The organism is Rhodococcus sp. A14 (assembly GCF_011603105.1).
Classification (GTDB): Bacteria; Actinomycetota; Actinomycetes; order Mycobacteriales; family Mycobacteriaceae; genus Rhodococcus_F; species Rhodococcus_F opacus.
Map to the genome: position 1 here is coordinate 1 of NZ_JAAOQS010000040.1, position 56,728 is coordinate 56,728.

General features: G+C 67.5%; 56 protein-coding genes (1 of these 56 cut by a window edge). 28 read left to right on the forward strand and 28 right to left on the reverse strand.

The features are described from left to right. Positions 1–33: 33 nt before the first annotated feature. The gene (locus G9373_RS21255; protein WP_133986080.1) at positions 34–1,071 is read right to left on the reverse strand and encodes an LLM class F420-dependent oxidoreductase; all 1,038 of its coding nucleotides are present in this window, start codon (positions 1,069–1,071) and stop codon (positions 34–36) included. Positions 1,072–1,150: 79 nt separating this feature from the next. Here G9373_RS21255 and G9373_RS21260 point away from each other — a divergent pair, with 79 nt between their 5' ends. From G9373_RS21260 to G9373_RS21280, 5 genes are read left to right on the forward strand one after another with little or no spacing between them, the layout of a single operon-like run. Next, positions 1,151–2,131: an OB-fold nucleic acid binding domain-containing protein gene (locus G9373_RS21260; RefSeq protein WP_043788334.1), complete on the forward strand. Its 981-nt coding sequence runs from the start codon at positions 1,151–1,153 to the stop codon at positions 2,129–2,131. 12 nt (positions 2,132–2,143) lie between these two features. After that, positions 2,144–3,208 carry a thiolase domain-containing protein gene (locus G9373_RS21265; protein ID WP_133986079.1) on the forward strand — a complete coding sequence of 355 codons (1,065 nt, stop codon included), beginning with the start codon at positions 2,144–2,146 and terminating at the stop codon, positions 3,206–3,208. Beyond that, a complete protein-coding gene (locus G9373_RS21270; protein WP_120659722.1) occupies positions 3,208–4,383 on the forward strand; it encodes a thiolase domain-containing protein in 1,176 nt (391 codons plus the stop codon). The genes G9373_RS21265 and G9373_RS21270 overlap by 1 nt, the downstream gene beginning before the upstream one ends. A 15-nt stretch (positions 4,384–4,398) precedes the next feature. After that, positions 4,399–5,262, forward strand: a complete 864-nt coding sequence (locus G9373_RS21275; protein ID WP_120659723.1) for a TIGR03619 family F420-dependent LLM class oxidoreductase — start codon at positions 4,399–4,401, stop codon at positions 5,260–5,262. A 10-nt stretch (positions 5,263–5,272) separates the two neighbouring features. Continuing rightward, a complete protein-coding gene (locus tag G9373_RS21280) occupies positions 5,273–5,686 on the forward strand; it encodes a nuclear transport factor 2 family protein (protein WP_005262911.1) in 414 nt (137 codons plus the stop codon). A gap of 9 nt (positions 5,687–5,695) precedes the next feature. On the opposite strand, the gene G9373_RS21285 is transcribed toward G9373_RS21280, so the two are convergent. Together G9373_RS21285 and G9373_RS21290 are read right to left on the reverse strand one after the other, a co-directional pair. Further along, positions 5,696–6,952: an erythromycin esterase family protein gene (locus tag G9373_RS21285; protein WP_133986078.1), complete on the reverse strand. Its 1,257-nt coding sequence runs from the start codon at positions 6,950–6,952 to the stop codon at positions 5,696–5,698. 96 nt (positions 6,953–7,048) lie between these two features. Then, entirely contained in the window at positions 7,049–8,305 is a 1,257-nt protein-coding gene (locus G9373_RS21290) for a cytochrome P450 (RefSeq protein WP_005262914.1), read from the reverse strand. Positions 8,306–8,465: 160 nt separating this feature from the next. On the opposite strand from G9373_RS21290, the gene G9373_RS21295 reads away from it, so the two are divergent. The 3 genes from G9373_RS21295 (at position 8,466) to G9373_RS21305 (ending at position 10,892) form a co-directional block, all read left to right on the forward strand. After that, a complete protein-coding gene (locus G9373_RS21295) occupies positions 8,466–9,629 on the forward strand; it encodes a steroid 3-ketoacyl-CoA thiolase (RefSeq protein WP_005563772.1) in 1,164 nt (387 codons plus the stop codon). Between the two features lie 9 nt (positions 9,630–9,638). Beyond that, entirely contained in the window at positions 9,639–10,124 is a 486-nt protein-coding gene (locus G9373_RS21300; RefSeq protein ID WP_005563771.1) for a nitroreductase family deazaflavin-dependent oxidoreductase, read from the forward strand. Positions 10,125–10,226: 102 nt separating this feature from the next. Then, entirely contained in the window at positions 10,227–10,892 is a 666-nt protein-coding gene (locus G9373_RS21305) for a GNAT family N-acetyltransferase (RefSeq protein WP_054245854.1), read from the forward strand. 43 nt (positions 10,893–10,935) lie between these two features. Here G9373_RS21305 and G9373_RS21310 read toward each other — a convergent pair whose 3' ends face one another. The 9 genes from G9373_RS21310 to G9373_RS21350 form a co-directional block, all read right to left on the reverse strand. Next, on the reverse strand, positions 10,936–12,546 hold the full coding sequence (locus G9373_RS21310) for an acyl-CoA synthetase (protein WP_120659724.1): 1,611 nt from the start codon (positions 12,544–12,546) through the stop codon (positions 10,936–10,938). 15 nt (positions 12,547–12,561) lie between these two features. Then, positions 12,562–13,818 (reverse strand): hypothetical protein, encoded by a 1,257-nt coding sequence (locus G9373_RS21315; protein WP_133986077.1) that lies wholly within the window; start codon positions 13,816–13,818, stop codon positions 12,562–12,564. Beyond that, positions 13,812–14,390, reverse strand: coding sequence for a hypothetical protein (locus G9373_RS21320; protein WP_005563767.1), 579 nt, complete (start codon positions 14,388–14,390; stop codon positions 13,812–13,814). Before G9373_RS21320 ends, G9373_RS21315 begins: the two co-directional genes overlap by 7 nt. After that, positions 14,387–14,605, reverse strand: a complete 219-nt coding sequence (locus G9373_RS21325) for a ferredoxin (RefSeq protein ID WP_005262923.1) — start codon at positions 14,603–14,605, stop codon at positions 14,387–14,389. The genes G9373_RS21320 and G9373_RS21325 overlap by 4 nt, the downstream gene beginning before the upstream one ends. Next, complete coding sequence (locus G9373_RS21330) at positions 14,605–15,957, reverse strand: cytochrome P450 (protein WP_005262924.1); 1,353 nt, start codon at positions 15,955–15,957, stop codon at positions 14,605–14,607. The genes G9373_RS21325 and G9373_RS21330 overlap by 1 nt, the downstream gene beginning before the upstream one ends. After that, on the reverse strand, positions 15,954–16,739 hold the full coding sequence (locus G9373_RS21335) for an SDR family oxidoreductase (protein ID WP_133986076.1): 786 nt from the start codon (positions 16,737–16,739) through the stop codon (positions 15,954–15,956). Before G9373_RS21335 ends, G9373_RS21330 begins: the two co-directional genes overlap by 4 nt. Beyond that, positions 16,732–17,958 carry a cytochrome P450 gene (locus G9373_RS21340; protein WP_005563765.1) on the reverse strand — a complete coding sequence of 409 codons (1,227 nt, stop codon included), beginning with the start codon at positions 17,956–17,958 and terminating at the stop codon, positions 16,732–16,734. Before G9373_RS21340 ends, G9373_RS21335 begins: the two co-directional genes overlap by 8 nt. Before the next feature lie 5 nt (positions 17,959–17,963). Beyond that, positions 17,964–18,524 carry a TetR/AcrR family transcriptional regulator gene (locus tag G9373_RS21345; protein WP_007300914.1) on the reverse strand — a complete coding sequence of 187 codons (561 nt, stop codon included), beginning with the start codon at positions 18,522–18,524 and terminating at the stop codon, positions 17,964–17,966. A 63-nt stretch (positions 18,525–18,587) separates the two neighbouring features. Continuing rightward, complete coding sequence (locus G9373_RS21350) at positions 18,588–19,805, reverse strand: cytochrome P450 (protein ID WP_005262930.1); 1,218 nt, start codon at positions 19,803–19,805, stop codon at positions 18,588–18,590. Positions 19,806–19,889: 84 nt separating this feature from the next. Between G9373_RS21350 and G9373_RS21355 the strand changes: the two genes are divergently transcribed. Next, positions 19,890–20,492 (forward strand): TetR/AcrR family transcriptional regulator, encoded by a 603-nt coding sequence (locus tag G9373_RS21355; protein ID WP_005563761.1) that lies wholly within the window; start codon positions 19,890–19,892, stop codon positions 20,490–20,492. Positions 20,493–20,521: 29 nt separating this feature from the next. On the opposite strand, the gene G9373_RS21360 is transcribed toward G9373_RS21355, so the two are convergent. The 3 genes from G9373_RS21360 to G9373_RS21370 all read right to left on the reverse strand — a co-directional run bounded on the left by G9373_RS21360 (position 20,522) and on the right by G9373_RS21370 (position 23,182). Continuing rightward, entirely contained in the window at positions 20,522–20,932 is a 411-nt protein-coding gene (locus G9373_RS21360) for a hypothetical protein (RefSeq protein ID WP_005262932.1), read from the reverse strand. Positions 20,933–21,282: 350 nt separating this feature from the next. Beyond that, a complete protein-coding gene (locus G9373_RS21365) occupies positions 21,283–21,747 on the reverse strand; it encodes a PAS domain-containing protein (RefSeq protein WP_169692891.1) in 465 nt (154 codons plus the stop codon). 538 nt (positions 21,748–22,285) lie between these two features. After that, positions 22,286–23,182 carry an SDR family NAD(P)-dependent oxidoreductase gene (locus tag G9373_RS21370; protein WP_005563758.1) on the reverse strand — a complete coding sequence of 299 codons (897 nt, stop codon included), beginning with the start codon at positions 23,180–23,182 and terminating at the stop codon, positions 22,286–22,288. 114 nt (positions 23,183–23,296) lie between these two features. On the opposite strand from G9373_RS21370, the gene G9373_RS21375 reads away from it, so the two are divergent. Genes G9373_RS21375 through G9373_RS21395 form a run of 5 tightly spaced genes read left to right on the forward strand, consistent with a single transcriptional unit; the run spans position 23,297 to position 27,480 of the window. Then, positions 23,297–24,766: an aldehyde dehydrogenase gene (locus G9373_RS21375; RefSeq protein ID WP_005563756.1), complete on the forward strand. Its 1,470-nt coding sequence runs from the start codon at positions 23,297–23,299 to the stop codon at positions 24,764–24,766. 41 nt (positions 24,767–24,807) lie between these two features. Continuing rightward, positions 24,808–25,560 carry an SDR family oxidoreductase gene (locus tag G9373_RS21380; protein WP_167116742.1) on the forward strand — a complete coding sequence of 251 codons (753 nt, stop codon included), beginning with the start codon at positions 24,808–24,810 and terminating at the stop codon, positions 25,558–25,560. Next, positions 25,557–26,432, forward strand: a complete 876-nt coding sequence (locus tag G9373_RS21385; RefSeq protein WP_005563754.1) for an NAD(P)-dependent oxidoreductase — start codon at positions 25,557–25,559, stop codon at positions 26,430–26,432. The genes G9373_RS21380 and G9373_RS21385 overlap by 4 nt, the downstream gene beginning before the upstream one ends. Beyond that, a complete protein-coding gene (locus tag G9373_RS21390; protein ID WP_005244588.1) occupies positions 26,429–26,821 on the forward strand; it encodes a carboxymuconolactone decarboxylase family protein in 393 nt (130 codons plus the stop codon). Before G9373_RS21385 ends, G9373_RS21390 begins: the two co-directional genes overlap by 4 nt. Further along, positions 26,818–27,480 carry a class I SAM-dependent methyltransferase gene (locus tag G9373_RS21395; RefSeq protein ID WP_133986074.1) on the forward strand — a complete coding sequence of 221 codons (663 nt, stop codon included), beginning with the start codon at positions 26,818–26,820 and terminating at the stop codon, positions 27,478–27,480. Before G9373_RS21390 ends, G9373_RS21395 begins: the two co-directional genes overlap by 4 nt. Here G9373_RS21395 and G9373_RS21400 read toward each other — a convergent pair. The 6 genes from G9373_RS21400 to G9373_RS21425 form a co-directional block, all read right to left on the reverse strand. Then, positions 27,456–28,544 (reverse strand): hypothetical protein, encoded by a 1,089-nt coding sequence (locus G9373_RS21400; protein WP_005563753.1) that lies wholly within the window; start codon positions 28,542–28,544, stop codon positions 27,456–27,458. The genes G9373_RS21395 and G9373_RS21400 overlap by 25 nt on opposite strands. Further along, on the reverse strand, positions 28,541–29,281 hold the full coding sequence (locus G9373_RS21405) for a class I SAM-dependent methyltransferase (protein WP_005262942.1): 741 nt from the start codon (positions 29,279–29,281) through the stop codon (positions 28,541–28,543). Before G9373_RS21405 ends, G9373_RS21400 begins: the two co-directional genes overlap by 4 nt. Further along, the gene (locus G9373_RS21410) at positions 29,275–30,522 is read right to left on the reverse strand and encodes a glycosyltransferase family 4 protein (RefSeq protein WP_005262944.1); all 1,248 of its coding nucleotides are present in this window, start codon (positions 30,520–30,522) and stop codon (positions 29,275–29,277) included. The genes G9373_RS21405 and G9373_RS21410 overlap by 7 nt, the downstream gene beginning before the upstream one ends. Positions 30,523–30,611: 89 nt before the next feature. Further along, positions 30,612–31,475 (reverse strand): LLM class F420-dependent oxidoreductase, encoded by an 864-nt coding sequence (locus tag G9373_RS21415; protein ID WP_133986073.1) that lies wholly within the window; start codon positions 31,473–31,475, stop codon positions 30,612–30,614. A gap of 201 nt (positions 31,476–31,676) precedes the next feature. Then, a complete protein-coding gene (locus G9373_RS21420; RefSeq protein ID WP_005563748.1) occupies positions 31,677–32,591 on the reverse strand; it encodes an SDR family oxidoreductase in 915 nt (304 codons plus the stop codon). Next, entirely contained in the window at positions 32,588–33,376 is a 789-nt protein-coding gene (locus G9373_RS21425; RefSeq protein WP_043788329.1) for an SDR family oxidoreductase, read from the reverse strand. Before G9373_RS21425 ends, G9373_RS21420 begins: the two co-directional genes overlap by 4 nt. A gap of 61 nt (positions 33,377–33,437) precedes the next feature. On the opposite strand from G9373_RS21425, the gene echA20 reads away from it, so the two are divergent. From echA20 to ipdC, 4 genes are read left to right on the forward strand one after another with little or no spacing between them, the layout of a single operon-like run. Further along, a complete protein-coding gene (gene echA20 / locus G9373_RS21430) occupies positions 33,438–34,214 on the forward strand; it encodes a (7aS)-7a-methyl-1,5-dioxo-2,3,5,6,7,7a-hexahydro-1H-indene-carboxyl-CoA hydrolase (RefSeq protein WP_120659731.1) in 777 nt (258 codons plus the stop codon). 5 nt (positions 34,215–34,219) lie between these two features. After that, positions 34,220–35,110 carry a cholesterol ring-cleaving hydrolase subunit IpdA gene (gene ipdA, locus G9373_RS21435; RefSeq protein WP_167116746.1) on the forward strand — a complete coding sequence of 297 codons (891 nt, stop codon included), beginning with the start codon at positions 34,220–34,222 and terminating at the stop codon, positions 35,108–35,110. Further along, positions 35,107–35,868, forward strand: a complete 762-nt coding sequence (gene ipdB / locus G9373_RS21440; RefSeq protein WP_167116749.1) for a cholesterol ring-cleaving hydrolase subunit IpdB — start codon at positions 35,107–35,109, stop codon at positions 35,866–35,868. Before ipdA ends, ipdB begins: the two co-directional genes overlap by 4 nt. Further along, complete coding sequence (ipdC, locus tag G9373_RS21445; protein ID WP_005563740.1) at positions 35,865–36,926, forward strand: (3aS,4S,5R,7aS)-5-hydroxy-7a-methyl-1-oxo-octahydro-1H-indene-4-carboxyl-CoA dehydrogenase; 1,062 nt, start codon at positions 35,865–35,867, stop codon at positions 36,924–36,926. Before ipdB ends, ipdC begins: the two co-directional genes overlap by 4 nt. Positions 36,927–37,032: 106 nt before the next feature. Here the strand turns inward: ipdC and G9373_RS21450 are convergent, their stop codons facing one another. Together G9373_RS21450 and G9373_RS21455 are read right to left on the reverse strand one after the other, a co-directional pair. Next, on the reverse strand, positions 37,033–37,314 hold the full coding sequence (locus G9373_RS21450; protein WP_005258716.1) for a DUF2277 domain-containing protein: 282 nt from the start codon (positions 37,312–37,314) through the stop codon (positions 37,033–37,035). Positions 37,315–37,429: 115 nt separating this feature from the next. Then, entirely contained in the window at positions 37,430–38,656 is a 1,227-nt protein-coding gene (locus G9373_RS21455) for a glycosyltransferase family 87 protein (protein ID WP_120659735.1), read from the reverse strand. 137 nt (positions 38,657–38,793) lie between these two features. Here G9373_RS21455 and G9373_RS21460 point away from each other — a divergent pair, with 137 nt between their 5' ends. Beyond that, on the forward strand, positions 38,794–39,387 hold the full coding sequence (locus tag G9373_RS21460; RefSeq protein ID WP_043790879.1) for a PadR family transcriptional regulator: 594 nt from the start codon (positions 38,794–38,796) through the stop codon (positions 39,385–39,387). Positions 39,388–39,412: 25 nt separating this feature from the next. Here G9373_RS21460 and hutC read toward each other — a convergent pair whose 3' ends face one another. Together hutC and G9373_RS21470 are read right to left on the reverse strand one after the other, a co-directional pair. Further along, the gene (hutC, locus tag G9373_RS21465; RefSeq protein ID WP_005258713.1) at positions 39,413–40,177 is read right to left on the reverse strand and encodes a histidine utilization repressor; all 765 of its coding nucleotides are present in this window, start codon (positions 40,175–40,177) and stop codon (positions 39,413–39,415) included. Positions 40,178–40,280: 103 nt separating this feature from the next. Then, positions 40,281–44,975, reverse strand: a complete 4,695-nt coding sequence (locus G9373_RS21470; RefSeq protein ID WP_133986066.1) for an NAD-glutamate dehydrogenase — start codon at positions 44,973–44,975, stop codon at positions 40,281–40,283. Positions 44,976–45,205: 230 nt separating this feature from the next. On the opposite strand from G9373_RS21470, the gene G9373_RS21475 reads away from it, so the two are divergent. Genes G9373_RS21475 through hutG form a run of 4 tightly spaced genes read left to right on the forward strand, consistent with a single transcriptional unit; the run spans position 45,206 to position 50,608 of the window. Further along, a complete protein-coding gene (locus G9373_RS21475) occupies positions 45,206–46,642 on the forward strand; it encodes a cytosine permease (protein WP_005568936.1) in 1,437 nt (478 codons plus the stop codon). Positions 46,643–46,701: 59 nt separating this feature from the next. Continuing rightward, positions 46,702–48,378, forward strand: a complete 1,677-nt coding sequence (gene hutU, locus G9373_RS21480; RefSeq protein WP_061042292.1) for a urocanate hydratase — start codon at positions 46,702–46,704, stop codon at positions 48,376–48,378. A 47-nt stretch (positions 48,379–48,425) separates the two neighbouring features. Beyond that, a complete protein-coding gene (gene hutI, locus G9373_RS21485) occupies positions 48,426–49,649 on the forward strand; it encodes an imidazolonepropionase (protein ID WP_133986065.1) in 1,224 nt (407 codons plus the stop codon). After that, positions 49,646–50,608 (forward strand): formimidoylglutamase, encoded by a 963-nt coding sequence (gene hutG, locus G9373_RS21490; protein WP_133986064.1) that lies wholly within the window; start codon positions 49,646–49,648, stop codon positions 50,606–50,608. Before hutI ends, hutG begins: the two co-directional genes overlap by 4 nt. Positions 50,609–50,628: 20 nt before the next feature. On the opposite strand, the gene G9373_RS21495 is transcribed toward hutG, so the two are convergent. Further along, complete coding sequence (locus tag G9373_RS21495) at positions 50,629–51,462, reverse strand: alpha/beta hydrolase (protein ID WP_120659740.1); 834 nt, start codon at positions 51,460–51,462, stop codon at positions 50,629–50,631. A 232-nt stretch (positions 51,463–51,694) separates the two neighbouring features. Here G9373_RS21495 and G9373_RS21500 point away from each other — a divergent pair, with 232 nt between their 5' ends. Beyond that, positions 51,695–51,898: a cold-shock protein gene (locus G9373_RS21500; RefSeq protein WP_005244612.1), complete on the forward strand. Its 204-nt coding sequence runs from the start codon at positions 51,695–51,697 to the stop codon at positions 51,896–51,898. Between the two features lie 125 nt (positions 51,899–52,023). Here the strand turns inward: G9373_RS21500 and G9373_RS21505 are convergent, their stop codons facing one another. Further along, complete coding sequence (locus G9373_RS21505) at positions 52,024–52,401, reverse strand: hypothetical protein (protein WP_120659741.1); 378 nt, start codon at positions 52,399–52,401, stop codon at positions 52,024–52,026. A gap of 183 nt (positions 52,402–52,584) precedes the next feature. Here G9373_RS21505 and G9373_RS21510 point away from each other — a divergent pair, with 183 nt between their 5' ends. From G9373_RS21510 to G9373_RS21520, 3 genes are read left to right on the forward strand one after another with little or no spacing between them, the layout of a single operon-like run. After that, positions 52,585–53,736, forward strand: a complete 1,152-nt coding sequence (locus G9373_RS21510) for an acyl-CoA dehydrogenase family protein (RefSeq protein WP_120659742.1) — start codon at positions 52,585–52,587, stop codon at positions 53,734–53,736. A 12-nt stretch (positions 53,737–53,748) separates the two neighbouring features. After that, the gene (locus G9373_RS21515; protein WP_120659743.1) at positions 53,749–54,897 is read left to right on the forward strand and encodes a CoA transferase; all 1,149 of its coding nucleotides are present in this window, start codon (positions 53,749–53,751) and stop codon (positions 54,895–54,897) included. A gap of 37 nt (positions 54,898–54,934) precedes the next feature. After that, positions 54,935–55,597, forward strand: a complete 663-nt coding sequence (locus tag G9373_RS21520; protein ID WP_054246009.1) for a helix-turn-helix domain-containing protein — start codon at positions 54,935–54,937, stop codon at positions 55,595–55,597. Between the two features lie 7 nt (positions 55,598–55,604). Here the strand turns inward: G9373_RS21520 and G9373_RS21525 are convergent, their stop codons facing one another. After that, entirely contained in the window at positions 55,605–56,495 is an 891-nt protein-coding gene (locus G9373_RS21525) for a LysR family transcriptional regulator (protein ID WP_005571950.1), read from the reverse strand. Positions 56,496–56,700: 205 nt separating this feature from the next. Between G9373_RS21525 and G9373_RS21530 the strand changes: the two genes are divergently transcribed. After that, positions 56,701–56,728: the 5' portion of a sodium:solute symporter gene (locus tag G9373_RS21530; RefSeq protein ID WP_005258664.1), read on the forward strand. The gene runs 1,448 nt beyond the window's last position; 28 of the gene's 1,476 nt are visible here — the first part of the coding sequence; its start codon is at positions 56,701–56,703; its stop codon lies off the right edge, out of view.

Below are 56,728 nucleotides of genomic sequence, written 5' to 3' on the forward strand. Positions count from 1 at the left end.
GACGGGAGCGGGGGGAGCCGGCGGCGGGGGAGGTCAGCCGAGGACCGCCGCGGACAGTTCGCGGACGTGGTCGGCGTCGCGGCAGGAGACGAGGAGCATCGTGACGCCGGCGTCGGCCCAGCGTTTGACGTCGGCGTGGACTTCGTCGACGTTGCCGATGATCATGGTCTCGGTGACCATCTCGTCGGGGACGACGGCGGCGGCTTCGTCCTTGCGGCCTGCGCGGAACAGGCGCCCGATTTCCTCGACCTGTTCGCCGTAGCCCATGCGGGTGTAGACCTGGGCGTGGAAGTTGAGTTCGGGGGCACCCATGCCGCCGACGTACAGGGCGGTGATCGGTTTGAGGCCGGCGATGGCGGTGGTGCGGTCGTCGGTGACGATCACCTGACAGGTGGCCGCGACTTCGAAGTCTTCGCGGCTGCGCCGGGCGCCGGGGCGGGCGAAACCCTCGTCGAGCCATTCGTTGTACATGGGTGCGAGGCGGGGCGAGTAGTAGATGGCGAGCCAGCCGTCGGCGATCTCGGCGGTGAGCGCGACGTTCTTCGGACCTTCGGCGCCGAGCCAGATGGGGATGTCGGCGCGCAGGGGGTGGGTGATCGGCTTGAGCGGTTTCCCGAGGCCGGTGCTGCCGGGCCCGGTGTACGGCAGCGGGAAGTGCGGGCCGTCGCTGGTGACGGGTTCCTCCCGCGACAGGACTTTCCGGATGATGGAGACGTATTCGCGGGTGCGGGCGAGCGGTTTCGTGAACGGCTGCCCGTACCACCCTTCGACGACCTGCGGCCCGGACACGCCGAGCCCGAGAATCGCCCGGCCGCCGCTGAGGTGGTCGAGGGTGAGTGCGTGCATGGCGGTGCTGGTGGGTGTGCGCGCGGAGATCTGGACGACGGACGTGCCCAGCCGGACGCGTTCGGTGCTCGAACCCCACCAGGCGAGGGGGGTGAAGGCGTCGGAACCCCAGGATTCGGCGGCGAAGACGGCGTCGAATCCCTCGGCTTCGGCCGCGGCGATCAACGCCGGGACCTTCGCCGGCGGCTGTGCGCCCCAGTATCCCAGTTGCAACCCGAGCTTCATCGTGTGCCTCCGCATCGACCGTCGTCAGAAGTGACCCTTGCCACAAACACTAGAACCTGTTCTACTCGAAGTTGTGAGCATGGGAAAGAGCGCGGTGGCCGAAAAATTCTCGAACGAACCGTTGAGCGCCCCGCTGAAACTTCAATTCGACTACACCCGATCGGTGGGTCCGACCATCGGAGCCTTCGTGACCGCGCTGCGCGACCGCAAGGTCATCGGCGCCCGCGGCTCGGACGGACGCGTCTACGTCCCGCCGCCCGAATTCGATCCGAACACCGCCGAACCTCTCACCGACTTCGTCGGGGTTTCCGACGCCGGGACCGTGGTGAGCTGGACGTGGATGCCGGAACCGATTGCCGGACAGCCACTCACCACCCCCTTCGCGTGGGCGCTGATCACGCTGGACGGCGCCGACACGTCCCTGGTGCACGCCGTGGACGTCGGCTCCCCCGCCGGGATGAGCACCGGTATGCGGGTCCGGGCACGGTGGGCGCAGGAGCGGGTCGGGCGCATCCAGGACATCGTGTGCTTCGAACCCGGGGAGTCGACCGGCGAACCCGGCCCGTCCGCGGAGTCCGAACCGGTCACGATGGTCACGACGCCGATCGATCTCGACTACATGCACTCCGCCTCCGCCGAGGAGAGCTACTACCTCCGAGGGTTGAAGGCGGGCAAGCTGATCGGTGGCCGCACCGGACCGGACGGCAAGGTGTACATCCCGCCGCGCAGCGCCAACCCCACCGACGGCATCCCGACGAAGGAGCAGGTGGAACTGCCGGACAGGGGCATCGTCACCACGTTCTGCATCGTGAATGTCCCCTTCCTCGGACAGCGGATCAAGCCGCCGTACGTCGCCGCCTACGTGCTGCTCGACGGCGCGGACATCGCGTTCCTGCACCTGATCCTCGACTGCGACGCCGCCGACGTGCGGATGGGCATGCGCGTGGAGGCCAAATGGAAGCCGCGCGAGGAGTGGGGCTACACCCTCGAGAACATCGAGTACTTCAGGCCGACGGGCGAGCCCGACGCCGAGTACGACACCTACAAACACCACCTGTAAGGGCGCGGCACAATGACAGATATCGCAGTCGTCGGGTTCGCGCACGCACCACACGTGCGCGAGACCACCGGCACCACCAACGGCGTCGAGATGCTGGTTCCCTGCTTCCAGCAGCTGTACGAGGAGCTCGGAATCACCAAGTCCGACATCGGCTTCTGGTGTTCCGGGTCTTCGGACTACCTGGCCGGCCGTTCGTTCTCCTTCATCTCCGCCGTCGACTCGATCGGTGCGGTTCCGCCGATCAACGAGTCGCACGTCGAGATGGATGCGGCGTGGGCGTTCTACGAGGCCTGGATCAAGATCATGACCGGCGAGGTCGACACCGCCCTCGTATACGGCTTCGGGAAGTCGTCGGCGGGCAACCTCCGCAAGATCCTGTCGATGCAACTCGACCCCTACCTGGTCACCCCGCTCGCCCTCGACTCCGTGTCGCTCGCCGGACTGCAGGCCCGCCTCGGACTCGACGCCGGAAAGTGGACGGCCGAGGAGATGGCGGCCGTGGCCGCGCGCAGCCGGGCCGCGGCGGAGAGCAATCCGAACACCCAGCTGTCGGGGCACGTCGACATCAACGCGCTGCTCGCCAGTCCGTTCGTCGCGGACCCGTTGCGCGCCCACGACTGCGCACCGATCACGGACGGCGCCGCCGCTGTCGTGCTCGCCGCCGGCGATCGTGCCCGTGAGCTGTGCGAGCGGCCTGCGTGGATCACCGGGATCGAGCATCGGATCGATTCCCCGAACTTCGGCGCCCGCGACCTGACGGTCTCACCGTCGACGACGGCGTCCGCCCGCGCCGCCACCGGAGGGGACGTCGGCGGAATCGACGTAGCCGAACTGCACGGACCGTTCACCCATCAGGAACTGATCCTCCGCGAGGCCATCGGACTGTCCGATGCGACGGCGATCAACCCGTCGGGCGGCCCGCTGAGCGGGAACCCGATGTTCTCGGCGGGTCTGGAACGCATAGGTTACGCAGCGAAGGCCATCATAGACGGCAACGCCGGGCGCACACTGGCGCACGCTACGAGTGGTGCTGTGCTGCAACAGAATCTGGTCGCAGTCTTGGAGGGACGCAACTGATGGCGAATCAATTGGCCGCGGTGCTCGGCACCGGTCAGACGCATTACGTCGCGAAGCGGCACGACGTGTCCATGGCGGGGCTGGTTCGCGAGGCGATCGACCGCGCGATGGAAGACGCCCGGGTGGGCTGGGACGACATCGATGCGGTCGTGATCGGGAAGGCCCCCGACCTCTTCGAGGGGTCGATGATGCCGGAGCTTGCGATGTCGGACGCGCTGGGCGCCAACGGCAAACCACTCCTGCGTGTGCACACCGCAGGCTCGGTCGGCGGTTCGACCGCGGTGGTGGCGTCGAGCCTCGTGAAGTCGGGGGTGCACAAGCGGGTACTGACGGTGGCGTGGGAGAAGCAGTCCGAGTCGAACGCCATGTGGGCGCTGTCCACCCCCATTCCGTTCCACATGCCGGTCGGTGCGGGCGCGGGCGGCTACTTCGCCCCGCACGTCCGCTCGTACATCCGGCGGTCGGGCGCACCCGATCACATCGGCGCGATGGTGGCGGTGAAGGACCGGCTGAACGGCAGCCTCAACCCGTACGCCCACCTCAAGCAACCCGACATCACGCTCGAATCCGTACAGGCCTCTCAGATGCTGTGGGATCCCATTCGCTACGACGAGACGTGTCCGTCATCGGACGGCGCCTGCGCGATGGTGATCGGCAACGAGGAGGCGGCCGAGCAGGTCATTGCGGACGGTCGTGAGGTGGCCTGGATCCACGCCACCGCGATGCGCACCGAGCCCACCACGTTCGCGGGACGAGACCAGGTGAATCCGCAGGCCGGCCGGGACGCCGCGGCCGCGCTGTGGAAGGCCGCGGGCATCAAGGACCCGCTCGACGAGATCGACGTGGCCGAAATCTACGTCCCCTTCTCCTGGTTCGAACCGATGTGGCTCGAGAATCTGGGCTTCGTCTCCGAGGGTGAGGGCTGGAAACTCACCGAGGCGGGCGAGACCGCGATCGGCGGCCGGCTTCCGCTCAACGCGTCCGGCGGCGTCCTGTCGTCCAATCCCATCGGCGCCTCGGGCATGATCCGGTTCGCCGAGTCGGCGATGCAGGTCATGCACCGCGCCGGCGACCATCAGGTGAAGGACGCGCGCAAGGCACTCGGCCACGCCTACGGCGGCGGTTCGCAGTACTTCTCGATGTGGGTGGTCGGTTCCGACCGGCCGAACAATTAGGAGCGGGACATCACCATGAAGTTCACCGTCGGCATCGCCATGAATCCCCTCGACCAACTGCCTGCTCTGGCGAAAACAGCCGAGGAGTGCGGGTTCTGGTCCATCGCCCTCCCTGACTCACTGTTCTTCATGGAGAAGCAGAGCGCCGACTACCCGTACACACCGGACGGCTCGCGGATGTGGAACGAGGAAACCCCGTGGGTGGATCCGCTGATCGCGGCGGCCGCCATGGGCGCGGTGACGTCGAAGATCGAGTTCTACACCCAGGTCCTCAAACTGGGATCCCGCAACCCGGTCCTTCTCGCCCGCCAGGTGGGTTCCGTCGCCAACCTCATCGGCAACCGTTTCGGGTTCGGCGTCGGGATCGGCTGGGCACCGGAGGAGTTCGAATGGTGCGGCGTGCCGTACAAGAAGCGCGGTGCGCGCGTCGACGAGATGATCGACGTCATCAAGCTGATCCTCGGCGGCGGCATGGTCGAGTACCACGGCGAATTCTTCGACTTCGACCGGCTACAGATGAGCCCGGCGCCGACGAAGCCGGTGCCGTTCTACGTCGGCGGACACACCGACGTCGCGCTGCGACGCGCCGCCCGGGTGGGCGACGGCTGGACGTCCGCGATGATCAAGTTCGACGATCTCGTTCAGGTCATCGCGCGATTGCGGGAACTCCGGGAGGAGTACGGCCGAGCCGATCTGCCCTACGAGATCCAGACCGTGTGCATCGACCGTTTCGGCAAGGACGGCTACGCCGAATTGGAAGATGCCGGAGTGACCGACACGATCGTCGTCCCGTGGGTTTTCGACGGCATCGGCTTCGACGGACCGCTCGACGCCAAGCAGGAATCGTTGCGCAAGTTCGCCGACCAGTACATCGGATAGGGGTGTGGACATGACGACGACGGATCATCCTGCCCGCCTCGCCGGGCAGGCTTCCCGCGAGGCGGCCAGCGGCAGGCGCAAGGACGAGTGGCTGGCCCTGTTCGCCGAGGACGCGTGCGTCGAAGACCCGGTCGGCCCTTCGGGTTTCGACCCCGAAGGCAAGGGTCACCACGGCCTCGACGCGATCTCGCGGTTCTACGACATGACGATCGCGACCACCGAATCGCTCGAGTTCCTCATCACCGATTCACTGGTGTGCGGGAACGAGAACGTGAACATCGGGACCATCCGGTCCACGGTGGCGGGATCTCGGATCGACGCCGAGGGCGTGTTCGTCTACCGCGTGAACGAGGACGGCAAGATCACGTCCCTGCGGGCCTTCTGGGAGGTCGAGCGGGCGATGAAGACACTGCGCAAGGTCTGAGCGCCCGGCTCACGTGCCGGCGGCGTCGATGTGCCGGAGGAACAGGATCGCGTCGAGTTCGCCGAGGCCGGCGGGCTCCAGTGGGAAATACGTGGAGTTGTCCGACGGGTCGGCACGCTTCTCCACGTCTCCTGTCCTGCGCGCCACCGGCGCGGCCGGCACGAGACAGCTCTCCCCGACGGCGAAGAGCCGGCCCTCGACGGTGTCGGGTGGCGGTTGTCCGATGCCGTGGCCGGGCGCCTGCCCGACGGCCCCACCGATGACCGCGTAGGCGTCGCCGAGCCGCACACCCAGGTGGGCGCCGGCGCACCACCAGTGCAGATGCAGTCCGGCGAGATCCCAGTGGGTTTCACCTTTCAGCAGGTGGCCGTTGTGGGCGAAGACGAACGTCGGGCCTCGATCGGCCTCCCTCTGCACGAGCGCGGACAGGTTGTCCGCCATCAGAGTGTCGCGGATTCCCAGGAGCCGGGCGATGCGGCGTGGAGAGTTCTCCCCCATTCCTGCGTGATAGCTGAGCAGGCGGGTGGCGATGCGACCGTGCAGCTCGGCCTCCCACAATTCGTCCCGCGTGCCTTCGGCGAGGAGGTGAGGCGCCTGCGACGCGAGAAGCGTCATCAGGTCGTCGGCGATGAGACGCAACTCGACGGCCTCGGGGGTGGCACCGACGGCCTGGGTCGGGTCCATCGCGACGGCCGGGTTGCTCCAGCGGTCGTCGTCGCCGATCAGTGCGGAGATCCTGTCCGGAGTGCAGGGCAGGTCCTCCTCGCCGAGGTGGGTCCGCAGGTAGGTGTCGAGGAAGGTCAGGGCCTGCCTCGGGCTGTCCGCGGACGTCATCTCGATGGGGCCGTCGAATCCGAAGAATCGGAGTTGCTCGTCCGGTTCGCGTCGACGGTTGTATTCGGCCATCCACAGGATCAGATCGCGGTTCGCCGGGGACTCACCGAAGCCGTGGCTGAAACCGTGCTCCATGACGTCGTCGAGCGGCAGGCGGTCCCCACCCCTCACGAACGAGTCGACGAGTATCCCCTTCAGGCAACTGCTTTCGAGCGCGATGGAGCGATAGCCCTCGTGTTCGACGAGGAACCGGAACATCTGATTGCGGAGCTGCAGAAAACTCTCCTCCCCGTGCATGGGCTCGCCGAACCCGAGAAGGCGGGGCGCGGAGTCCAGGCGACGGAGGAATGCGCCGAGGGCGGCGGTGACGGTCGGGTCTCCCGGTGCCGAGAAGACGGCACCCGCGTCATCCACGATGGACTGCACAGTCATGGTGGCTCCCACATTCCCTCGGACACCACGTCGGCGGAAGAGAACAGCGGCGTCGGAGAGGATGAGGGTGCCCTCCGACGCCGCTGAATCAGGGGGTCAGTGTCTGACCGGGCAACCGCCTGACGCAGTCTTGTAATCGACCTGAAACTCCTTGATACCGTTGAGCCAGCCCGAGCGCAACCGCCGCGGATCTCCCAGCTTGGTGATATCGGGCAGGTGATCCGCAATCGCGTTGAAGATCAGGTCGATCTCGAGTCGCGCCAGGTTGGCGCCGAGGCAGAAGTGGGCGCCCGTTCCACCGAATCCGACGTGCGGGTTGTTCTCCCGCATGATGTCGAACTTCTCCGGGTTCTCGAACGCGTCCTCGTCGAAATTCGCCGAGCCGTAGAGCATTACGACTCGCTGCCCCTTCTTGACCTGCACTCCGCCGAGTTCGGTGTCTTCCAGTGCGGTGCGCTGGAACGAGTTGACCGGGGTCGCCCACCGGACGATCTCGTCCGCCGCCGTCTTGGGGCGCTCCTTCTTGTAGAGCTCCCACTGATCGGGATGGTCCAGGAACGCCATCATGCCGTGTGTGATGGCATTGCGCGTGGTCTCGTTGCCGGCAACCGCCAGCAGGATCACGAAGAATCCGAATTCCTCGGGAGACAGCTCATTTCCATCGATGTCCGCTTCGATCAGCGTCGTGACGATGTCGTCGGCGGGGCACTTCTTGCGCTCGTCCGCCATCTGGTACGCGTAGCCGAGGATCTCCATCGACGCAGCCTGCGGGTCGATGTCCAGTTCCGGGTCGTCGTAGCCCGTCATCTGATTCGACCAGTCGAAGACCTTCAGGCGATCCTCCTGCGGCACACCGAGCAGTTCGGCGATCGCCTGCAGCGGAAGCTCACACGCCACCTGGGTGACGAAGTCGCCGGCACCCGATTCGGCGGCCTCCTTCACGATCTTCTCGGCGCGCTCGGTGAGTTCTTCGCGCAGGCTGTTGATCGCGCGGGGTGTGAATCCGCGGGAGACGAGTTTGCGGAGCTTGGTGTGCTCGGGTGCGTCCTTGTTGATGAGGATGAAGCGCTGCATCTCGATGTTCTCGCGCGGAATGTCGTCGGCGAAGCGCACGATCGCGGTGTTCTCGTGTGTGGAGAAGACGTCGCTGCGCCGCGACACCTCCTTGACGTCCTCGAGCTTGCTGACGACCCAGTAGCCGTCGTCGTGGAAGCCACCGATCTCCGGCGGCTGCGGGTTCCACCAGATCGGGGCAGTCTTCCGCAGTTCGGCGAATTCCTGGTACGGGATGCGCTCTGCGTAGATGTCCGGGTCGGTGAAGTCGAAACCCTCTGGAAGATTGGGCTGCGCCACTGCTGTCTCCTGCCCTAAGCCATACACCACTCCGTGATGTGGAACACGTTCTACTAGCATTGAAGCACAAGCCGGGCGACTAGCAAAGGAAAGCTCATACAGACCTTGCCTGGATAGCAGAACCTGTTCTATTTTCTGAGGACAAGGAAAGGAGCCCACCGTGGGCACACCAGTAATCGTCGAGGCAGTACGCACCCCGATCGGAAAGCGCGGTGGCTGGCTGTCCGGATTGCACGCCGCCGAGATCCTCGGCGCCGCTCAGCGGGGCATCCTCGACCGCTCCGGCATCGACCCCGAACTGGTGGAGCAGGTGATCGGTGGTTGCGTCACCCAGGCCGGTGCGCAGTCGAACAACATCACCCGGACCGCGTGGCTGCACGCCGGACTGCCCTGGCAGGTCGGCGCCACCACGATCGACTGCCAGTGCGGCTCCGCCCAGCAGGCCAACCACCTGATCGCGGGCCTGATCGCCACGGACGCGATCGATGTCGGAATCGCCTGCGGCATCGAAGCGATGAGCCAGGTGCCGCTCGGCGCGAACGTCGGCGAGAACGCCGGCCCGCGCAGACCCGCAGACTGGGACATCGACATGCCCAACCAGTTCGAGGCCGCCGAACGCATCGCCCGTCGCCGCGGAATCACCCGCGCCGACGTCGAGGCGCTCGGAGTCCGTTCGCAGGCACGCGCCAAGCAGGCGTGGGACGAAGGGCGTTTCGACCGAGAAGTGCTGCAGGTGACCGCACCCGTGGTGGACAAGGAAGGCCACCTCACCGGGGAGACCCGGGTGGTGACCCGGGATCAGGGTCTGCGCGATACCACCGCCGAGTCGCTCGCCAAGCTGAAGCCCGTTCTCGAGGGCGGCATCCACACGGCGGGCACGTCCTCGCAGATCTCCGACGGCGCCGCCGCCGTCATGCTGATGGACGAATCCAGGGCGCGCACCCTCGGTCTGAAGCCCCGGGCCCGCATCATCTCCCAGGCACTCGTCGGCTCCGAACCCGAATTCCACCTCGACGGACCCGTCCAGGCCACGGCGCGCGTCCTCGAACGCAGCGGCATGAAGATCGGCGACCTCGACCTGTTCGAGGTGAACGAGGCGTTCGCGTCGGTCCTGCTGTCGTGGGCGTCGGTGCACGAGCCCGACATGGACAGGGTCAACGTCAACGGCGGTGCGCTCGCACTCGGACATCCCGTGGGCAGCACCGGGTCTCGACTCATCACCACCGCGCTGCACGAACTCGAGCGCACCGACGGGTCGACGGCACTGATCACGATGTGTGCCGGCGGCGCGCTCGCCACCGGCACCATCATCGAGCGGATCTAGGATCTGCCGATGAACGCACCCGCCGCCGCCCGACCGCCCGGCCTCGACTCGAAGTGGACGGTCTCCTTCATCAAGTGGATGTCGAAGATCAACGTCCTGCTGTACCGGCGGACGGGCGGGCGACTGGGCAGCAAGTGGCGGGTGGGTAGTGCCTTTCCCCGCGGGTTGCCCGTCTGCCTGCTCACCACCACCGGACGGAAGAGCGGCGAGCCGAGGATCAGCCCGCTGCTCTTCCTCGAGGACGGCGACCGCATCATCCTCGTCGCCTCGCAGGGCGGCCTCCCGAAGCACCCGATGTGGTACCTCAACCTGCGCGCGAATTCGGAGGTGACCGTCCAGGTGAAGTCGCGGGTGCGGCCGATGACCGCCCACGTGGCGGATCCCGAGGAACGTGCGCGCCTGTGGCCGCGGCTCGTCGACATGTATCCGGATTTCGACAATTACCAGGCCTGGACCGACCGCACGATCCCCGTCGTGGTCTGCGACCCCCGATAGCGCGTGTATGTACCGCCGGGTAACGGGTGCCATGTCGGAGGACTTCTTGCAGTATTGACGCGTACGGACTTGTACGACGGCCGAGGGCGAGGAATTGCAGACATGAGTACACAGGTTCAAGATCGGATCCACGACCGTCGAGAGCTCACCGCGGTCCTGCTGCGTGCACTCGAGCAGCGCCACGAGGTTCTCGACGCCATTGTCGACAGTGAGGACCACGCCGAGGCCCTCACCACCGTCGCCGGACTCCTCGACACGTCCGAGGCGTACGCGGAAGCCGTCCTCAACCTGACGTTCCGCCGTCTCACCAAGGTCGAACGGCTCCGCATCCAGACGGAACTGAAGGACCTCGACGCCACACTCGAGTGGACGTCGACGGACCGGCCGGCGAGCACCGGGCGGAACTTCCGCCTCCGTCCGTTCACCGAGACCGAGGAAGACGCCGACCTGTTCCGGCGCCGCTGCGTCGAGCAGGTCGACGACGCGGGCACGCAGTGGTCCGAGGAGCGGGTCGAGAAGGAACGCACCGAAGGCCTGACCCGTGTCGACGACGAGTCCGCCGCGTGGTTCGTGTGTGAGGACACCGCGGAGAACACGGCCGTCGGCATGGTGTTCGGCGAGCTGTCGGGACGCGAGGTCGACGTCGCCATCTGGATCTCCCCCGACGCCCGGAAGAAGGGCTACGGCACCGCGGCCGTGAAGCACAGCCGTCAGGAACTCGCCGCGGAGTTCCCGGGAACTGTCCTGGTCGTCCGCGCTCCCGCCTGACCCACACGTGAGTGGCGAAGCGTGCTCCCGCACGCTTCGCCACTCACGTGCGGTGGTCGGGGTCGCGCTGTGTGGTGAGGCCCTGGGCCCAGCGGTAGTCGGGCTTGCCGCTCGGGGTGCGCTGGACGGTGTCTTCCACCCACACCAGGCGCGGAATCTTGTAGCCGGCCAGGCTCTGCCGCACGTGTTCCTCGAGTCCGGCGAAGTCGACGCCCCGCCCGTCGCGCGCCTGCACCACCGCCGAGACCCGGTGCCCCCACCGTTCGTCGGGGACGCCGACGACGATGGCGTCGTAGACGTCGCGGTACGCCTTCACCGCGCTCTCGACCTCCTCGGCGAACACCTTCTCGCCGCCGGTGTTGATCACCATGTTGCCGCGGCCGAGCAGGGTGATCGATCCGTCGGCCTCGATCCGCGCGCGGTCGCCGGTGACGACGACCGGTCGCCCGTCGACCTCCCGGAAGATCTCCCGCGTCTTCTCCGGGTCGTTGTAGTAGCCCAGCGGGACGTACCCGCCCTTCGCGAACCAGCCGTCCTTCCCCGACCCCGGCTCGACAGGAACGTCGTTCTCGTCGATCACCAGGGCGTACCGTCCGGCAGGCACCCGGGGCCCACCCACCTGCTTCTCCCCCTTGGTCGCGAAACCGATTCCGCCGAAGCCCGTTTCCGACGCACCGATCGAATCGGACACCAGAAGGCCCGGGAACGCGTCCAGGAAGGCGTCCTTGATCACCGGCGAGAACAGCGCGGCCCCGGATGCCACCACCCCCAGACTCGACGTGTCGGTGCGCGACGGCTGATGCGCCTCGATCAGCGGCCGTCCCATCGCGTCGCCGGTGATGATCAGGATCTGCACCTTGTGCCGTTCGACGAGCTCCCACGTCCGCTCGGCGTCGAACTTCGATTCCAGCAGCACGGTGTTCCCGCTGAACAGCGCGGTGAACGTCGGCATCATCGCGGCCGCGTGGATCAACGGCGGCAACGCGAACCACAGGGTCGGCTCCCCCTGCGACCCGACCCGTGACTGCTGGTACTCGTCGTCGATCGCGTCACCGGTGTAGAAGTCGAGACCGCCCGCGAGGACGCGCCAGATCGCCTCGTGCGTCCACACCACACCCTTGGGACGTCCGGTGGTGCCGCCGGTGTACATGATGAACAGGTCTTCGGAGCTGCGTTCGCCGAAGTCCCGGTCGCCACTGCCGGACAGCGCCTCCTCGTACGGCACCGAGTCGCTGGGCACACCGGCGCCGCCGAGATCGTCCTCGACGACGACGGTATGCCGGATCCGCGGCAGCGAGGGCAGGACTTCCGCGATGCGCGGCGAGTAGATCCGATGGTGGACCACGGCGTCGAGTTCCGCGTTGCCGTAGACGTAGGCGAGTTCGTCGCTGGTGTAGCGGTAGTTGATGTTGACCGGGACCGCACGAATCTTGTACGCCGCGAGCAATGTCTCCATGGTCTCGATGGAGTTGTGCAGGTGCACGCCGATGTGCGAATCGACGGTCAGCCCGACTTCCAGGAAGTGGTGGGCCAGCCTGTTGGCGCGGTCCTCCAGTTCGCGGTAGGTGACGCGACGGGCGCCGCAGATCAGCGCCACCCGTTCCGGCATCGCGTCGACGGAATGCTCGAAGAGGTCCGCAAGGTTGTAGGCCACGGGGGGCGTCCTCTCTCAGACGACTGTGAGTGGTAGGGGTCTTCCTCGATCGGTGAACGCGAAGTCGGCTCCCGTGCTGAACCGGGTGAGCGCCACCTCGGGTGCCTCCTTCGCGGGCGGCTCACCGATAACGATCTCCACGGTCAGCGCCGCATCCGTCTCCTCGACCACCTGCACCGCGAAGCGCGGCGACACCCCGCGCACGAGCGCAGTCAACGGCCCGAGGTGCTCGGCGTCGATCATGGACGGCCACGCCCCGTCCTCCCCGGCTCCGCAGTCCCTGCCGAGGGTCAGCAGCATGCGGTCGCCGAGGGTGATGGTGACGTCCACGTACTGACGGGGATTGAACGCCGGATGCACGGCGAGGACGACAGCGAGGCCCTCGAGGTCAGCCGGCAGCCCGAGCGCGTTCCGGATCCGCTCCGACGTGAGGCCGGCGATGCCGGTGAGTTGCTTGCGGGCGATGTCGAGCGCGGATTCGGCATCGGAGCGGGCCCGCACCGCGAGCAGGAAACCGAGCGTCAGCAGGTGCTGCTGCACGCACACCTCCTCCGCCATCCGAGTCAGAGCCGAATGGGAGAAGTCCGGGAACCGCAGGTCGTCGAGGAGCGCGCCCGCGTAGTCGTGCTGCCCCGGCCCGCCGGTGTCGATCGGCGACAACTCGACCGTTGCCGCCCGCGACTTCCCCACCGTCACCAACCCTTCCGGAATCGGGGGTGGCACGTGGGCCTCGTCGATGGTGACCGTCCAGAGGCAGTGCGGTGTCCGGTCCGCAGGCCTGCGGGGCGGACGGTGCACGGGACGCACCTGCGCATGCGGGTTGGTCGCCAGTGCGGTGGCGTCGAACGTCGGGTCCTCGATGTCGTGGCACATCGCCGTGACGTACTCGTCGCCCATCGGTTCGACGTCCATCAACGCGCCGCAGTGATCCAGCCAGAACTCGCCGTGATCGTGATCGGTGACGCGGTACCGAAAGTCCATGAACTGGGGCGGCGCACCGATGTCGAGTTGCAGACCCTTGAAGATCGTCACGACGCCGTTGCCCTCGAATCCCAGCGCGCGTTGCATCCGCCGCGTGTAGAGGGGGCTCGACGCCATCCACTCCTCGATCGCGACCTGCGTCATGCCCTCGCGACCGAACGCCCCGATCAGGTGCGGCATACCGGAGCGGTCGATGAGATGACCGCACAGGAGCAATTCCGGCACGAGAATCGCGAGATCCTCGCGGGACAGATCGGCGAACGACGCCGGAACCTTCACCGTACTCACCACAGCGGAACCGGGGCCTTGCCGACCGGATACCACCCCGGCAGCCGACCGGACGTCGCGCGCTGGATCCGCGCGTTCATGCCGTCCGACATCGCGTTGTTCGTGATCATCTCGAGGAACAGGCTCGAGACGTTACCGAAGTCGAAGAAGTCACGCTGCCAAGACCATTGGAAGTTGCCGCCGTACCGGAACCAGCTGCCGCCGATTCCGGTGACCTGATAGTGCGTGCCGTCGTCGCGGGTGCGTTCGGACACCTGCTTCCAGAATCCGATGACGTCGCCGCTGCGATCGTCGATGACGAACTGCTGGTACGGGTACTGCCAGCCCTCGAGCCCGTCCATTTCCTGCCCGAGCGCCAGGTCGCGGATCTCGTCCCGGCCCACGGCCATGAAGTCGTCCTTCGGGCCGTAGTTCCATCCGTACGTGGCGTCCTCGGTGTACATCTCGGCGAGCGGCTTCCAGTCGCCGAGCGACTCGCAGCGCTTGTTCTCGTCCACCCAGCGCTGCACCATCTCATCGAGCTCCGCACGATCGAACTGCACCGCCGGGCCGATCCTTCGATCGAACTGTGTCATCGGGTATCTCCTTCGGAGTCGTTGTCCGCGAGGATCCGCAGGGCCTGGGTCGGGCAGAAGCGCACGGCGCTCTCGACTTCGGCGCGCAGGTTCTCGGGTGGGTCGGTGTCGAGGATCTCGACCTTGCCGTGCTTCGGGACGACGAAGACATCGGGTGCCTCCATCTCGCACACGGCATGACCCTGACACAGGTCGAGATCGGCTTCGACTTTCATCACGTGCTTCGCTTCCGGTACCTCACCGTGCACGGCTGCTGCAGCTGCACCACCATCTTGCTGTGATCGTTGCGGTACGTCTCGGAGGGTTGCGCCATCTCGAACTCCCAGTCCTGCAGGAGAATCGAGAAGATCGCCTTCAACTGCATCAGCGCGAACGCGGCCCCGACGCAGCGGTGCCTGCCTGCACCGAACGGAATCCACGTCCAGCGGTTGACGATGTCTTCCTGGTTGGGGTCGATGTAGCGCTCGGGATCGAACGTGTCCGGGTTCGGGAAATCCTCCGCGATCCGGTTGGAGATCGCGGGCGTGGCCGCCACGAGGTCGTTCTCGGCGATCCGGTAGCCGCCGACCTCGAACTCACCCCGCGCGACGCGCAGCAGGATGATCAGCGGCGGGTGCAACCGCAGCGTCTCCTTCAGCACCGCTTCGAGTTTCGGGATCTGCCTGAGCGCCCCGAAACTGATGTCGGAGCCGTCCGAATAGAGGTCGTCGAGTTCGGCGACCACCTGTTTGGCGTAGTCCGGGTGCCGCAGCAGCTCGATCAGGGTCCAGGCCGCGGTGCCGGACGTGGTGTGGTGCCCGGCGAACATCATCGAGATGAACATGCCGGTGATCTCGTCCGCCGTGAAGCGCTCGTTGCCGTCCTCGTCCTTGATCGAGACGAGCACGTCGAGCATGTCCCGATCCTCCTTGCCCTGAGGGGGGTTCTCGATGCGCCCGTTCATGATCTCCTGGACGAGGGCCACCAACTGCACCCTCGCCTCGTCCCGCCGGCGGAAGCTCTCGATCGGGGCGTAGGCGTCGACGTATGCGATGGGGTCGGTGCCCTGCTCGAGCTCGTGGTACAGGTGCGCGAACCGGCCGTCGAGCTGCTCCCGGAACTTCGTACCGATCAGGCAGGCCGAGGACGTGTAGATGGTCAGCTCCGCGAAGAATTCGAGGAGGTCGATCTCCCCCTCGTCGCCCCACTGCGCCACCATGCGGTCGACCTCGTGGGCGATCGTCGCGGCATGGCCCTTCATCTGCTCGCCGCGCAACGCCTGGTTGTGCAGCATCTCCTTGCGGCGCTCGGGGCTCGCGTCGAACACGACTCCCTCGCCGAAGATCGGCTTCATGAACGGGTAGGCGGCCTGCTGGTCGAGATCCTCGTCGGTGGAGCGGAAGAAGAATTCATTGGCCTCGGCGCCGGACAGCAGCACCACTTTCTTGTCGGCGAGCTGGAAGACACCGACGTTGCCGCACTCCTCCCGGACGCGGCGCATCAGCGCGATCGGGTCGGTGCGCAATTCTTCGAGATGTCCGTGCTCGTGCTCACCACCGGACACACGTTGCGGGGTAGCCAGGTTCATTCTCCATCCTTTCGCAGGGGCGCCTCGGGCTGCACTTCGATCAGCACCAGGTGTGCGCCGCGCGGCGCACTGACGGCGGCGACGACGGCGTCGGCGATCGCGGAGGCGCGCAGGAAGTACGAGTGCCGGGCGAATCCCCATTTCGCCCAGTCTTCGAGGACGGGTCCGATGACCTCCTCGGTGGTGTTCATCCCCATGGATGTCTGGGTGGGGCCCGGACGCACGACCGATGCCCGGACACCGGTGCCTTCCAGTTCCATTCGCATCTGCCGGCCCATCATCTCGACGCCGGCCTTCGCGGCGTTGTAGGCGCCCATCCGGGGCCGGGGGGTGTCGGCGCAATCGGATCCGATCAGGATGAAATCTCCGCGCCGGCGTTCGATCATGCCGGGAAGGAGGCGGTGCGCGAGACGCTGCGCACCGACCAGATGAACGTTGACCTGGCCCAGGAACTGGTCGGGGTCCATCTCGTGTGCGACGGAGAACTCCAGGTCACCTGCCCCCGACAAGGCGATCTCGGTGGGGCCGAGCGCTTTCTCCGCCGCGGTGACGAATTCGTCGACGGATGCGGTGTCGGTGACGTCGAGGTAGTGCGCGAACGCTTCTCCCCCGTTGCTGCGGATCTTCTCCGCGATCTCCTCGCATTCGGCCACCCGGCGGGCACCGAGCGCGATGGGGTGACCGGCCTCGGCCAGCGCATAGGCCGTCGCCGTGCCGATTCCCGAAGAGGCCCCGGCGACGACCGACGGGCGTCGCTGCGGGTTGGGCTCGAACCTAGGCATCGCGGACCTGCACTTTCATGGGGAGGGTGGCGAAACCGCGCACGTTGGTCGAGTGGACGCGCGCACTGTTCGCCTCGTCGATGTCGTAGTCGTCGATGCGGGAGACGAGTTCGGTGAGCGCGATTCGCGCTTCGAGCCTGGCCATGTGGGCGCCGAGGCAGAAGTGGGTGCCGCCGCCGAAGCTCGCGAGCTTGTTGGACGTGTCCCTGCCGATCCGGTATTCGTCGGCGTCCTCGAACACCGCCGAGTCGCGGTTCGCGGAGCCGATGAGGATCAGCACCTTGTCGCCGGCGGGAATCGTCCGGTCGTGGAAGTCCAGGTCGACGGACGCCGTCCGGGCGACCATCTGGCTGGACGTGTCGAAACGCAGGGTCTCCTCCACCCACTCCGGCACTCGACTCGCATCCTCGAAGACCTGCCTGGCCTCGCCCGGATAGCGGAAACCCCAGTACAGCGCGTTGCCGAGGAGTTTGGTGGTGGTCTCGTTGCCTGCCACCACCATCAGGAACATGAACGCGATGACCTCGTCGTCGGTGAGCCGGTCGCCGTCGATCTCAGCCTCGAGCAGTGCGGACGTGAGGTCCTCGGTCGGCTTTCTGCGGCGCTCCGCCAGCATGTCGGCGTAGTAGCCGACGAGGTAGAGCGACGCCTCCATCGCGGCGTGGGGCACGTCGAGAACGCCTTCCTCGCGGTGCACCACGAGGTCGGCGAGCCGGCGGAGTTCCACGCGGTCGGCCTCCGGCACCCCCATCAGTTCCGAGATCACGTCCATCGGGAGCTTGCCGGCGAACTCGGCGATCCAGTCGAACTCGCCCGCCGCGAGCGCCGGGTCGAGGTACTGCCGGGTCAGATCCAGGATCCGCCCCTCGAGTTCGTTCACCCGCCTCGGCGTGAAGCCGCGGGACACCAACTGCCGCATCCGCATGTGCCGCGGATCGTCCAGCGCGAGAAAGGACATCGTCTTGTGGGCGTGCGGTCCGTACGCCGCCGGGTCGAGCGACACCCCGTTCGCGCTCGACAGGCGCTGGTTGTCGCGGAACGCCGCGACGACGTCCTCGTGCCGGGACAACGCCCAGAAGTCGAGTTCCTCGTTGTAGTAGAGGGGTGCCTCTTCCCGCAGTCTTCGATACGTGACGTACGGATCTTCGTGGAAGCCATAGTCGTACGGATTGAACGTCACCGGATTGTGTGACACCCCGGGCATCGAGGCTGCGGTCATGGCATCTACTCCAGAATCAGCTTGGCGGAAGTTTCGAGTCGATCGGCGAATTGGGCATAGGACCCGTATCCCATTCCCGCGCGGACCAGGCCGCCGGCGTACAGCAGCTCCAGTGCCTCGAGGACGTCGGGATCGTGGCCGTCGCCCAGTGCGGTGGCGAGCCGGTCGCGGATCTCCAGCCCGATGCGGGCGCGGAGGTGCTCCACGTCGGGGTCGCGGCCGAGCAGCGCGTTGGTGACGGCTCCGGCGAGTTCGGGTTCGTCCGCCACCAGGAGAGCGATGTGACGGAGCACGGCAACCACGCGTCCAGTGCGATCGAGTCCCTCGTCCACCGGCTGCGGCGAGGCGGCGAGACGCCGCCAGAAGACCTCGGCGACGAGGTGCTCCTTGGACGAGAAGTACGTGTAGGCCGTCGCGGGCGCGACCCCGGCGATGCCGGCCACCGAGCGAACGGTGAGTCCCGCGAATCCCTCTTCACGCAGTACTTCGACTGCCGCTTTGGTGAGGCGGTCGACGGTATCGGCCTGCTTCTCGGTCAGACGGCGGCGGGTGGACTCGAAATTCATACTACTGGACACGTGTCTGGACGCTACTACAGTTACCGGCGACTGGCAACGAAAATCGGACTCTCACACCGGACTGCGCGGGTGAATTCGCACGGGCATCGTCTTGATGCCGCTGATGAAATTCGACCGCAGCCGGGCGACCGGGCCAGTAGGTTCCACCCGGTCGATCCGCGCGGCGAGAGTCTCGAACAGGATCTTCAATTCGAGCCGCGCCAGGTGGGCGCCGAGGCAGAAGTGCACCCCGCTACCGCCGAACGCGATCTGCGGGTTGGGGCTCCGGCCGATGTCGAACCGGTACGGCTCGTCGAAGACGTCCTCGTCCCGGTTGGCGCTCGGGTAGTAGATCACCACCTTGTCGCCGGCCCTGACCAACTGATCGCCGATGTAGGCGTCCCGGGTGGCGGTTCGCCGGAAGTCCATCACCGGGGTCACCCACCGCAGGATCTCCTCCACCGCACTCGCAGCCAGTTCCGGCTCGGACTGCAGTCGTCGCCACTGATCGGGATGATCGATGAAGGCCTGCATCCCACCGGCGGTCGCGTTGCGCGTCGTTTCGTTCCCCGCCACCACGAGCAGGACGAAGAACATGTTGAATTCCATCTCGGTGAGCGTGTCGCCGTTCCCGTCCGGCTGCACGAGCCTGGTGACGATGTCGTCGCGGGGCTCGATGCGGCGTTGCGCTGCAAGCTCGTTGGCGTACAGGAAGATCTCCGCCGCGGCCATCTCACCGTCGGCCTGGGTGGTGCCGTACTCGGGGTCGTCGAAGCCGATCATCCGGTTGGACCAGTCGTAGAGCCTGTCGACGTCCCCGGCAGGCGCACCCAGCAGCGCCGCGATGACCTCGAGCGGCAACGGCGCTGCCGCCTCGGGAACGAAGTCGACGTCGCGTGCGTCGAGAAGCCGATCGACGATCCGCGCACAGATGTCGCGGATGTGCCCCTCGAGCACTTTGACCGTGCGCGGGGTGAATCCGCGGCTGACGAGCTGCCGGAGCCGGGTGTGGTCGGGAGGGTCGAGGTTGACGAGCATGGCGGCCTGCTTCGCGCGGGTCTGCTCGTCGAAATCGTCGATCTGGGTGGTGCCCACCGCCGACGAGAACGTCGCGCTGTCGCGGGACACGGCGACGACGTCGGCATGCTTGGTCACCGCCCAGAACCCGGTGCCGTTCTCCTCGGGCTGCCAATAGACGGGTTCGCTCGCCCGCAGATGGTCGAAGAACGCGTAGGGGACCCCTTCCGCGTAGACGTCGGGGGATTTGAGATCAATCCGAGACGCGGTCATACACTGCTCCTCGATCGATAAACGAATGGGATGCGTCTTAAACTACACACTTTCATTTATAATGGAAGCCCTTATGCTGGACCCATGATGAAAGGGCAAAACGGACCGATCCGACGTCGCACACTCACGCGAGACAAGGTCGTGGATGCCGCGATCGAGATCATCGACGAACTCGGCTGGGAGCCACTGTCGATGACGAGTCTCTCCGCCCGGCTGAACGTCGTCACCGCGTCGCTCTACAACCACGTCCGCAACCTCGACGACATCCGCGGTGCCGTCCAGGTGCGCACCATGGCGGAACTCGGTGCCCACCTGCGCGAGATCGCCATGGGCCGAAGCGGTCCGGACGGCCTTCGTGCGCTCGTCGACGCGCACCGCGTCTGGGCGACCGAGCATCCGCATCGGTATCAGACGCTGACCACCAGCCCGGTGGACCGGGACGCCTTCATCACCGCGGCACTGGACGCGAACACAGCGCTGCGCACGATGCTGGCGTCGTGCGGACTGCCGCCCGAGGACACCCTCGACGCGGCAGTGAGCATCTTCGCCGCGATGCACGGCTTCGTGATGCTGGTGAACACCGACTTCCTCGGCGACGAACTGGACCTGGACTCGATCTACGAATCGGTGCTGCGCGGAGCACTGTCCAGCGTCGGGTGGCCGGAGCGAACGCACACCCCGTCCTGAAAGGGCCACCACCCCTCCTGCTGCCGTTCTCAGGCCCAGGCGTCAGAAGGGTTCGGCCGCCACGTCGAGATCGCCCAGATCACCACCACGTCGAGCGCGATGATGAGCACCGACCACCACGGGTAGTGCGGCAGCCACAGGAAATTGGCCACGATCGAGATCGCGGCGATCACGATCGCCGACACCCGGGCCCACGCGGCGCCGGTGAACAACGCGAGGCCGGTCACCGCGACCAACGCACCCAGCACGAGATGGATCCAGCCCCACACCGTGAAGTCGAACTTGTAGAGGTACTCCACCCCCACCACGAACTCCTCGTTCTCATAGACCGCGGCGAGCCCTTGGAAGAACTGCAGGAGTCCGACGGTGACCATGATGACCGCTGCACCCATCGCGGTCCCCGCCGCGACGCCCTGTTTGACCGACGAACTTTCGGACATGACGCCCCTTCCTCGCCGCAACCCACTGCCGGGTGAATTCATTGTCCGCCGATTCGGTGTGCGTTCGCGTCGGAACCGCGGGGTTTCCCACCCACCTGGAATCGGATTGCTCCGGCCGAGGAGGCCACCCGACACAGCCTGCGAGACCGTTCGGTTGCCGCGAATCCCTCGCGCGCCCCGGCCGCTTCGCTCGGTCCACAACTGCGCACCGAAAGTAAACGAACCGAATCGAGGCGATGTTCGCCGATCCCGACAACCCCGGCTCGGACGGCACCGACTCGGAGTCGTCGCCCACCTGAACTCGCCACGCATGCTCATCCTCGGTACTGCGAGGAAACCGGGCGAGCTCATCACTCGAATTCGGGGGCCCGCCCACCGCCCCACAACTGCTCTGTGAGGTCCTGGAAGCACACGAACGTGACGGGGTCATCCTTCCTGCGCAACACCGACCTGCTCACCGCCGCACGCACAACGAAACCTTCGCGATGGGCGAGTTCGATTACCTTTCCCGCAAAGTCCCGCAGCAACGCCACCGATGCGGGGCCGCCCGACGACGACGCCGGAACGACCACGTCCGCGACCGAGCACCCGGCGAACCAGTGCTCGGGGTACCCCAGCATCCGCTCGAGCGCCGGGTTGGCATGCACAATCACCCCCTCTTCATCGACAGCGAGGGCGGGAACCGGAAGCCGCTCGAGCAACCTCAGTGCCGGAAGCTGCTCCAAATAACCCAGCGCGGTGTTCGGGTCCGACCGTCGCCTGTCCCTACCCGGCCCTGCCGACGCCCACCTCCGTCTCCCCCAGCGGACCAACACATCGAACCGTGCCAGACCGAACAGTGGAGGCAACGTCGATCGTCGGCCAGATCGTCGAATTATCGTTGCCCGCGATCGTCCGTCACCAGCACATTCACCAGGAGGACACTGTCGAACAATTTTGGTGCAAAACAACATACATTCTCTCCGTGCGTAATTCCGATACAAAGCGCTCGGCTATCCGCGGGCCTCTGCGTCAGCTTCATTGGGCCGCTTTCGCCCAGGCACAAGTCGATTCCACGAGCCGCTATCCGCCGCCAGAGCGACGTGATTACCGAGAGTCGTTGCGCTCGTCTTATTTTCGACCTTGATCCGTACGCGGCGTCGCCCGCCGTGTGCGGCGGGACGACTTCACTCGCCCGTGTGGGACGCGGGTTCTGCCGATGTAGGCGTCGAGTTCCCGCGGCGTGATGCATTTCATAGTAGCGGCACGGAATCCGAAAGACTTATCCCTACGGGACGTAGGCCTGATCTTTCCGGGACACGCCGCCGGCCGCCTACGACGAAGTCTCGGCCCCTGTGATGCCGGACAATTCAATCACCGCTCACCGTGAGCGGAACCCACCAACTTCGCGAGCTCGTCGAGCGACCACGGCGGCTCGGTCTCGTGGTCGCGGTAGGCCAGCACAGTCGGAGCCGGCCGGTCGAATCTGCCGACGAAGCACCCTGATCCGGCGAAGATCCCGCCGGTGATGCCGGCGGCGAGGTCGCTGGCCAGGAACGCGTACAGCTGGGCGACGTAGTCGGCGGGTGCCGGATGCAGCGAGCCGTAGCGCGTTGCGTCGTCGAGCATCCCCCGCCTGTGCAGTTCCTCGATGTGCTGCTCGTACTCCGCTCCCACGGACAGGCGGGTCTTGGCACCGGGGCACACGACGTTGGCGCGGACGCCGGATCCGGCCAGTTCGGCCGCGATGGCGAGGGTCAGACTGTTGACCGCTCCCTTGCCGGCGGGATATCCGGTTCCGCCGTAGTCACCGAGGAACGCGAACGAACTCGTGTTCACGATCGCTCCGCGCCCCCGTTCCGCCATCAGGGGCGCCGCGGCCCGGCATGTGCGGAACGTCGCCGTCAGGTGCGCATCGACGAGTTCGCGCCACTGCTCGTCGGTGACGGTGAGGATGGACGACCCGGCGGGCTCCGCGACGCCGGCGCAGTTGATCAGCACATCCACCTGGCCGAACGCACATTCCGCGGCGTCGACCAGCGCCTCCGCGACGCCGTGGGCGGCGGCCGATCCAGCCACCGCGATCGCCCGGCCACCACCGAGCACGATCTCGTCGGCAACCTTCTCCGCCGCGTCCGGATCACGGCCGTTGACCACCACGCCGGCTCCCTCCGCCGCGAGCGCGTGCGCGACGGCCCTGCCGATCCCCCGGCTCGAGCCGGTGACGACGGCGCCTCGCCCGTCCAGCCGTCTCACGTCGCGTGAATTCATCGCACCTCCGTCGAACTCGTCATTGCGGCATCCAGTTGTTCAAACTATAGTCCAGACACATGTCCAGTTTTCGGAGATCGCTGTGACACTCACCCGATTCGGAAGCGAAAATCCATGACTCTGCGCCCCACCGACAGCTCTGCTCTCCTGATCGACGGCAAACTGATTCCCGGTTCCGGCGGCACGTTCGAGGTGATCAACCCGGCCACCGAGGAGGTGCTCGGGAGAGCCGCCGACGCCACCGCGTCCGACATGGACGCCGCGATCGCCGCGGCCCGGCGGGCCTTCGACGACACCACGTGGTCCCGCGACCACGCCTTCCGCACCCGCTGCCTGCGGCAGCTGCGCGACGTGCTGCAGTCCCACATCGAGGAACTGCGCGACATCACCATCGCCGAAGTCGGCGCCCCGGCCTTCCTCACCAGCGGACCGCAACTCGAAGGCCCGGTCGCCGACCTCGGGTATTTCGCGGACCTCGCCGAAAGCTATTCCTGGGAACAGGATCTGGGCATCGCCGAGCCGATGGGCATCAAGACCCGCCGACGCGTTCTCAAGGAGGCCGTCGGCGTCGTCGGGGCAATCACGCCGTGGAACTTCCCGCACCAGATCAACTTCGCCAAGATCGGCCCCGCACTCGCGGCCGGAAACACGGTGGTCCTCAAGCCCGCGCCCGACACTCCCTGGTGCGCCGCCCTCGTCGGGCACCTGATCGCCGAGGAGACCGACCTCCCGGCCGGCGTGGTCAACATCGTCACGTCGAGCGACCACTCCCTCGGCGCTCAGCTCTCCACCGACCCCCGCGTCGACCTCGTGTCGTTCACCGGTTCGACCGCCACGGGCAAGGCCGTCATGGCGGCGGCGTCCGAGTCGCTGAAGAAGGTGTTCCTCGAACTCGGCGGCAAATCGGCGTTCATCGTGCTCGACGACGCCGACCTCGCGGGTGCGTGCGGGGTCGCCGCGTTCACGGTGTCCACTCACGCGGGGCAGGGCTGCGCCATCACCACCCGGCTGCTCGTTCCCCGCGACAGGTACGACGAGGCGGTCGAGGCCACGGCCCGGACCCTCGGCGGATTGCACGCGGGCGATCCCGCGAAACCCGGCACCATCTGCGGTCCCCTCATCTCCGCACGGCAACGCGCCCGCGTCGAGGACTACCTGCGGCTTGCGCGGGAGGAAGGCGGCACGATCGTGGTCGGTGGTGGCCGACCGGCCGATCGGGACCGTGGATTCTTCGTCGAACCCACCCTGATCGCCGGCCTCGACAACACCGCCCGGGTGGCTCGGGAAGAGATCTTCGGACCCGTGCTGGTGATCATTCCCCACGACGGCGACGAGGACGCGATCAGCATCGCGAACGACTCGCCGTACGGGCTGTCCGGGTCGGTGTGGGGCACAGACCCCGCACGCGTGAAGCGAGTAGTCGACGGCGTGCGCACCGGAACGCTCAGCGTCAACGGTGGCGTCTGGTATTCCGCCGACGCCCCGTTCGGCGGTTACAAGCAGTCCGGAATCGGCCGCGAGATGGGCGTGGCCGGATTCGAGGAATACCTGGAAACCAAGCTGGTCGCGGAACCGGCCCAATAGTACGCCGGCGAGCCGGCCCGACAACACAGGAGTCAATCGATATGGGACGTTTCGACGGGAAGACCGTCATCGTCACCGGCGCCGCACAGGGCATCGGCGAGGGCTACGCGCGTGCCCTCGCCCGCGAGGGCGCGAACGTGGTGGTGGCCGATCTCAATGCGGAGCTCGGTGAGACCGTGGCCAAGCAGATCAGCGCGGACGGCGGGACTGCGGTGTTCAAGGACGTCGACGTCGCCGACGAGGATTCGGCGAAGCAACTCGCCGAGTTCACGGTCGAGAAGTTCGGCGGCATCGACCATCTCGTGAACAACGCCGCGATCTACGGCGGTATGAAGCTCGATCTCCTCATCACCGTGCCGTGGGACTACTACAAGAAGTTCATGGCCGTGAACTTCGACGGCGCCCTCAACGTGACCCGGGCCGTGTGGCCGCACATGAACAGCGGCGGTGGCGGCTCCATCGTCAACCAGTCGTCCACGGCCGCCTGGCTGTACTCCGGCTTCTACGGCCTCGCGAAGGTCGGGATCAACGGCCTCACCCAGCAACTCGCCCACGAGGTGGGCGGCATGAACATCCGGGTCAACGCCATCGCGCCCGGACCGATCGACACCGAAGCCACCCGCACCGTCACGCCGGGAAATATGGTGGCAGACATGGTCGAGACGTTGCCGCTGAAGCGGATGGGCACCCCCGACGACCTCGTCGGCGCCTGCCTGTTCCTGCTCTCCGACGAGGCGAGCTGGATCACCGGGCAGATCTTCAACGTCGACGGCGGACAGATCTTCCGGTCATGACCACGACCGAGCAGGTATCCGTCGGCTACATCGGCCTCGGCAACATGGGTGCGCCCATGGCGAAGCGGCTGCTGGACCGGCCGGGAGGGCTCATCGTGTGCGACACCCGGCCGGAGGCGCTGGAGCCGTTCGGCAAGGCGGGCGCGAAGGTGACGTCGAGTCCGCGGGAGGTGGCGGAGAACGCGGACGTCATCTCGGTGACCGTGCTGAACGACGAGCAGGTCCGCGCGGTCGTCACGCAGCTCCTCGACACCGCGCGGCCGGGCACCGTCGTGGCGGTGCACTCCACCATCAGCGACGTCACCGCCGTCGAACTCGCCGACCGCTGCCGTGCGCACGGCGTCGACCTGATCGACGCGCCCGTCAGCGGCGGCGCACCCGGTGCGCACAAGGGGAAGCTCGCCGTCATGGTCGGGGCGAGCGACGACGCGTTCGAGAAAGTGCGGGAGCCGTTCGGGCACTGGGCCGAACTCGTCGTACACGCCGGAGACGTGGGCGCGGGAACGCGGATGAAGCTGGCCCGCAACCTGCTTCACTTCGTCTCGTTCACGGCCGCCGCCGAGGCGCAGCGGCTCGCCGAGGCCGCCGGTCTCGACATCACCGAACTCGGAAAGGTCGTCCGGCACACCGACGCGATCACCGGTGGCGCCGGAGCGATCATGCTCCGCGACACCACCGACGCTCTCGACGAGACCGACAACTGGTACCCGATCATGACCCATGTCCGGGACCTCGGGGAGAAGGACCTGTCGCTGGCGATCGGGCTCGGCGAACGACTCGACGTCGCGCTGCCGCTCGCCCGACTCGCGCTCACGGGCCTGGGTCCTGGACTCGGCGTCGACAGCACCGTCGACAAGAAGGAGCAACCATGACCGACGACACCCGCACCCGTGGCCTGGCCATGATGGAGAAGGTCTACGGATTCGAGATGCAGGACGGGCCCGGCGCGCATTTCGCCGTCACCGCCGACCACCTGTTCGCCGACATCTGGTCGCGGCCCGGGCTGAGCATCCGCGACCGCCGGCTTCTCCTCCTCGGTGCGCTCACCGCACAGGGGCTCGTCGACGTGGCCGAGATCCAGGTGGGGGCGGCCCTGCACAACGAGGAACTGGACGAGGACCAACTCCGGGAGATCGCGCTGTTCCTGTGCCACTACGTGGGCTGGCCGTTGGGGACGAAACTCGACTCGATGATCGGCGGGGTGCTACACAAGCGGAAGAAAGCGGCCAGAGCGGCCGCCCCGGACGCAGAGGCCACATGAGCACCGAACACCTGACGCCAGAGCTTCTCCGACTCGCCGACTCCACCCCCGGCTTCATGCCGGAAGACGAGGGGACGGCCCTGCACGACGCCGCGATGCAGTACCTGACCCCCGGCGGGGTGGGCGTCGAGATCGGCACGTACTGCGGTCGTTCGACGATCTATCTCGGGGCGGCGGCGAAGGCGCGGGGCGCCCGCATCGTCACCATCGATCACCATCACGGTTCCGAGGAGCATCAGCCCGGCTGGGAGTACCACGAACCGGCGTTCGTCGACCCGCACACCGGCCTGCTCGACACGGTCGGCCGGTTCCGGCACACGATGGCCGACTCCGGACTCGAGGAGTACGTCGTGGGTGTGCTGGGCCGGTCGTCGACGGTGGCGACGTTCTGGCGCACTCCCGTGAACTTCGTCTTCATCGACGGCGGACACACGTCGGAGGCGGCGTCGGCGGATCTCGAGGGGTGGGCGCCGTGGGTGAACGTCGGCGGCGCCCTGGTGATCCACGACGTGTTCCCGGACCCCGCGGACGGCGGACGACCACCGTTCGAGATCTACGAACGGGCTTTGGGGACAGGGCAATTCAAGGAGACGTCCGTCACCGGGTCGCTGCGTGTTCTCGAGCGGGTGGGCGGTCAGACGGGCGAACCGCTGGCGTGACAATAGTCGCCACAGCGGTCGAGGCCGATCGGTAGTCCCACGGGCAGCGCCGCGTCCCGGAAGATTCCGTGTCCGGGCGTGGTGCGGGACAGCGCGTCCGCGGCGAGGATCATCGCCCCGCCCGTCCACGTGGTCTGCTCGACCGGCCACCGCTTGCCGTCGCTGTAGACGAGCCCCGTCCAGTACGAGCCGTCCGGATCCCGCAGGTGCTGCATGGCGGCGAACTGTGCGAGCGCGCGAGTGTGTTCCCCCATCGCGTCGAGAGCCAGCACCAGTTCGCACGTCTCGGCGCCGGTCACCCACGGCCGGTGGTCCACGCAGCGGATACCGAGTCCCTCGACCACGAAGTCGTCCCACCGCGACGCGATGCGGTCCGACGCGACCTCACCGCGGACGGCGCCCCCGAGGATCGGGTAGTACCAGTCCATGGAGTACTCGTCCTTGATCGCGAACGCCTCCGGGTGCTGCCTGATCGCGTGGCCCAGCGTGTATTTCGCGAACTCCCATTCCGGTTGCGGGTCGTCGACCAGCCGGGCGAGGAGCAGCCCGCAGTGCAGGCTGTGATGGATGCTGGAGTTCCCGGTCAGCAGCGCCTCGGGGCAGTCCTGACCGTTCTCGCCGCGGGCCCACCAGATTTCTCCGCTCGACGACTGCATGTCGACGACGAAATCGAGACCACCCTGCACGGACGGCCACAGGGTGTCGACGAAATCCCGGTCACCGGTGATCAGGTAGTGGTGCCACACCCCCACCGCGAGGTAGGCGCAGAAGTTGCTGTCGGAATCGTGATTCTCCACGGCCCCGTCGCGGAACTTCATCGGCCACGAACCGTCCGGGCGTTGCGTCCGCCGCGACCACTCGTACGCGCCCACCGCCTCGTCGATCAGGCCGGCGGCAGTGAGGGCCATGGCGGATTCGACGTGATCCCACGGGTCGGTGTGCCCACCGGGAAACCACGGCAGCGCCCCCGACGACTCCTGCGCTGCCGCGATCGACCGTGCTGTCTGCCTGACCTGGCTCTCCGACAACACGTTCGGTACCGACGGGACGCCGGCGGCTCTCACCGCGGCGCCTTCACCACGCTCGGTTCCCTCGGCTTCTCGAGGTAGAACACGACGCTCTTGCCGACCACGGGGTTGAGGACCTTCTCGGCGGTGCGCGTGAGCCAGGGGGCTTTCATCATGTCCCACACCAGAACCTGGTGGTAGGCCTTCGCGAGGGGGTTGTCGTTGTTCTCCACCCCGACCGCGCACTTGAGCCACCAGTACGGCGAATGCAGGGCGTGGGCGTGATCCCGGCCCCGGACCTGCAGGCCGGCGGCCGTCAGCTTCTCCGCCAGCTCGTCGGCGCGGTAGATGCGGACGTGGCCACCCTCCACCTCGTGGTACGCGTCGGACAGCGCCCAGCAGATCTTCTCCGGAAGCCACCGCGGAACCGTCACCGCCGCAACACCACCCGGCTTGAGGATGCGGGTCAGCTCGGCGATGGCGCGGCCGTCGCGGGGCACGTGTTCGAGGACCTCGGAGATGAGGACGACGTCGAACGTCGCATCCTCGTACGGCAGGTTCAGCGCGTCGCCGACCTCGACGCGGGCGGAGGCACCCGCCGGGACCTCACCGACCTCGGCCATCGCCACGAACATCTTCTCGACGTCCGCGAGTTCGTCGGCGTTCTGGTCGAAGGCGATGACGTCGGCGCCGCGTCGATACAGCTCGAACGAGTGCCGTCCGGCGCCCGCCCCGATGTCGATCACCTTGTCGCCGGGCTTCACACCCAGCCGGTCGAAGTCCACGGTCAGCACGGTCGGCCTCCTTCACGGGTCTGCGCTATCGCTTCGGCATACGTCTGCGCGGTTCTCGCCGCCACGGCGGCCCAGCTGTAGCGCTCGAGCACACGTCGGCGGCCACCGTCGCCGAGCCGGGCCCGGCGCTGCGGATCGTCGAGCAACGCGCCCAGCACGTCCGCGAGTTCCTGTGGGTCGCCGGGCGTCACCAGCACACACGCCTCCTCGTCCGTTCCCACCACCTCGGGAATGGCGCCGGCGCGGCTCGCCACCAGCGGGGTGCCACACGCCATCGCCTCGACGGCGGGCAGCGAGAAGCCCTCGTACAGCGACGGGACGCACGCGACGTCGGCCGATGCCAGCAGCGACGCCAGTTCGGCGTCGTCGATACCCGACACCGTCCGGACGACGTCGCCGATGGCCAGCTCCTCGATGAGCTTCTCCGTCACTCCCCCGGGTGCGAGTTTGGTGACCAGCACCAGTTCGACGGCCCGCTCCGTGTGCACCTTCGCGACCGCCTCGAGGAGTGTCGACACCCCCTTGAGGGGCATGTCGGCGCTGGCGACGCACACGACGCGGCCCGGAACCCGGGCGGCGGCCGGGGGCCGGAAAACCTCGGTGTCCACGCCCAGTGGGATGGTCTGCAGGTTGTCGGCGGGAACGTCGAAGGCCGCGCTGATGTCGTCGGCGGAGGACTGCGACACCGTCAGCAGCGCGGGGATGGCACGCGCCACCCGCTTCTGCATGCGCAGGAAGCCGTACCAGCGCCGGACCGTCACCTGGCGCCACCATTTCGCCGACGCCAGGTCCAGTTCGCGGTCGCGGGTGATCGGGTGGTGGATGGTCGCGACGACCGGAAGTCCGGCCTTCTGGAGCTGCAGCAGCCCGTAGCCGAGGCACTGGTTGTCGTGCACCACGTCGAACTCGTCGGCGCGCTCCTTCAGCAGTCGCGCCGCGCGGAGGCTGAACGTGAGCGGCTCCGGGAAACCGGCCGTCCACATCGTCGCGACCTCCAGCACGTCGACGGCGTCGCGGAACTCGCGTGGGTGCGGCGTTCTGAACGGATCCGGCTCGCGATACAGGTCGAGGCTGGGGACCTTCGTCAACGTCACCCGCGGGTCGACGTCCGGGTACGGCTGCCCCGAGAACACCTCGACCTGATGACCGAGTTCGACCAGCTCACGGCTGAGATGGCGAACGTACACACCCTGCCCACCACAGTGGGGCTTACTTCGATACGACAAGAGTGCGATGCGCACGGACTTCGGCCTCTCCTCGAGCAGTTGGCTAGCAATACTAGAACACGTTCTTACTCGAGTGTGCCCTCATCCCATCCAACCGCACTCACTCACCTCACCGCGGTCGACTCGCGCAATCCCTCGAGTTTTCCGGACAGGCGCCCCAGGTACGCCAGGACGTCCTCCTCGCTCCGGTCGGGCAGTCCGTACACGACCTCGGTGACACCGAGGCCCTTCCACCGCCGCAACTTGTCCACGTCCGGCTTGCCGTCGAGCACGACGATCCGCGGTTCGCCGTCCCGGCCGGCTTCACGCCACATCCGTCGAAGCGTTACGACGCGGTCGTCGATGTCCTGCTCGATCGGAGTAGTCATCCACCCGTCGGCCGATTTCACGATCCACCGGAAATTCTTGTCGTTACCGGCGGCGCCGACGATCACCGGAGGCACCCGGGCCGGCTTGGGCCACGCCCAGCTCGGACCGAAGTTCACGAACTCGCCGTCGTAGGACGCCTCGTCCTGCGTCCACAGCGCACGCATGGCCTCGAGGTACTCGCGCAGCATCGTCCGGCGCCGTGCCGGCGGAACGTTGTGATCGGTGAGTTCGTCGAGATTCCAGCCGTACCCCACGCCGAGGGTGACCCGTCCGCCGCTGAGGTGGTCGAGGGAGGCGATCGTCTTGGCCAGCGTGATCGCGTCGTGCTCCACCGGTAGCGCGACCGACGTCCCGAGTTCGATCCGCTCCGTGACCGCCGACGCCGAGGCCAGCGCCACCCACGGGTCGAGGGTGCGCATGTAGCGGTCGTCGGGCAGCGACCCGTCACCCGTCTGAGGATGCGCCGCATCGCGTTTCACCGGAATGTGCGTGTGCTCGGGCACGTAGAACGAGTCGAATCCGTTGGCCTCTGCACCCCTCGCGGCCGTGGCCGGCCCGATCCCGCGGTCACTCGTAAACAACGTAATGCCGAATTTCACGAATTCTCCTTGGCCGAGAGCCTTTTCCTTCTTGCACACTAACTTCTGGACACCTGTTTATCAATGTGTCCAAACAACTCTCCAGTTCCCCGAGCAGCCGGACGAACGGGACGCTCGTTCGATCTGAGGCAACGGGCGTCCCGTTCGTCCGGTGCAGGTGAGTGGCAATGCGTGCCCCAGCACACTTCGCCACTCACCTGCTCAGGCGCCGTACACCGGGAGCGGGGTTTCGGCCTTGGCGAGAAGGTCGGCGACGACGGGTCCGATCTCCTTCGGTTCCCAGCGCGCACCCTTGTCCTGGGTGGGACCGTGCCGCCAGCCCTCGGCGACGGTGATCTTGCCTCCCTCCACCTCGAACACGCGTCCGGTGACGTCCTTCGACTCCGTGCTGCCCAGCCACACGACGAGCGGGGAGATGTTCTCCGGCGCCATCGCGTCGAACCCCTCCTCGGGCGCGGCCATCGCCTCCGCCATCGCGCCGCCCGCGCCGACCGTCATCCGGGTGCGTGCGGCCGGGGCGATCGCGTTGACGGTGACGCCGTAGTTGTTCAATTCCGCGGCCGCCTGGATGGTCATCTCCGCGATCCCCGCCTTCGCGGCGGCGTAATTGCCCTGCCCGATCGAACCCTGCAGTCCGGCACCGGAACTGGTGTTGACGATCCGGGCGTCGACCGGGTTGCCCGCCTTCGCCTCGGCCCGCCAGTACGCGGCGGCGTGGCGCAGCGTCGCGAAATGCCCCTTCAAATGGACGCGCACGACGGCGTCCCACTCCTGCTCGCTCATCCCGACGAGCATGCGGTCGCGCAGGAACCCGGCATTGTTCACCAGCACGTCCAGGCGTCCGTACGCGTCGATGGCGGTGTTGATCAGATTCTCGGCGCCTGCCCAGTCCGCGACGTCGTCGCCGTTCACGACGGCCTCGCCGCCCGCGGCGACGATCTCCGCGACCACCTGTTCGGCGGGACTCTCCCCGGTGGCGGAACCGTCGATGCCGGCTCCGATGTCGTTGACCACGACCTTCGCGCCCTCGGCGGCGAACGCCAGCGCGTGGGCGCGTCCGATTCCGCGTCCGGCGCCCGTCACGATGACGACGCGACCGTCGACCACTCCACTCATGCCTTCTCCTCTGTAGATGCTGTAGCTGCCGCCAGGAAGGCGGGACGTTCTCCGCCGCCGTGGACGGTCAGCGTCGAACCGCTGACGTACGCCGCCAGCGGTGAAGCCAGGAACACCGCACAGTTGCCGATGTCCTCCGGGCAGGCCATCCGGCCCAGCGGGACCGTGTCCCCGACCGCCGCGATCCCCGCCTCGTCGCCGTAGTGCAGATGCGCGAGTTCGGTACGGACCAGGCCGACGACCACCGAGTTGACCCGCACCTTGGGCGCCCACTCGACCGCGAGACTGCCGGTGAGACTGTCGACCCCGGCCTTCGCCGCACCGTACGCCGCGGTCCCGGGCGACGGTCGCGAGCCGCTGACGCTGGAGATGTTCACGATCGCGCCACCCGAATCCTGTCTCTGCATCACCGCATTCGCGACCTGCGACACCAGGAGCGGGGCGAGCAGATTCAGCTCGACGATCTTGGAGTGGAACTTCGGACTCGCATCCGCGGCGAGCGCGAACGGGGCGCCGCCGGCATTGTTGACCAGGACATCGAGCCGCCCGTGCCGTTCCACGATCCGATCGACGAGACCCTGCACCTGCTCCGGATCGCGGATGTCGCACGGCAGGAACTCGACGGCCCGGCCGTCCACCTCCACCGGCGCCTCCCCCGGTCGGCGGGCGCAGGCCACCACCGTCGCGCCCGCCCGCAGGAAGGTGCGGCTGATGCCCGCGCCCACCCCGCGAACACCGCCGGTCACCAGCACGACACTTCCGGTCATGTTAGAACCTGTTTCCATCGTGCTACCCTACCAAGCAATTGCTTGGTGAGTGAAGTCGCGGCGTGGAGGAGAAAAGAAAATGGGGATCCGGACTGAAATTGAGACCGGGGGCATCACCACGGTCACCGTCGACTACCCGCCCGTGAACGCCATCCCGTCCCGGGGCTGGTTCGAGTTGGCCGACGCCGTACTCGACGCGGGGCGGAATCCGGACACCCACGTGGTGATCCTGAGAGCGGAGGGACGCGGGTTCAACGCCGGCGTCGACATCAAGGAAATGCAGGCCACCGACGGCTACGGCGCACTGGTCGACGCCAACCGGGGCTGCGCGGCCGCGTTCGCCGCCGTCTACGACTGCGCCGTGCCCGTGGTGGTCGCGGTCAACGGATTCTGCGTCGGCGGCGGCATCGGCCTGGTCGGGAACGCCGACGTGATCGTCGCCTCCGACGACGCCGTCTTCGGACTGCCCGAGGTCGACCGCGGCGCACTCGGCGCCGCCACCCACCTCGCCCGGCTCGTCCCCCAGCATATGATGCGCACGCTGTACTACACGGCGCAGAACGTCACCGCCCAGCAACTCCAGCACTTCGGATCGGTGTACGAGGTGGTGCCGCGCGAGAAACTCGACGACACCGCCCGCGACATCGCCGCCAAGATCGCAGCCAAGGACACCCGGGTCATCCGCTGCGCCAAGGAAGCCATCAACGGCATCGACCCCGTCGACGTGAAGACCAGTTACCGCCTCGAGCAGGGCTACACCTTCGAACTCAACCTGGCCGGCGTCTCGGACGAGCACCGCGACGAGTTCGTCGAAACCGGTAAGCCCCGCTCCCACTCGAACAACAGGAAAGGCTGACATCCATGGCGAGCAAGCGCGACAAGAGGATGTCGCTCGACGACGCGGTCGGAGAACTGCGCAGCGGAATGACCATCGGCATCGGCGGCTGGGGTTCGCGCCGCAAGCCGATGGCGCTGGTCCGGGCGCTGCTGCGCTCGGACGTCACCGACCTCACCGTCGTCACCTACGGCGGCCCCGACCTGGGGTTGCTGTGCTCGGCGGGCAAGGTCACCAAGGCGTACTACGGTTTCGTGTCCCTCGATTCGGCCCCGTTCTACGACCCGTGGTTCGCGAAGGCGCGCACCGCGGGTGAGATCGAGGTCCGCGAAATGGACGAGGGCATGGTCAAGTGCGGCCTCGAGGCCGCCGCCGCCCGGCTGCCGTTCCTGCCGATCCGTGCCGGGCTCGGCTCCGACGTCCGGGGATTCTGGGGCGACGAACTGCGCACCGTCACCTCCCCCTACCCGGACGCGTCCGGCAAGCCGGAGACGCTGATCGCGATGCCGGCCCTCAATCTCGATGCGGCACTGGTCCATCTGAACCTCGGCGACAAGCACGGCAACGCCGCCTACACCGGAGTCGACCCCTACTTCGACGACCTGTACTGCGCGGCCGCCGAGAAGCGGTTCGTCTCCGTCGAGCGGGTGGTGGAAACCGAGGAACTGGTGAAAACCGTTCCACTGCAGAACCTCATCCTCAACCGCATGATGGTCGACGGCGTGGTCGAGGCCCCGAACGGCGCCCACTTCACCCTCGCCGGCGACAGCTACGGCCGCGACGAGAAGTTCCAGCGCCACTACGCGGAATCGGCGAAGACCCCCGAAACGTGGCAGCAGTTCGTCGACACCTACCTGTCCGGCAGCGAGGACGACTACCAGGCCGCCGTGAAGAAATTTGCAGAGGAGCAGGCATGAGCGAGACGATCACCGAAGTCACCCGCGCCGAGTACTGCGCGATCGCGTGCGCCGACATCTTCTCCGGGGCAGGCGAGATCATGGCCAGCCCGATGGCGACCCTGCCCCTGATCGGCGCCCGGCTCGCGCGACTGACCACCGAACCCGACCTGCTGATCACCGACGGTGAAGCCCTGATCTTCGCGGACACCCCCGCCGTCGGCGCGAAGGCCCCGATCGAGGGCTGGATGCCGTTCCGGAAGGTGTTCGACGTCGTCGCCTCCGGCCGCCGGCACGTCGTGATGGGCGCCAACCAGATCGACCGGCACGGCAACCAGAACCTGTCGGCGTTCGGTCCGCTGCAGCAACCGACGCGGCAGATGTTCGGCGTCCGCGGCGCGCCCGGCAACACCATCAACCACCCCACCAGCTACTGGGTGGGCAAGCACACCTCGCGGGTGTTCTGCGACAAGGTCGACATCGTCTCGGGCGTCGGCTACGACCAGATCGACCCGGAAAACCCCGCATACCGCTTCCACCACCTGCACCGGGTGGTGAGCAACCTCGGGGTGTTCGACTTCGGCGGACCCGACCACACCTTCCGCGCGCTGTCGCTGCACCCCGGCGTCACCGCCGACCAGGTCGCCGAGAACACCTCGTTCGAGGTGGCAGGGCTCACCGACGCCGGCGTCACCCGCGAACCCACCGACGAGGAACTGCGGCTGATCCGCGAGGTCCTCGACCCCCGCAGCCTGCGCGACCGGGAGGTGTCGGTATGAGCACGCTCCGCACCGCGCTGACCGAGCTGGTCGGCGTCGAGCACCCGGTGGTCCAGACCGGGATGGGCTGGGTGGCCGGACCGCGGCTCGTCGCCGCCACCGCCAACGCCGGCGGTCTCGGCATCCTGGCATCGGCGACGATGACCTACACCGAACTCGAATCGGCGATCGCGAAGACGAAGACCCTCACCGACAAACCATTCGGGGTCAACATCCGCGCCGACGCCTCCGACGCCCCGCAACGCATCGACCTGCTCATCCGGGAGAACGTGCGCGTCGCGTCGTTCGCGCTGGCACCGAAGCAGGAACTGATCGCGAAGCTGAAAGCCGCCGGCGTGGTGGTCATCCCGTCGATCGGCGCCGCCAAACACGCAAAGAAGGTCGCCTCGTGGGGCGCCGACGCGGTGATCGTGCAGGGCGGCGAGGGCGGCGGGCACACCGGCCCCGTGGCCACCACACTGCTGCTGCCGTCGGTGCTCGACGCCGTCGACATCCCCGTCATCGCGGCGGGCGGCTTCTACGACGGACGCGGACTCGCCGCCGCCCTCGCCTACGGCGCCGCCGGCATCGCGATGGGCACCCGCTTCCTGCTCACCCAGGAATCGACGGTCCCCGACTCCGTCAAACAGCAATACCTCGCCCGGGGACTGCAGGACACCACCGTCTCCCGCAAGGTCGACGGCATGCCCCACCGGGTCCTCAACACCGACCTCGTCAACAGCCTCGAACACTCCGGCAACGTCCGCGGCCTCGTCGCGGCCGCCCGCAACGCGTCCAAGTTCAAGGCCATGACCGGCATGAAATGGTCGACCCTCGTCAAGGACGGCCTCGCCATGAAAAAGTCCAGCGACCGCACCTGGCAGCAGATCATCATGGCCGCCAACACCCCGATGCTGCTCAAGGCCGGGCTCGTCGAGGGCAACACCCACGCCGGCGTCCTCGCCTCCGGACAGGTCGTGGGACTGCTCGACGACCTGCCCACATGCAAGGACCTCATCGACGGCATAATCGCCGACGCGATCAAACGCATCGACGCACTCGGCGCCCTGCGCGCCTGAACCAACGGGACGCTCGTCCGATCTGACGCAACGAGCGTCCCGTTCGTCCGGCTAGGGGGTGGCAGCCTTCGCCGCGCTCAGCTGGATGACGCGGCCTTCGCCGCGCTCAGCTGGATGACGCGGCCTTCGCCGCGATGCGCGCCCGGACCTCCGGCCGTCGCAGCGGGGGCACCGTCTGCGGCGGCTGCTTCCGCGGCGGCAGTGCCGCGAGCAGCTTCGTGGTGGCCTCGGTGACGACGGCTACCGCCTCCTCGAAGGGCTCACGGTTGGCGTCCGACAGCTTCTGGATTCCGCTGACCTTCCGGACGTACTGACGCGCCGCCGCCTCGATCTCCTCCGCGGTGGCAGCCGGTTCGAGTCCGCGCAGCTCGGTGATGTTTCGGCACATGACTCGACGATAGCGCCGCACCGCCCTCGTCGCGGCTGCTCGGCGCTGGGCGAATGTACCTTTCGGCGCATCTGAGGCGCCGGAAGGTACATTCGCCCGTCGGGGTAGCGCGGCCTCAGCTGCGGGCGGGCTCCAGCGCGTCTTCGTCCGCGGGCACGGCGTCCGTCTCGACGTCCGGGAGCGGGGTGCGGGACCGCGCGGCCACGACTGCCGCGCCGAGCAGGACCAGCGCGATGAGGCACTGCGAGCTTCCGATCACCTCACGCACGGCCGCCTCCACCCAGCCGGACGACGAGGACTGCAGGACGAAGTTCGGGCCGATCAGGAAGATCAGGGTCGCGGCGCCGATCAGCGGACGCCAGCTGCGGTACTGCGGTGCGATCAGAATCGGAATCAACAGGATGCTGTATGCCCAGTGGTGCGTGACGGCGAACGGCGCGGCGAGCAGGGATGCCAGGGCCACGACCGACAGCGCGATCAGGTGCTCACCGGACCGGGTGAAGCGGTACGCCGACCACGCCGCGGCGGACACGATGACGGCTGCGCTGAGCACCCAGAGAATGCTGGCCAGGCGGCCCTCCGCCCCGAGCCGGGCGATGACGCCGGTGACGGCCTGGTTGCGGAAGAAGTCGGGTGCCCCCGCACGGCCGGTGGCGAAGAATTCGGTGGTCCAGAACCACACCGACGACTGCGGCAGCAGCCAGAAGCCGAGGCCGACGGTGACCAGGATCGTGGCGAGGGATCGTCCGATCGAGCGGAAGTCGCGGCGGACGAGCAGGACCAGCAGAAAGGCCGCCGGGGTGATCTTGACGGCCGCGGCGAGACCGATCGCGACTCCGCGGAACCGCTTCGGGATCACACCGGTGCAGTCGGCGACCACGAGCGCCATCAGAATGATGTTGATCTGACCGAAGTCGAAGTTCGAGCGCATCGGCTCGAGGAGAAGTACCGGGCCCATCGACAGCAGAGCGAGAAGTTCGGGGCGTGCGACGTCGAGCTTCGACAGCGCCACCTTGACCATCCACCACACGAGTCCGAGGTTGAGGGCGCACCACAGCGCCTGCAGGACCGCGGGGTCGATCTCCGCCATCGGCGCGAAGAGGATCGCCGCGAAGGGTGCGTAGATGAACCTGAACCCGGAACTGCTCGGGAAGTCCGCGGAGTAGAGCGGCAGGCCGCTGACGAAGGCGTAGCCGGCGTCGCGGAACACGGAGAGGTCCATCAGGTAGCCCGTCGCCGCATCGAACTCTCGGTAGGCCACCGCCCCCAAGGAGAGGACGCCCACGAGGAGCGCGACGGCGTGGAGACGATAAGCCCTGAACTGCGATTCACTCTGTAACAAGAATTTGTTCTTTCATGATCGGCGTCGTGGTCAACGATCCACCGTAGCGGGCCGTGACCCAATCGTGACAAAGGCGAGGTCGCGGCGTCCGAACCGCGCACTTCGTCATAGTTTATTTAGACTGATATATTTCGATCATGCCTGCGCGTACTCTCGACAATCCCCTCGTCCTGCCGGTGCTCGGCCTGCTCCTCGAATCGCCGATGCACCCGTACCAGGTGGAAGTCACGCTGCGCGAGCGCAGCGAGGAGGGCCAGTGGCCGCTCAATCGCGGCTCGCTGAACAATGTGGTCGCGGCCCTCGCCTCGGCGGGCTGGATCGAGGAACACGAACGTGCGCAACGGGAAGGTCGGCCCGCCCGCACCGTCTACGCCCTCACCGAGGCCGGGCACGCGGAACTCGTGAGCCGACTCGACCTCCAGATCCGCAGTGCCGCACGAGAGTTCTCCCCGTTCTTCGCGGCGATCAGCTACCTCGGCGCGCTGGGACGCGAGGGCGCCGTGGACGCGCTCACCGAACGCGCCGAACGACTTACCGCGAGAATCGAATCCGACCAGGCACGGCACACCCGAGCGCTCGACGACGGAGTGCCTGCGCTGTTCGTCGTCGAAGCGGACTACGCACTCCACGCGGCGCGGGGCGAACTCGCCTGGATCGCGTCGACGATCTCCGACATCCACTCGGGCCGCCTCACCTGGCCCGCACCGCAGACGAAGGACGTGCGGGCGTGAGCCTCCGGTTCGGTATCTACCCCGGTCAGCCGGTCCCGAACGTCCCTTCGAGCCGATTCCGGGACCCGGGGTGGACGAGACGCGCGGCACTGACGAGGCCTCGCGAGGACCACGTGCGGCGCCGGATCATCAGGCACGGTTCGGCGCGCTCGATGTGGAGGAGCCGGCATTCCTCGGGTGACGCGAGGATCGCTTCGACCACGTGCTCGCCCCTCGTCAGGGGAGCCTCCACGCTCAGATAGTGATTGGGCGTCTGCTGGGTGAAGTCCTGATCGAGATACCCGGGCGCCTCGGCGGGATTGACGAACCGGTCTTCGAGCTGGATCGGTGTGTCGTCCTCGTAGTGGATCATCAGGGAGTGGAACACCTTGCCGCGGATCGAATCCCGGATGAAGGCGTTCGCCGGGTCGGCGTCTTCCTCACGCACGTACACCACTTCGGTTCGATGGCGGTGTCCGCGTTGCTGGATCTCGTCCGCGATGTTCTTGACCTCGAACAGAGACGACGCCGTCTTCGTGGCCGCCACGAACGTCCCCACACCCATCAGGCGCACCACGAGACCCTCGGCGCTGAGTTCGCGCAGCGCGCGGTTGATGGTCATGCGGGAGAGGCCGAGAGCGCCGACGAGCTGATTCTCCGAGGGCAGCTGATCGCCCTCCTGCCAGCGGCCGGCGTTGATCTGCGACACGATCAACTGCTTGACGCGCTCGTACGCCGGGGCCGACTCCGTCCCCGGTCCGTTGTACAACGCAGCAAGCTCCGCGTCGACTACTGCGATCTCCACCACCACTGACACCCATCCCTCTGCAACACCGATGAACTTCCCGTGCAGTCGGCCGTTGCAGTCTATCGGCCGACTGCACGGGTAAGCCCTCATCGCGGTGCGCCCGGTGTCACCTCACCATGCTGCGGAGTTGCCTGGTCGCGACGGAGAGGGCCGCCAGGTCGTGCTCCCCCGACTCCGTGACGGCGTCGAGCGTGTGCCGGGCGCGCGCCAGCCGGGCCGCGTTGCGGTCCTCCCACTCCCCGATCTTCTGCTCCGCCGTGTCCACCACTTCACTGCCCGAGATCACGTCGAGGCACAGTGCCCGGACCGTGTCGTACAACTCGTCGCGCAACGACAACCGGGCCAGCGCGTTCCACCGGGTTCCCCGTCCCAGCTGCGAGACCCCCACCAGGAGGTGCACCAACCCGAGGCACTCCCCGAGCCGGTAGTACACCTCGGCCACTTCGCGGGGATCGCGTTGGGTGATGTCGGCGATCTCGACGATGTCCAGCAACGCGAACCGGTCCAGGAGCAGTTGCACCCGCCCGGCCAGGTCCGCGGGGACACCACGGGCCACCAGCGCGGCCGTGCGACTCCGGAGGTTCTCCGCGTCCTCACCGCAGAGCCAGCCCGCGACGCGCGGTGTCAGGTCCGCGACGCGGTCACGGAATCGGGCGATCTCCGCCCCGACCGCGAGCGGCTGGGGCCTGCGGGTCAGCATCCATCGCGACGCCCGGTCGAGCAGCCGCCGGGTGAACAGCGTGAGGTCGTCCGAGAGCGCGGCGTCGAGGTCGGCGTCCCGGATGTCGCGCCGGAGCGACGGCAGGTCGAACACGGCCGACACCACCGCGAACGCCCGCACGGCGTCGGCGCTGCTCGCTCCGGCCTCCTCGCCCAGCCGGAACGCGTAGGTGATGCCGCCGTTGTCGACGACGTCGTTGGTGAGGACCGTCGCGACGATCTCCCGGCGCAGCGGATGGTCGCCGATGGCGTCGCCGAAGGACTCCCGGAGCCTGCGCGGGAAGTACCCGGCGAGGGCGTCCGCGAAAGCCGGGCTGTCGGGCAGGTCGCCGGCCAGCAGGTCCGACTTCAGCGCCAGCTTCACGTGTGCCATGAGGGTCGCGAGTTCGGGTGAGGTGAGTCCCGTCTCCGCGCGCTCCCGGGCGGCGATCTCCTTCCTGGACGGCAGCACCTCGATGGCGCGGTCCAGACCGTAGCGGCCTTCCAGATGGCCGATGAGCCGTCCGTGCACCGTGAGGGATGCGGTTGCGTCGGCCCGGCACGTGCCCAGCACGTCGTTCTGGGCGACGTTGTCGGAGAGCACGAGACGCGACACCTCCCCGGACATCTCGGCGAGCAGACCCGTACGGTCGTCGGCGGCGAGACGGCCGCCGCTGACCAGGGCGTCGAGCAGAACCTTGATGTTGACCTCGTGGTCGGAGCAGTCCACGCCCGCCGAGTTGTCGAGAGCGTCCGTGTTGATTCGCCCTCCGGTGCGGGAGAATTCGATGCGTCCCAGCTGGGTGAAGCCGAGGTTGCCGCCCTCACCGACCACCCGGGCCCGGACGTCGGAACCGTCGACGCGGACGCCGTCGTTCCCCTTGTCCCCCACGTCGAGATGGGTTTCGGTGGCCGCCTTCACGTATGTTCCGATGCCGCCGTTCCACAGCAGATCCACCGGTGCCTGCAGGATCGCGCGGACGAGGTCCGGTGGGGACAGTTCGGTGGTCCCGGGGCTCAGTCCGAGTGCGCGCCGCGCCTCCTCGCTGATCGGAACACTCTTCCTCGACCGTTCCCACACACCGCCGCCTGCGCTGATCAGGCCGGGCGCATAGTCCGCCCACGACGACCGCGGCAGCGCGAAGAGCCGTTCCCGTTCCGCGAACGATGTGGCTGCGTCGGGGTTCGGGTCGAGGAACACGTGCCGGTGATCGAATGCGGCGACGAGCCGGATGTGCGGGCTCGCCAGCATTCCGTTGCCGAACACGTCGCCGCTCATGTCGCCGATCCCGACGGCCGTGAATTCCTGCGACTGGGTGTCGACACCCATTTCGCGGAAGTGCCGCTTCACGCTCTCCCACGCGCCCCGGGCGGTGATGCCGAGCGCCTTGTGGTCGTAGCCGACGGATCCACCCGACGCGAATGCGTCACCCAGCCAGAACCCGTACTGTGCGGCAACGTCGTTGGCGATGTCGGAGAACGTCGCGGTGCCCTTGTCCGCGGCGACGACGAGGTACGTGTCGTCGCCGTCGTGCCGCACCACTCTCGGCGCCGGGATCACGGCACCGGTCGCGAGGTCCACGTTGTCGGTGACGTCCAGCAGTCCGCTGATGAAACTGCGGTAGCAGCGAACGCCTTCGGCGCGTTGGGCGTCGCGATCGCGGAGCGGGTCGCCGGTGGGAGCGGGCGGGCGCGCGACGACGAACCCGCCCTTCGCGCCGACCGGCACGATCACCGAGTTCTTGACCGCCTGCGCCTTCACCAGGCCGAGCACCTCGGTGCGGAAGTCCTCCTTGCGGTCGGACCACCGCAGACCTCCGCGCGCCACGGCGCCGAACCGCATGTGCACGCCCTCGACCCACGGCGAGTAGACGTAGATCTCGAAGCGGGGCCGCGGCTGCGGCAGTTCCGGGATCCGCTGCGGATCGAATTTGAACGACAGGACCTGACGTTCCCGGCCCGGGCGGGCGTAGCGGTTGGTGCGCAGCGTCGCCAGGACCACGTTCAGGTAGGCGCGCAGGATGCGGTCGGCGTCCAGGCCGAGCACGTCGCCGATCGCCGCTTCCAGCGAGGCGATCAGTTCGCCACACTCCTCAGCGCCGCCCGGATCAGTGCCGTCCGGATCGAACCTCGCGGCGAACAGCCGGATCAGCGCCTGGGAGATCTCCGGATGATCACCGAGGACCGTCGCGATGTGGTTCTGGCTGTAGGGGAATCCACCCTGCCGGAGGTACCGCGCGTAGGCCCGCAGCACCTCCACCTCACGCCAGTCCAGGCCCGCGCGGAGTACGAGTTCGTTGAAGCTGTCCGTCTCGGCGCGAGATGCCCAGGCCGCGGCGAACGTCTCCGTGAAGCGGCGCGGCAACGCGTCGTCCACCGGCCCCGGCAACGCGTAGCGGATCCTGAACTCGTACATCCAGCACACCGTTCCGCGACTGTTCGCGACCGTGTAGGGCCGCTCGTCGAGGACCGCGACGCCCATGCTCTGCAGGATCGGGAGAACATCGCTGAGCGAGGCGGATGCACCGCCGACGAAGAAGGTGAAGCGCCAGTCCGGCGCGTTCGCGTCGAGCCGCGTGTCGATCGCGCCGTCCGTCAGCCTCTCGAACACCACCAGATCGGCGTGGGCGCGCCGGGCGTCGAAGTCGTGCTTGTACACCTCCGGGAAGTGCTCCGAATAGTGCGCGAGGAGTTCGCGTTCGGCGGTGGCGAGTTCGTCGTGGAACCGGTCGTCCCAGGTCCGGCAGACCCGGGAGATCCGACGCTGGATCTCCAGTCGCCGGGTGTCCGTCACCTCGGTGTCCGCCGGGACCCGCATCGTGAAGTGCACCATCGCCAGCGGGTACTCGGACACGTTCGTGGTGTATTCGACTGCGGTGCCGTCCAGTTCGTCCAGCAGGACGCGCTGGGTCGCCAGACGCGTCCGCGTGTTGTACCGATCGCGGGGAATGAACACCAGCGCCGACATGCTGTCGCCCGGGACGTCCGTGCGCAGGAAGAGGTGAATGTGCTCGCGCGCAGTGATGCCGGCGACCTCGGTGAGGGCCGAATGCAGCGAATCCGGGCTCGCCGCGAACAACTCGGTCAGCGGCAGCGCCTGCACGACCTGCAGCACGGCCTGTCCGGAGAACGAGTCGATGTCGAAACCGGCACGATCGAGCAGGGCCCGCACCCGGCGTCCCGCACCCGGGATGTCCAGGACATTCTCGTGCCTGCCCGCGGGGGTGAACGCGCCGACGAAGCGGTGCTCCACTCCTCCGGCCCGAACCCCGACCACCGACGGGTACGACGACCGGTGCACGGACACCGGAAGCGCCGCCTGCCCGATCGCCAGGACGGGACCGGGTTCCGTGGCCGGCGCCCGATCACCCTCGCGGTCGTGGAGCACGCCGAGACTCTCCTCGGGTGCGCCGTCGGCGCCGTACCGCGCGTACCCGAGGACGGTGAAGTTGCCCGCCTCGCACCACCGCAGGAAGTCGGCGGCCTCGCGGACTTCTTCGGACAGCGAGTCCTGCCCGGTCTGCGAGTCGAGGTGTTCGGAGACCTGGATCTGCAGTTCGCGCATGCGCGCCAGATCCCGGTCCACCCGGCGCACGTCGGCGAGGACGGTGTGCAACGCCTCGACCAGCGCCGCGACGACGGAGTCCGCGGTGTCGGAGCGCAGTCCCACGTGAATCCACGACTCCGTCGTCCCCGAGTCGCTCACAGGCGAGAGGTCGGTGAGGGTGCCCGACTCCGCGCGGCGGGCGACGAGGACAGGATGCAGCGCCTCCTCGATCGGGGCGCCGACCCTGGCCGCGGTCAGCAGTACCGATTCGACGAGCAGTGCCATGTCGTCGGTGACGATCTGCACCGCGGGCCCGATCCCGCTGGGGTCTGCGGCGTCGATTCCGCGCACCACCGCGGTCCCGGGGTTCCGGTGTCGCCCGGTCTCGAGATGCGTGTTCGCGATGCGATCACGCGCCTGCGGATCTGCGCCGTCGGCGGTGGGATGACCGGCGGTGCGGAGGTAGAGGTCGCGGAAACGCTGGGGCGCTTCCGGAGCGGAAAACTGCTGTTCATCGCGCTCGAGCGAATGTGAGGACGTCGAAATTACTCTCATGTCAGTACCTTCCGTCGGAAGCATCGACACTCCCGACTGGTGCAATGGCGGGCCGGCACGCCTCTCGGCTGGGTCCTTGGAGAACGCTTGACAGGGGATTGTCTATACAGGACTATACATCTAAGGCGATAAAAAACGTGAGTCAGAGCACACTGGATTCAGGACATGGGATAGAGCACCCGGGACCGACCCAGCAGCGCCGGACTCGTCACAGAGAGACAAACAGGCCTATGACACACGAGGGACCTCCCGAGATCAGCCTCGCGCCGGAGCGTCGCACCATCGACGTCGTTCCGGACGACGAGCGCCACGGATCTCCGCGCAGCCAGTTCACGCTCTGGTTCGGCGCCAACATGCAGATCACCGCGATCGTCGACGGCGCCCTCGCGGTCGTCTTCGGCGCCGACGCGCTGTGGGCCATCGTCGGCCTGCTGATCGGCAATCTCTTCGGCGGTGCCGTCATGGCGCTGCACTCCGCCCAGGGACCGCGCCTCGGCCTGCCCCAGATGATCTCGAGCCGGGCCCAGTTCGGCGTTCTGGGCGCCGTGCTGCCGCTGATCCTCGTCGTCCTGATGTACCTCGGTTTCGCCGCCACCGGCAGCGTGCTCGCAGGTCAGGCCGTGAACGAGATCCTCCACATCGACAACCCGACGGTCGGCATCCTCATCTTCGGCGCGATGACCGCGTTCGTGGCGGTGACCGGATACAAACTCATCCATGTGGTCGGCAAGATCGCGACCGTCGTGGGCATCATCGGATTCACCTACCTCGCGATTCGCCTGTTCGCCGAGTACGACGTGGCCGCGTTCGTCGGGAACAAGGGCTTCGACATCGTCACGTTCCTCCTCGCGATCTCGCTCGGCGCCGGCTGGCAGCTGACGTTCGGACCGTACGTCGCGGACTACTCCCGCTACCTGCCGCGCTCGACGAGCGAGCGCAAGACGTTCTGGTCGACGTTCGCGGGCAGCGTGATCGGCTCGCAGTGGTCGATGACGCTGGGCGCACTCGTCGCCGCCGTGGCCGGCGATGCGTTCCTCAGCGACCAGGTCGGCTTCATCGGCGAACTCGCCGGACCCGCCGCGATCGCCCTGATGATCTACCTGGTGATCCTGGTCGGGAAGCTCACCGTCAACTGCCTCAACGCCTACGGCGGATTCATGTCGATCCTCACCACGGTGACCGCCTTCAACGGACAGTCGCGCATCTCGTCCCGGGCCCGCACCCTGTACATCATCGGGTTCGTCGCGATCTCGATGCTCATCGCGATCGGCGCCAGCGCCGACTTCCTCAACAACTTCAAGAACTTCGTCCTCGTGCTGCTGATGGTCTTCACCCCCTGGAGCGCCATCAACCTGATCGACTACTACCTCATCTCCAAGGAGCGCGTGGACATTCCGGCGCTGTACGACCCGGCGGGCCGCTACGGCCGCTGGAACAAGACGGCGATGATCTGTTACACCGTCGGCGTTCTCGCGCAGATCCCATTCCTCGCCCAGAAGCTCTACACCGGACCCGTCACGGAAATGCTGGGCGGCGCGGACATCTCGTGGATCGTCGGCATCGTCTTCACCGGCGCCATCTACTACCCGCTCGCGCGGCGCAGCAGCAACCCACCCCCGTCGATGATCTATCCGGCCAGTACCGCCATGGCGGATTCGCGACTGTGAATCACGCTGACACCCAGACTTTTCCCTCTTCCTCGTTCGACCATCAAGGAGTACACGACATGACCACCACGACGCCTCCGGTTTCCGGACCCCGCCACGTGTCGGCGCCCCGCGGCACCGAACTGACGACACTCGGCTGGCAGCAAGAAGGCGCCCTGCGCATGCTGATGAACAACCTCGACCCCGAGGTCGCCGAGCATCCCGACTCCCTCGTCGTCTACGGCGGCACCGGCAAGGCCGCGCGCAGCTGGGAGGCGTTCGACGCGATGGTCCGGACGTTGAAGACCCTGAAGTCCGACGAGACGATGCTGGTGCAGTCCGGAAAGCCGGTGGGCGTGTTCCGCACCAGCGAGTGGGCGCCCCGAGTCCTCCTCGCGAACTCGAACCTGGTGGGCGACTGGGCCAACTGGGAGGAGTTCCGCAAGCTCGACGCCCTCGGCCTGATCATGTACGGGCAGATGACGGCCGGGTCGTGGATCTACATCGGCACGCAGGGCATCCTGCAGGGCACGTACGAGACGTTCGGCGCGGTGGGCCGGAAGCGCTTCGGCGGTTCGCTCGCGGGCACCATCACGCTGACGGCCGGGCTCGGCGGCATGGGCGGCGCCCAGCCCCTCGCCGTGACGATGAACGACGGCGTCGCGATCTGCGTCGACTGCGACGTCACCCGCATCGACCGCCGGATCGCGCACAAGTACCTCGACACCAAGGCCACCGACATCCACGACGCCCTGCGTCTCGCGATCGAGGCCCGCGACGCGAAGCGCCCGCTGTCGATCGGCCTCGAAGGCAACGCCGCGGAGATCTTCCCCGAACTGCTCGCCATGAACGCCCCCATCGACATCGTCACCGACCAGACGTCGGCACACGACCCGCTGTCGTACCTGCCGCTCGGGGTCGATTTCGCCGACATGAAGGCGATGGCCGACAAGGACCCGGTGAAGTTCACCGAGGACTCCCGCGCGTCGATGGCACGGCACGTCGCCGCGATGGTCGGCTTCCTCGACAAGGGTGCCGAGGTGTTCGACTACGGCAACTCCATCCGTGACGAGGCCCGCAAGGCCGGCTACTACCGCGCGTTCGACTTCCCCGGATTCGTGCCCGCCTACATCCGTCCGCTGTTCGAGGAGGGCCTCGGCCCGTTCCGCTGGGCCGCGCTGTCGGGTGACCCGAAGGACATCGCCGCCACCGACAAGGCGATCCTCGAACTGTTCCCCGAGAACGAGCACCTGAAGCGCTGGATCACGATGGCGGGCGAGAAGGTGGCGTTCGAGGGTCTGCCCGCCCGGATCTGCTGGCTCGGCTACGGCGAACGGCACAAGGCCGGCCTGAAGTTCAACGAGATGGTGGCGTCCGGCGAACTGTCCGCGCCCGTCGCCATCGGCCGCGACCACCTCGATTCCGGATCCGTCGCCTCCCCGTACCGCGAGACCGAGTCGATGCTCGACGGCTCCGACGCGATCGCCGACTGGCCGCTGCTCAACGCACTCGTCAACACCGCGTCGGGGGCGTCGTGGGTGTCCATCCACCAGGGCGGCGGCGTCGGCATGGGACGGTCCATCCACGCCGGTCAGGTGTGCATCGCGGACGGCACCGACCTGGCGGCCGAGAAGCTGGAGCGGGTCCTGACCAACGATCCCGGCATGGGCGTCATCCGGCACGTCGACGCCGGATACGACCACGCGATCGACGTCGCCAAGGAGCGCGGCGTGCGCGTGCCGATGTCCGAAGGATGACCGCAGGCCCGAGCGACCGTATTTTCGAACCACTGGAAGGAACAGCAGTGACAGCGAACACCTCCCGCTCCACAGTGCTGACCGGCATCGGCACCCTGGTGACCAACGACCCGACAGTGGGGGAAGGTCCGCTCGGGCTGATCCGCGACGCCGCCGTCGTCTTCGACGGCGGCGTGGTGGCCTGGGTCGGCCGCGCCGACTCGGCGCCGGCCGGCGACGTCGGGCACGATCTCGACGGCCGGGCGGTGCTGCCGGGCTTCGTGGAGAGCCACTCGCACCTGGTGTTCGGTGGGGAACGGGCGGAGGAATTCGCGGCGCGCATGGCGGGACAGCCGTACGCGGCGGGTGGCATCCGCAACACGATCGAGGCGACACGGAACGCGACCGACGAACAACTGCAGGCGAACACGCGGCGACTGCTGGACGAGTCCCTGCGGTCGGGCAGCACCACCGTGGAGTGCAAGACCGGGTACGGGCAGACGGTCGAGCACGAACTGCGCAGCACGAGGATCGCGGCGTCCCTCACCGACGAGGTGACGCTGCTCGCCGCTCACGTTCCGCCGCCGGAATACGCGGGGCGGGCCGACGACTACGTCGCCATGGTGTGCGCAGAGATGATCGACGCCTGTGCACCGCAAGCGAAATGGATCGACGTGTTCTGTGAGACCGGCGCGTTCGACCGCGATCAGGCACATGCCGTTCTCACCGCCGGGATGGCGAAGGGGCTGATCCCCCGCGTCCACGGCAACCAGCTCCGCGAGGGACCCGGAGTCCAGCTCGCCGTCGAACTGGGGGCCGCGTCCGTCGACCACGTCTGCTACACCACGCAGGCCGACATCGATGCGCTGGCGCAGAGTTCGACGGTGGCCACGCTCCTGCCCGGCGCGGACTTCTCGACCCGGAACAAGTACCCGGACGCCCGGGCCCTGCTCGACGCAGGTGTCACGGTGGCGCTCGGTGCGGATTGCAACCCCGGCACCAGCTACACCACCAGCCTGCCGTTCTGCATCGCGATCGCGGTGCGGGACATGCACATGACCCCGGACGAAGCCATCTGGGCGGCCACGGCGGGCGGTGCCCGCGCGCTGCAACGTGCCGACGTCGGGGTCCTGCGTCCCGGCGCGCGGGCCGATGCCCTCGCGCTGGACGCGCCGTCGTACCTACACTTGGCCTACCGGCCCGGCGTCCCCCTGGTCAGCGATGTGTGGCGGGGCGGCGAACTCGCCTGGTCCGCTCACACCGGTCACGAGAAAGCGAGGGCCCTGCGATGATGGAGAACCTGTTGATTCCCCCGCCCCCCTGGGTCGGCAGGGTGGACGGCACGTCGAGTCACCACCTCCGCTGGCACCAGGCCGTGACGCCGCTTCACGACGGCGCCGAGCCCGGCGCCTGCGTGCTGATCGGCTTCTCGAGCGACGAGGGCGTGGAGCGGAACAAGGGACGCCGCGGGGCGGCGCGCGGCCCGGACGCGCTGCGGGGCGCGCTGTCGTCGATGGCGCTCGCCGAGCCGCTCCGCGTCTACGACGCCGGCACCGTCGCGGTCACCGACAATCGTCTCGAGGCCGGGCAGATGGCGCTCGGCTCCGTGGTCGCCGCGACGCTCGACGCCGGCCAGTTCCCGGTGGTCCTCGGCGGCGGCCACGAGGTGGCCTACGGGACGTACCTCGGTCTGGCACAGGCAGCCGTCCGCACACCCAAGCGTCGGATCGGGATCCTGAACCTGGACGCCCACTTCGACCTGCGGTCCGATCCGGTCCCCAGTTCGGGCACACCGTTCCGGCAGATCCTCGAACAGGAGCACGCGGCGGGCACCGCCCTGCAGTACTCCGTGCTCGGCATCAGCCAGCCGAGCAACACCACCGCGCTGTTCGACACCGCACGCGGATACGACGTCCGGTACCTCCTGGACGACGACTGCTCGGTCTCCGACCGGCACCGGGTGGCCGTCTTCGTCAGCGAGTTCCTGTCGGACGTCGATCTCGTTTACCTCACCATCGACCTCGACGTCCTTCCCGCCGCCGTCGCACCGGGAGTGAGCGCTCCCGCCGCGTACGGCGTGCCTGCGGAGACGATCCAATTCGTCTGCGACGCCGTCGCCGCCAGTGGCAAGCTCGCCGTGTGCGATGTGGCCGAACTCAATCCGTCGTTCGACATCGACAACCGCACCGCCCGCACCGCGGCCCGGTTGATCCATCGGATCGTCACGAAGCGGGTTCCCATCGTCCGCTGAGGTCGCCCGGAACCGTCCGCTCAGCGCTCCCGCAGCACGGCGCGCAGACGGGTGACGAACGAGGCCGGGTCCTCGGCGAAGCCGATGTGGCCGCCGGGGAACATTGTGGGATCGACGCCCAGTTCGGTGGCGAGCGCCCGCGACGTACGGTCGCAGAGCTGACCACCGGACTCCTCGCCGATCCCGACTACGACGCGGGTGGGGGCCGAGCGCAGGGCGGTGATGTCCGGGCACCAGCGGGTGGTCGGGCGCAGCATGTGCGCGTGCTGGAAGTAGTCGTCGGCCTCGGTCTGCGGATCCCGTTCGCCCGCGAACATCTGCTGGAACACCTCCTCGGGCAGGTGGATGTTCGCCAGGGCCAGGAACTTCCTCCACGCCCCCACGACGTCCCCGGCGAGGTGCGCGTCGATGATGTCGTCGGTCTTCACCCGCAATTGCTCGCGGTCGGCGAGGAGCTCGTCCAGCGGCGGCTCGTGGGCGATCACGGTGTGGACCAGCTCGGGGTGCGCCTGCACGAGCGCGAGCGCGCTGACGGCGCCGCCACTGGAGCCGAACACCACGGCCGGGCCTGCGTCGAGGTGCATCAGGAGACGGGCGAGGTCGTCGGCGCGCATCTCGGGGGTCGAATCGCGGTCGCGGTCGTCGACCGGGCTGCGGTGGATGCCCCGCGGGTCCGTCGTGAGCACGGTGTAGTCGGACGAGAGCAGATCGGCGGCGGGCGCGCAGGAGTCGGCGTCCATCGGGGCGCCGACGAGCACGACGACGGGGCCCGTGCCCCGTACCTCGTAGTACAGCCTGGCACCGGGGACGTCGAGGGTCCGGGCATCGGCGGTGGCGGTCGATGTGGGATTCATCGAGTTCTCCTCGTTCGGGGTGGTGATTCTCGGTCGCAGGTAGGACCGCCGCCGACGGGCAGAATCATCGGTTGTCGAGGAAAATTTCTTCCGCAGACCTGGTACGGCGCCCAGGATCCGAAGGAATCGTGGGCGTACCACTGGAAGCACGCGCGCCTTGATGACAGGATATATCCACGCGAACGGGATCTCGATGTGAGTTCCCGGGCGGCAACTGCAGGGAGTGAACGGTATGGCGCAGGGTGTTGTGAAGTGGTTCAACAGCGAGAAGGGCTTCGGATTCATAGCGCCGGACGACGGCAGCGCGGACGTGTTCGTTCACTACTCCGAGATCTCGGGCAGCGGCTACAAGTCGCTGGAGGAGAACCAGCGGGTGGAATTCGAGGTCGGACAGGGCCAGAAGGGCCCGCAGGCCCAGAATGTCCGGGCCGTCTGACCGACGCCCCGATGACACTGTGACGATGTCGCACATGACACTGTGACGATGTCGCAGATGACACTATGACGACGAGGTCGCACCCGAGCGGTGCGGCCTCGTTGTCGCAGTAGGCCCCGGGACAGCTATCTCGAGAGGCCGAAGCTTCCCACCTGGTTGCCGTTGACGTACACGGACCCGGTGTAGGTCCCGTCTGCGTTGGGGGACATCCTGTCGGTCAGGAAGCCCAGACCCGATGGGCTGTAATCGATGACGGTGTCTCCGTTCCCGTCCTGCGAGGTCGTGCCCGCGAGTCCGGTCAGACCGAACGCGAAGTTGTTGACGACCGTGCCGCCCTGGAACGTCTTGCCCTTCCAGATCAACTCGCCCGCCGGCGCGGTGGTCGTTCCCTGATAGGTGCCGGACGGCACGGCGGCGGGTTCCGCCACGCCCGTCCCCGCGCCGGCGAGAACGGCGCCGATCATCGTTCCTGCGGTGACTATCCCTCGTGCAATCGCGCGCATGATGCCTCCCTCTACCGTGCCGCGCGGGATGTGCGCTGCCCGTGCGGGGTCGAGTACCCGCCTTCCGTGCCGTGGACACCGGCACCCCTGGACAAATCCGACGGTCTCCTTCATAGTCGATATGCCACCAAGTGGCATTGCCCTTTCACTAGGTGGCAATTTGATCTTTCGATAGGAGTTTCCGTGACCGATCAGCTGCTCGATGCCGCCGAGTTCCGCTCCACAGTGCGTGGGTTCGCCAACCGTGAAATCCATCCCGGCGCGGCGTTCCGCGACGAGACGCGGGAGTTCCCGGCGGAGTTGGTGAAGCGACTGGGCGAACAGGACCTGATGGGCATCTCGGTGCCCGAGGAGTTCGGCGGTCTGGGCCTGTCCACGAAGACACAGCTGATTGCCATCGAGGAGGTGGCCCGCACCGACGCCGCCCTCGCCTCGATCTACACCGCGCACTACCTGGGGCTCGAGCCGATCCTCGTCGGCGGAACCGAGGAGCAGAAGCGCCGGTGGCTGCCCCGGCTCGCGTCCGGTGAACTGCTCGCCGGGTTCGCCCTCACCGAACCGGACGCCGGCTCCGACATCGCCTCGATGCGCACCACGGCGCGGCGCGAGGACGACGGGTGGCACCTGTCCGGTTCGAAGACGTACATCTCCAACGCCAAGGAGGCCGATCTGGTCGTCCTCTTCGCCAAGACCGATCCATCTGCCGGCTTCCGCGGCATCACCGCGTTCGTCCTCCCCCAGGGCACCCCCGGCGTGAGTTACTCGGATCCCCAGGACAAGCTGGGCATCCGGTCCGCCCCCACCTACACCGTCTACCTCGACGACGTGGTGCTTCCCCACGACGCCGTGGTGGGAACGGAGGGCCGCGGCGGCAACATCGCGCTCACCGCCCTCAACCGCGCCCGCGTCGACGTGGCGGCGATGGCCAACGGAATCGCCCTGCGCGCTTGGGAACTGGGCCGCTCCTACGCCGCCGAGCGCAAGCAGTTCGGACACCCCATCGCCGAATTCCAGGCGATTCAGCTGCTACTGGGTGCATGCGACGCGCAACTCGTCGCCTCCCGCGTCACCGCGGCCTGGGCGGCGGACGTGAAGGATGCCGGGGCCGACCTGCGCCGCGCCGCGTCCGTGTCGAAGTACGTGGCCACGGAGGCCTGCTTCTCGATCGTCGACCAGACCGTGCAGATTCACGGCGGTGCCGGTTTCATGCGCGAATCCGAAATCGAGCGCCTCTACCGCGACTGCCGGATCCTCCGGATCTTCGAGGGCACCTCGCAGATCCAGTTGCTCACCATCGCCTCCAACGCACCGTCCCCGCGCTCGACCGACTTCTGAGAAGGGCCCGTCATGCCTACGCTGCCTCCCCTCGACGGCATCCGCGTCGTCGATCTCTCCCGCGTCCTGGCCGGACCGTACTGCACGGCGCTGCTCGCGGACGCCGGCGCCGATGTCGTCAAGATCGAACCCGCCGCCGGCGAGGACTCGCGGCACCTGGGCCCGTTCCGCGACGGCGAGAGCATCTATTTCAACGTGCTGAATCGCGGAAAACGCTCGCTGGCACTGAATCTCAAGGACGACGCGGATCGGATGGTGCTGTTCGATCTCCTCGACACGGCGGACGTTCTCGTCGAGAACTTCCGGCCCGGGGTGACCGCCCGGCTCGGCATCGACTACCAGACCGTCCACACCCGCAACCCCCGGCTCGTCTACGCGTCCATCTCCGGCTTCGGGCAGGACGGGCCGCTCGCGGGTTCGGCCGCCTACGACCTCGTCGTGCAGGCGATGTCGGGGGTCATGAGCATCACCGGTTCCCCCGAATCCGGGCCGACCCGGCTCGGCGAATCGTTCGGCGACCTCGTCGCGGGACTGTTCGCGGCGTGGGGCATCAGTTCCGCCCTGGTCGGCACCCGGGAATCGGGTGTGGGGCAACACCTCGACGTCGCCATGTTCGACAGCATGCTGGCCATGCTCCCCACCGCACACAGCCAGTTGCAGGCATCGGGGGTCGCGCCGATGGGCGTGGGTAATCGCCATCCGGTCTCCACCCCGTTCGACACGTACCGGGCGTCGGACGGCCTGTTCGTGCTCGCCGTCGCCAGCCGGTCCGGATTCGAGAAGCTCGCCCACACCATGGACCGTGCAGACCTTCTCGGCGACAATCGTTTCGCCGACGACACGTCCCGCACCGATCACGAACCGGCACTGCGCGCGGAGATCGAGATCTGGGCGAAGGACAAGACGGTCGCCGAGGTGGTCGCGATCCTCGGCGCGGCCGGACTGGCGAGCTCCGAGATCTGGAACGTCGAACAAGCGTTGTCGTCCGAGCAGAGCCGGCACCGCGGACTCGTGGAGTCGTTCGATCATCCGGTCGCGGGAACGATCGACTACGTCCGGCAGCCGGTCGTGTTCGGCGACAGCGCACGCCCCGGGGTCCGCCGCAGCCCACTGCTCGACGAACACCGGCAGCCCCTGCTGTCCGAGATCGCGTCGCGGTAGATTCACGCCGACACCCGCGACCGTCAGGAGACGACCCATGGCCCCCGGAGATGTGACCCGCAGCGCGAGCCGCACCTTCGAACTGCTCGGCGCGATCACCGAGCAGGGCGGGTTGACGCTCGGCGACGCCGCGAAGGCGGCCGGTCTCGCCACCAGTACCGCGCTGCGCCTGATCCGCAGCATGGAGCAGAGCGAGTTCCTGGTCCGCGGCGACGACAACGTCTACCGGGCCGGGCCGCGACTTCTCCAGATCGGCGCCCGGGCGATCAGCGACAACCAGCTGCTGTCCCGGGCCCGGCCCGCGATGGTCGCGATCGCGGAGGAAACCCGCGAATCCACGTACCTGTCGACCCACGGCCCGAAGGGCACCGCCCTGTATCTCGCGCAGATCGAGGGCACCCACGCGATCCGGCACATGGGATGGGTGGGGCAGACGGTGCCGCTCCAGGGCACGGCCGTCGGCGCCGCGCTACTGGGCGACCTGCGCAGCGAGGGGTACGCGATCGCCCACGACACCATCGAGGACCACTCGACGGGTGTGGCGGCCCCGATCTACGACGCGGTGGGGCGGATCGTGGGCGCGCTGAGCGTCGTCGGGCCGACGTTCCGCCTCGACGACGCACTCTGCGCGCAGCACGGTCTGGTTCTCGTCGAGCGTTGCCGTGCGCTGTCGACCGAACTGGGCTCCCCGGCCCCGTGACCAGCGGTCAGCTGCCCATGCTGGTCCGGACCAACTCGCGGAACGTGAGGACCATCGGCTCGCGGGCCCGGCCGCGCCGGTAGATCAGCGAGAACGGCGCCTGATAACCGAACGACGCCGGCAGGATCGGACGCAGCCGGTTCCGGTCCACCCAGTACTCCGCGTAGTGCTCGGGCAGGTATCCGATGTACGCGCCGGACAGCACGAGGATGAGCTGCGCTTCCATGTTCTCCACCGTTGCCGAGGGTTGCGGGAACCCCTGGCGGGCGAGTTCCTGCTCGGACCAGTAGCCGCGGGTCACCATCCGCTGTTGCGTGATGACCTCCGGCGGCACCCGCTTCCTGCTGAACAGCGGGTGCTTGTCGCTGCAGTACAGCCAGTGCTGCTCCCGGTGCAGCGCCTGGGAGACGAGGCCGTTCATCGGTGAGGCGAACGCGCCGACCGCGACGTCGATGCGGTCGTCGAGCACGCCGACCTGCAGTTCGTGCGGCGTCTGGATCTTCAGGTCGAGGTAGACGGCGGGGTGGTCCTTGCTGAACACGCCGATCACGTCGGCGAGCGGCAGGGTGGCGTCGGTGACGGTGGAATCGAGAACCCCGATGGTGAGGGTTCCCCTGAGCTCCCCCTGCAGCGCGGCGCCGTAGCGTTCGAAGCCTTCGAGTTCGCCGAGGATGCGCAGGCATTCCTTGTGGTAGAGCTCGCCCTTGCTGGTGAGACCGAAGCCGCCGCGGCCGCGGTGGCACAGCACGATGCCGAGGTGGCGCTCGAGCTGGCTCATGTAGGTGCTGATCGCGGAGGCGGACAGTCCGAGTTCCTGCTGCGCGGGCGCGAACCCCTGGTGGCGGACGACGGCCGCGAAGATCTGGAGGAGCTTCAGATCGGGCAGCGAGCTGCGCATCGCACTCCTCCGGCGGGATCGAAAACAGGGTGTGAGCTGGCTCGCACCATTACTTCACGATTTTCTGAAGTGATTATTTGTATCAAGTGATTTATTTCACGTCAATGTTCTCCTACCGTCTAGGGCAACGGTCTGACGAGACCGGCACCGACGGGACCACCGCGCCCGTCATCACCGATCCGCTAGGACACGTGAAGGACGCACCATGGACATCACCATCATCCTGATCTACC

Excerpts from the sequence above, each read along its gene's own strand:
- G9373_RS21255 (WP_133986080.1), bottom strand. The coding sequence starts at position 1,071 with ATGAAGCTCGGGTTGCAACTGGGATACTGGGGCGCACAGCCGCCGGCG.
- G9373_RS21260 (WP_043788334.1), top strand. The coding sequence starts at position 1,151 with ATGGGAAAGAGCGCGGTGGCCGAAAAATTCTCGAACGAACCGTTGAGC.
- G9373_RS21265 (WP_133986079.1), top strand. The coding sequence starts at position 2,144 with ATGACAGATATCGCAGTCGTCGGGTTCGCGCACGCACCACACGTGCGC.
- G9373_RS21270 (WP_120659722.1), top strand. The coding sequence starts at position 3,208 with ATGGCGAATCAATTGGCCGCGGTGCTCGGCACCGGTCAGACGCATTAC.
- G9373_RS21275 (WP_120659723.1), top strand. The coding sequence starts at position 4,399 with ATGAAGTTCACCGTCGGCATCGCCATGAATCCCCTCGACCAACTGCCT.
- G9373_RS21280 (WP_005262911.1), top strand. The coding sequence starts at position 5,273 with ATGACGACGACGGATCATCCTGCCCGCCTCGCCGGGCAGGCTTCCCGC.
- G9373_RS21285 (WP_133986078.1), bottom strand. The coding sequence starts at position 6,952 with ATGACTGTGCAGTCCATCGTGGATGACGCGGGTGCCGTCTTCTCGGCA.
- G9373_RS21300 (WP_005563771.1), top strand. The coding sequence starts at position 9,639 with ATGAACGCACCCGCCGCCGCCCGACCGCCCGGCCTCGACTCGAAGTGG.
- G9373_RS21305 (WP_054245854.1), top strand. The coding sequence starts at position 10,227 with ATGAGTACACAGGTTCAAGATCGGATCCACGACCGTCGAGAGCTCACC.
- G9373_RS21320 (WP_005563767.1), bottom strand. The coding sequence starts at position 14,390 with ATGACACAGTTCGATCGAAGGATCGGCCCGGCGGTGCAGTTCGATCGT.
- G9373_RS21325 (WP_005262923.1), bottom strand. The coding sequence starts at position 14,605 with ATGAAAGTCGAAGCCGATCTCGACCTGTGTCAGGGTCATGCCGTGTGC.
- G9373_RS21330 (WP_005262924.1), bottom strand. The coding sequence starts at position 15,957 with ATGAACCTGGCTACCCCGCAACGTGTGTCCGGTGGTGAGCACGAGCAC.
- G9373_RS21335 (WP_133986076.1), bottom strand. The coding sequence starts at position 16,739 with ATGCCTAGGTTCGAGCCCAACCCGCAGCGACGCCCGTCGGTCGTCGCC.
- G9373_RS21340 (WP_005563765.1), bottom strand. The coding sequence starts at position 17,958 with ATGACCGCAGCCTCGATGCCCGGGGTGTCACACAATCCGGTGACGTTC.
- G9373_RS21345 (WP_007300914.1), bottom strand. The coding sequence starts at position 18,524 with ATGAATTTCGAGTCCACCCGCCGCCGTCTGACCGAGAAGCAGGCCGAT.
- G9373_RS21350 (WP_005262930.1), bottom strand. The coding sequence starts at position 19,805 with ATGACCGCGTCTCGGATTGATCTCAAATCCCCCGACGTCTACGCGGAA.
- G9373_RS21355 (WP_005563761.1), top strand. The coding sequence starts at position 19,890 with ATGATGAAAGGGCAAAACGGACCGATCCGACGTCGCACACTCACGCGA.
- G9373_RS21360 (WP_005262932.1), bottom strand. The coding sequence starts at position 20,932 with ATGTCCGAAAGTTCGTCGGTCAAACAGGGCGTCGCGGCGGGGACCGCG.
- G9373_RS21370 (WP_005563758.1), bottom strand. The coding sequence starts at position 23,182 with ATGAATTCACGCGACGTGAGACGGCTGGACGGGCGAGGCGCCGTCGTC.
- G9373_RS21375 (WP_005563756.1), top strand. The coding sequence starts at position 23,297 with ATGACTCTGCGCCCCACCGACAGCTCTGCTCTCCTGATCGACGGCAAA.
- G9373_RS21380 (WP_167116742.1), top strand. The coding sequence starts at position 24,808 with ATGGGACGTTTCGACGGGAAGACCGTCATCGTCACCGGCGCCGCACAG.
- G9373_RS21385 (WP_005563754.1), top strand. The coding sequence starts at position 25,557 with ATGACCACGACCGAGCAGGTATCCGTCGGCTACATCGGCCTCGGCAAC.
- G9373_RS21390 (WP_005244588.1), top strand. The coding sequence starts at position 26,429 with ATGACCGACGACACCCGCACCCGTGGCCTGGCCATGATGGAGAAGGTC.
- G9373_RS21395 (WP_133986074.1), top strand. The coding sequence starts at position 26,818 with ATGAGCACCGAACACCTGACGCCAGAGCTTCTCCGACTCGCCGACTCC.
- G9373_RS21420 (WP_005563748.1), bottom strand. The coding sequence starts at position 32,591 with ATGAGTGGAGTGGTCGACGGTCGCGTCGTCATCGTGACGGGCGCCGGA.
- G9373_RS21425 (WP_043788329.1), bottom strand. The coding sequence starts at position 33,376 with ATGGAAACAGGTTCTAACATGACCGGAAGTGTCGTGCTGGTGACCGGC.
- echA20 (WP_120659731.1), top strand. The coding sequence starts at position 33,438 with ATGGGGATCCGGACTGAAATTGAGACCGGGGGCATCACCACGGTCACC.
- ipdA (WP_167116746.1), top strand. The coding sequence starts at position 34,220 with ATGGCGAGCAAGCGCGACAAGAGGATGTCGCTCGACGACGCGGTCGGA.
- ipdB (WP_167116749.1), top strand. The coding sequence starts at position 35,107 with ATGAGCGAGACGATCACCGAAGTCACCCGCGCCGAGTACTGCGCGATC.
- ipdC (WP_005563740.1), top strand. The coding sequence starts at position 35,865 with ATGAGCACGCTCCGCACCGCGCTGACCGAGCTGGTCGGCGTCGAGCAC.
- G9373_RS21450 (WP_005258716.1), bottom strand. The coding sequence starts at position 37,314 with ATGTGCCGAAACATCACCGAGCTGCGCGGACTCGAACCGGCTGCCACC.
- G9373_RS21460 (WP_043790879.1), top strand. The coding sequence starts at position 38,794 with ATGCCTGCGCGTACTCTCGACAATCCCCTCGTCCTGCCGGTGCTCGGC.
- G9373_RS21470 (WP_133986066.1), bottom strand. The coding sequence starts at position 44,975 with ATGAGAGTAATTTCGACGTCCTCACATTCGCTCGAGCGCGATGAACAG.
- G9373_RS21475 (WP_005568936.1), top strand. The coding sequence starts at position 45,206 with ATGACACACGAGGGACCTCCCGAGATCAGCCTCGCGCCGGAGCGTCGC.
- hutU (WP_061042292.1), top strand. The coding sequence starts at position 46,702 with ATGACCACCACGACGCCTCCGGTTTCCGGACCCCGCCACGTGTCGGCG.
- hutG (WP_133986064.1), top strand. The coding sequence starts at position 49,646 with ATGATGGAGAACCTGTTGATTCCCCCGCCCCCCTGGGTCGGCAGGGTG.
- G9373_RS21495 (WP_120659740.1), bottom strand. The coding sequence starts at position 51,462 with ATGAATCCCACATCGACCGCCACCGCCGATGCCCGGACCCTCGACGTC.
- G9373_RS21500 (WP_005244612.1), top strand. The coding sequence starts at position 51,695 with ATGGCGCAGGGTGTTGTGAAGTGGTTCAACAGCGAGAAGGGCTTCGGA.
- G9373_RS21505 (WP_120659741.1), bottom strand. The coding sequence starts at position 52,401 with ATGCGCGCGATTGCACGAGGGATAGTCACCGCAGGAACGATGATCGGC.
- G9373_RS21515 (WP_120659743.1), top strand. The coding sequence starts at position 53,749 with ATGCCTACGCTGCCTCCCCTCGACGGCATCCGCGTCGTCGATCTCTCC.
- G9373_RS21520 (WP_054246009.1), top strand. The coding sequence starts at position 54,935 with ATGGCCCCCGGAGATGTGACCCGCAGCGCGAGCCGCACCTTCGAACTG.
- G9373_RS21525 (WP_005571950.1), bottom strand. The coding sequence starts at position 56,495 with ATGCGCAGCTCGCTGCCCGATCTGAAGCTCCTCCAGATCTTCGCGGCC.